The sequence below is a fragment of the Streptomyces rubiginosohelvolus genome, from assembly GCF_014649875.1.
GTDB classification, from domain to species: Bacteria; Actinomycetota; Actinomycetes; order Streptomycetales; family Streptomycetaceae; genus Streptomyces; species Streptomyces rubiginosohelvolus.
Map to the genome: position 1 here is coordinate 1 of NZ_BMTW01000009.1, position 54912 is coordinate 54912.

General features: G+C 71.8%; 56 protein-coding genes, 2 tRNA genes and 1 pseudogene (1 of these 59 only partly in view). 28 read left to right on the top strand and 31 right to left on the bottom strand.

The genetic code is table 11. From position 1 onward, the window contains the following. Window positions 1-168: pseudogene (locus IE134_RS20370) on the top strand (allantoinase AllB); the annotation flags it as partial. Window positions 169-220: 52 nt separating this feature from the next. On the opposite strand, the gene IE134_RS20375 reads toward IE134_RS20370, so the two are convergent. Next, window positions 221-850, bottom strand: coding sequence for a TetR/AcrR family transcriptional regulator (locus IE134_RS20375; protein WP_189431290.1), 630 nt, complete (start codon window positions 848-850; stop codon window positions 221-223). Between the two features lie 134 nt (window positions 851-984). Between IE134_RS20375 and IE134_RS20380 the strand changes: the two genes are divergently transcribed. Further along, window positions 985-1737 carry an SDR family NAD(P)-dependent oxidoreductase gene (locus tag IE134_RS20380; RefSeq protein WP_098019956.1) on the top strand — a complete coding sequence of 251 codons (753 nt, stop codon included), beginning with the start codon at window positions 985-987 and terminating at the stop codon, window positions 1735-1737. 148 nt (window positions 1738-1885) lie between these two features. On the opposite strand, the gene IE134_RS20385 is transcribed toward IE134_RS20380, so the two are convergent. Further along, a complete protein-coding gene (locus tag IE134_RS20385) occupies window positions 1886-2173 on the bottom strand; it encodes a CGNR zinc finger domain-containing protein (RefSeq protein ID WP_189431428.1) in 288 nt (95 codons plus the stop codon). Between IE134_RS20385 and IE134_RS20390 the strand changes: the two genes are divergently transcribed. Genes IE134_RS20390 through IE134_RS20400 form a run of 3 tightly spaced genes read left to right on the top strand, consistent with a single transcriptional unit; the run spans window position 2081 to window position 3102 of the window. Further along, entirely contained in the window at window positions 2081-2383 is a 303-nt protein-coding gene (locus tag IE134_RS20390; RefSeq protein ID WP_189431292.1) for an AzlC family ABC transporter permease, read from the top strand. The genes IE134_RS20385 and IE134_RS20390 overlap by 93 nt on opposite strands. A 60-nt stretch (window positions 2384-2443) precedes the next feature. Further along, window positions 2444-2800, top strand: a complete 357-nt coding sequence (locus IE134_RS20395) for a hypothetical protein (RefSeq protein ID WP_189431294.1) — start codon at window positions 2444-2446, stop codon at window positions 2798-2800. After that, on the top strand, window positions 2797-3102 hold the full coding sequence (locus IE134_RS20400) for an AzlD domain-containing protein (RefSeq protein ID WP_189431296.1): 306 nt from the start codon (window positions 2797-2799) through the stop codon (window positions 3100-3102). Before IE134_RS20395 ends, IE134_RS20400 begins: the two co-directional genes overlap by 4 nt. A gap of 372 nt (window positions 3103-3474) precedes the next feature. Here the strand turns inward: IE134_RS20400 and IE134_RS20405 are convergent. Together IE134_RS20405 and IE134_RS20410 are read right to left on the bottom strand one after the other, a co-directional pair. Further along, window positions 3475-3548 (bottom strand) — tRNA-Pro (locus IE134_RS20405). 50 nt (window positions 3549-3598) lie between these two features. Next, window positions 3599-6202: an ATP-binding protein gene (locus IE134_RS20410; protein ID WP_189431297.1), complete on the bottom strand. Its 2604-nt coding sequence runs from the start codon at window positions 6200-6202 to the stop codon at window positions 3599-3601. A gap of 110 nt (window positions 6203-6312) precedes the next feature. Here IE134_RS20410 and IE134_RS20415 point away from each other — a divergent pair, with 110 nt between their 5' ends. The 3 genes from IE134_RS20415 to IE134_RS20425 all read left to right on the top strand — a co-directional run bounded on the left by IE134_RS20415 (window position 6313) and on the right by IE134_RS20425 (window position 9392). Continuing rightward, the gene (locus tag IE134_RS20415; protein ID WP_189431299.1) at window positions 6313-6789 is read left to right on the top strand and encodes a DUF309 domain-containing protein; all 477 of its coding nucleotides are present in this window, start codon (window positions 6313-6315) and stop codon (window positions 6787-6789) included. 105 nt (window positions 6790-6894) lie between these two features. Then, a complete protein-coding gene (locus IE134_RS20420) occupies window positions 6895-7344 on the top strand; it encodes a hypothetical protein (protein WP_189431301.1) in 450 nt (149 codons plus the stop codon). A gap of 107 nt (window positions 7345-7451) precedes the next feature. Then, entirely contained in the window at window positions 7452-9392 is a 1941-nt protein-coding gene (locus IE134_RS20425) for a DUF2264 domain-containing protein (protein WP_189431303.1), read from the top strand. Between the two features lie 15 nt (window positions 9393-9407). On the opposite strand, the gene IE134_RS20430 is transcribed toward IE134_RS20425, so the two are convergent. The 5 genes from IE134_RS20430 to IE134_RS20450 form a co-directional block, all read right to left on the bottom strand. Next, window positions 9408-10040, bottom strand: coding sequence for a LutC/YkgG family protein (locus IE134_RS20430; protein WP_030711406.1), 633 nt, complete (start codon window positions 10038-10040; stop codon window positions 9408-9410). After that, on the bottom strand, window positions 10037-11617 hold the full coding sequence (locus tag IE134_RS20435) for a lactate utilization protein B (RefSeq protein WP_030711408.1): 1581 nt from the start codon (window positions 11615-11617) through the stop codon (window positions 10037-10039). The genes IE134_RS20430 and IE134_RS20435 overlap by 4 nt, the downstream gene beginning before the upstream one ends. Then, window positions 11614-12381, bottom strand: coding sequence for a (Fe-S)-binding protein (locus IE134_RS20440; protein WP_030711409.1), 768 nt, complete (start codon window positions 12379-12381; stop codon window positions 11614-11616). The genes IE134_RS20435 and IE134_RS20440 overlap by 4 nt, the downstream gene beginning before the upstream one ends. A 184-nt stretch (window positions 12382-12565) precedes the next feature. Beyond that, complete coding sequence (locus tag IE134_RS20445) at window positions 12566-13297, bottom strand: FadR/GntR family transcriptional regulator (RefSeq protein ID WP_098019962.1); 732 nt, start codon at window positions 13295-13297, stop codon at window positions 12566-12568. 125 nt (window positions 13298-13422) lie between these two features. After that, entirely contained in the window at window positions 13423-13710 is a 288-nt protein-coding gene (locus IE134_RS20450) for a DUF3040 domain-containing protein (RefSeq protein WP_030711411.1), read from the bottom strand. Between the two features lie 333 nt (window positions 13711-14043). Here IE134_RS20450 and IE134_RS20455 point away from each other — a divergent pair, with 333 nt between their 5' ends. The 3 genes from IE134_RS20455 to IE134_RS20465 all read left to right on the top strand — a co-directional run bounded on the left by IE134_RS20455 (window position 14044) and on the right by IE134_RS20465 (window position 16727). Further along, entirely contained in the window at window positions 14044-15006 is a 963-nt protein-coding gene (locus IE134_RS20455) for a HAMP domain-containing sensor histidine kinase (protein WP_098019963.1), read from the top strand. A 2-nt stretch (window positions 15007-15008) separates the two neighbouring features. Next, entirely contained in the window at window positions 15009-15701 is a 693-nt protein-coding gene (locus IE134_RS20460; protein ID WP_030711413.1) for a response regulator, read from the top strand. Between the two features lie 126 nt (window positions 15702-15827). Then, window positions 15828-16727: a DUF2510 domain-containing protein gene (locus tag IE134_RS20465; protein ID WP_189431430.1), complete on the top strand. Its 900-nt coding sequence runs from the start codon at window positions 15828-15830 to the stop codon at window positions 16725-16727. Window positions 16728-16816: 89 nt separating this feature from the next. On the opposite strand, the gene IE134_RS20470 is transcribed toward IE134_RS20465, so the two are convergent. From IE134_RS20470 to IE134_RS20480, 3 genes are all read right to left on the bottom strand, one after another. Further along, window positions 16817-18883 (bottom strand): phosphocholine-specific phospholipase C, encoded by a 2067-nt coding sequence (locus IE134_RS20470; RefSeq protein ID WP_189431305.1) that lies wholly within the window; start codon window positions 18881-18883, stop codon window positions 16817-16819. 130 nt (window positions 18884-19013) lie between these two features. Next, a complete protein-coding gene (locus IE134_RS20475) occupies window positions 19014-19520 on the bottom strand; it encodes a GNAT family N-acetyltransferase (RefSeq protein ID WP_189431307.1) in 507 nt (168 codons plus the stop codon). Between the two features lie 33 nt (window positions 19521-19553). Next, on the bottom strand, window positions 19554-20222 hold the full coding sequence (locus IE134_RS20480) for an alpha/beta hydrolase (RefSeq protein ID WP_098019973.1): 669 nt from the start codon (window positions 20220-20222) through the stop codon (window positions 19554-19556). 218 nt (window positions 20223-20440) lie between these two features. On the opposite strand from IE134_RS20480, the gene IE134_RS20485 reads away from it, so the two are divergent. After that, entirely contained in the window at window positions 20441-21622 is a 1182-nt protein-coding gene (locus IE134_RS20485) for a serine hydrolase domain-containing protein (RefSeq protein WP_189431309.1), read from the top strand. 528 nt (window positions 21623-22150) lie between these two features. On the opposite strand, the gene IE134_RS20490 is transcribed toward IE134_RS20485, so the two are convergent. Next, window positions 22151-22224, bottom strand: a tRNA-Pro gene (locus tag IE134_RS20490). A gap of 127 nt (window positions 22225-22351) precedes the next feature. Between IE134_RS20490 and IE134_RS20495 the strand changes: the two genes are divergently transcribed. Continuing rightward, entirely contained in the window at window positions 22352-23089 is a 738-nt protein-coding gene (locus tag IE134_RS20495) for a thiamine pyrophosphate-binding protein (RefSeq protein ID WP_097983474.1), read from the top strand. A gap of 34 nt (window positions 23090-23123) precedes the next feature. Continuing rightward, window positions 23124-24026 carry a transketolase family protein gene (locus IE134_RS20500; RefSeq protein ID WP_189431311.1) on the top strand — a complete coding sequence of 301 codons (903 nt, stop codon included), beginning with the start codon at window positions 23124-23126 and terminating at the stop codon, window positions 24024-24026. Between the two features lie 53 nt (window positions 24027-24079). Here the strand turns inward: IE134_RS20500 and IE134_RS20505 are convergent, their stop codons facing one another. Next, the gene (locus IE134_RS20505) at window positions 24080-24469 is read right to left on the bottom strand and encodes an MmcQ/YjbR family DNA-binding protein (protein WP_189431313.1); all 390 of its coding nucleotides are present in this window, start codon (window positions 24467-24469) and stop codon (window positions 24080-24082) included. A gap of 269 nt (window positions 24470-24738) precedes the next feature. Between IE134_RS20505 and IE134_RS20510 the strand changes: the two genes are divergently transcribed. After that, window positions 24739-28239 carry a ThuA domain-containing protein gene (locus IE134_RS20510; protein WP_189431315.1) on the top strand — a complete coding sequence of 1167 codons (3501 nt, stop codon included), beginning with the start codon at window positions 24739-24741 and terminating at the stop codon, window positions 28237-28239. A gap of 197 nt (window positions 28240-28436) precedes the next feature. Continuing rightward, complete coding sequence (locus tag IE134_RS20515; RefSeq protein WP_229823687.1) at window positions 28437-29165, top strand: sugar phosphate isomerase/epimerase family protein; 729 nt, start codon at window positions 28437-28439, stop codon at window positions 29163-29165. Between the two features lie 61 nt (window positions 29166-29226). Here the strand turns inward: IE134_RS20515 and IE134_RS20520 are convergent, their stop codons facing one another. Further along, window positions 29227-30177 carry an NAD-dependent epimerase/dehydratase family protein gene (locus IE134_RS20520; protein WP_189431317.1) on the bottom strand — a complete coding sequence of 317 codons (951 nt, stop codon included), beginning with the start codon at window positions 30175-30177 and terminating at the stop codon, window positions 29227-29229. A 606-nt stretch (window positions 30178-30783) separates the two neighbouring features. On the opposite strand from IE134_RS20520, the gene IE134_RS20525 reads away from it, so the two are divergent. Beyond that, window positions 30784-31293, top strand: a complete 510-nt coding sequence (locus tag IE134_RS20525; RefSeq protein ID WP_189431432.1) for a GNAT family N-acetyltransferase — start codon at window positions 30784-30786, stop codon at window positions 31291-31293. A 92-nt stretch (window positions 31294-31385) separates the two neighbouring features. Here IE134_RS20525 and IE134_RS20530 read toward each other — a convergent pair whose 3' ends face one another. Genes IE134_RS20530 through IE134_RS20540 form a run of 3 tightly spaced genes read right to left on the bottom strand, consistent with a single transcriptional unit; the run spans window position 31386 to window position 34138 of the window. Next, window positions 31386-32222 (bottom strand): ABC transporter ATP-binding protein, encoded by an 837-nt coding sequence (locus IE134_RS20530; protein ID WP_189431319.1) that lies wholly within the window; start codon window positions 32220-32222, stop codon window positions 31386-31388. Further along, the gene (locus tag IE134_RS20535) at window positions 32219-33238 is read right to left on the bottom strand and encodes an ABC transporter substrate-binding protein (RefSeq protein WP_030711436.1); all 1020 of its coding nucleotides are present in this window, start codon (window positions 33236-33238) and stop codon (window positions 32219-32221) included. Before IE134_RS20535 ends, IE134_RS20530 begins: the two co-directional genes overlap by 4 nt. Before the next feature lie 36 nt (window positions 33239-33274). Continuing rightward, entirely contained in the window at window positions 33275-34138 is an 864-nt protein-coding gene (locus IE134_RS20540; RefSeq protein ID WP_030711438.1) for an ABC transporter permease, read from the bottom strand. Between the two features lie 255 nt (window positions 34139-34393). Between IE134_RS20540 and IE134_RS20545 the strand changes: the two genes are divergently transcribed. Next, window positions 34394-35416: a LacI family DNA-binding transcriptional regulator gene (locus IE134_RS20545; RefSeq protein WP_189431434.1), complete on the top strand. Its 1023-nt coding sequence runs from the start codon at window positions 34394-34396 to the stop codon at window positions 35414-35416. A 41-nt stretch (window positions 35417-35457) separates the two neighbouring features. On the opposite strand, the gene IE134_RS20550 is transcribed toward IE134_RS20545, so the two are convergent. Genes IE134_RS20550 through IE134_RS20570 form a run of 5 tightly spaced genes read right to left on the bottom strand, consistent with a single transcriptional unit; the run spans window position 35458 to window position 39592 of the window. Next, window positions 35458-36042, bottom strand: a complete 585-nt coding sequence (locus IE134_RS20550; RefSeq protein ID WP_010072804.1) for a GAF domain-containing protein — start codon at window positions 36040-36042, stop codon at window positions 35458-35460. Beyond that, the gene (locus tag IE134_RS20555) at window positions 36039-36662 is read right to left on the bottom strand and encodes a GTP-binding protein (protein ID WP_030800679.1); all 624 of its coding nucleotides are present in this window, start codon (window positions 36660-36662) and stop codon (window positions 36039-36041) included. Before IE134_RS20555 ends, IE134_RS20550 begins: the two co-directional genes overlap by 4 nt. Further along, entirely contained in the window at window positions 36640-37011 is a 372-nt protein-coding gene (locus IE134_RS20560) for a DUF742 domain-containing protein (protein ID WP_006128964.1), read from the bottom strand. The genes IE134_RS20555 and IE134_RS20560 overlap by 23 nt, the downstream gene beginning before the upstream one ends. 2 nt (window positions 37012-37013) lie before the next feature. Then, window positions 37014-37448: a roadblock/LC7 domain-containing protein gene (locus IE134_RS20565; RefSeq protein WP_029182040.1), complete on the bottom strand. Its 435-nt coding sequence runs from the start codon at window positions 37446-37448 to the stop codon at window positions 37014-37016. Window positions 37449-37453: 5 nt separating this feature from the next. Continuing rightward, window positions 37454-39592 (bottom strand): sensor histidine kinase, encoded by a 2139-nt coding sequence (locus IE134_RS20570; RefSeq protein WP_189431321.1) that lies wholly within the window; start codon window positions 39590-39592, stop codon window positions 37454-37456. Window positions 39593-39934: 342 nt separating this feature from the next. Here IE134_RS20570 and IE134_RS20575 point away from each other — a divergent pair, with 342 nt between their 5' ends. Beyond that, window positions 39935-41380, top strand: coding sequence for a glyceraldehyde-3-phosphate dehydrogenase (locus IE134_RS20575; RefSeq protein ID WP_032785914.1), 1446 nt, complete (start codon window positions 39935-39937; stop codon window positions 41378-41380). An 83-nt stretch (window positions 41381-41463) separates the two neighbouring features. Here IE134_RS20575 and IE134_RS20580 read toward each other — a convergent pair whose 3' ends face one another. The 4 genes from IE134_RS20580 to IE134_RS20595 all read right to left on the bottom strand — a co-directional run bounded on the left by IE134_RS20580 (window position 41464) and on the right by IE134_RS20595 (window position 44058). Continuing rightward, complete coding sequence (locus IE134_RS20580; RefSeq protein WP_098020389.1) at window positions 41464-41976, bottom strand: nuclear transport factor 2 family protein; 513 nt, start codon at window positions 41974-41976, stop codon at window positions 41464-41466. A 62-nt stretch (window positions 41977-42038) separates the two neighbouring features. Further along, the gene (locus tag IE134_RS20585) at window positions 42039-42968 is read right to left on the bottom strand and encodes an oxidoreductase (RefSeq protein ID WP_189431323.1); all 930 of its coding nucleotides are present in this window, start codon (window positions 42966-42968) and stop codon (window positions 42039-42041) included. Window positions 42969-43053: 85 nt separating this feature from the next. Further along, window positions 43054-43482: a pyridoxamine 5'-phosphate oxidase family protein gene (locus tag IE134_RS20590; protein ID WP_010057985.1), complete on the bottom strand. Its 429-nt coding sequence runs from the start codon at window positions 43480-43482 to the stop codon at window positions 43054-43056. Between the two features lie 90 nt (window positions 43483-43572). Next, the gene (locus IE134_RS20595) at window positions 43573-44058 is read right to left on the bottom strand and encodes a hypothetical protein (protein ID WP_098895833.1); all 486 of its coding nucleotides are present in this window, start codon (window positions 44056-44058) and stop codon (window positions 43573-43575) included. A gap of 63 nt (window positions 44059-44121) precedes the next feature. Here IE134_RS20595 and IE134_RS20600 point away from each other — a divergent pair, with 63 nt between their 5' ends. Continuing rightward, window positions 44122-44622, top strand: coding sequence for a hypothetical protein (locus tag IE134_RS20600; protein WP_030711460.1), 501 nt, complete (start codon window positions 44122-44124; stop codon window positions 44620-44622). A 131-nt stretch (window positions 44623-44753) separates the two neighbouring features. After that, window positions 44754-45218 (top strand): MerR family transcriptional regulator, encoded by a 465-nt coding sequence (locus IE134_RS20605; RefSeq protein WP_030711462.1) that lies wholly within the window; start codon window positions 44754-44756, stop codon window positions 45216-45218. A 64-nt stretch (window positions 45219-45282) separates the two neighbouring features. Here IE134_RS20605 and IE134_RS20610 read toward each other — a convergent pair whose 3' ends face one another. After that, window positions 45283-46494, bottom strand: a complete 1212-nt coding sequence (locus IE134_RS20610; RefSeq protein WP_030711464.1) for an MBL fold metallo-hydrolase — start codon at window positions 46492-46494, stop codon at window positions 45283-45285. Window positions 46495-46596: 102 nt separating this feature from the next. Further along, complete coding sequence (locus IE134_RS20615; protein ID WP_098895832.1) at window positions 46597-47037, bottom strand: PPOX class F420-dependent oxidoreductase; 441 nt, start codon at window positions 47035-47037, stop codon at window positions 46597-46599. A 171-nt stretch (window positions 47038-47208) separates the two neighbouring features. Here IE134_RS20615 and IE134_RS20620 point away from each other — a divergent pair, with 171 nt between their 5' ends. Then, window positions 47209-47850 carry a TetR/AcrR family transcriptional regulator gene (locus IE134_RS20620; protein ID WP_030711468.1) on the top strand — a complete coding sequence of 214 codons (642 nt, stop codon included), beginning with the start codon at window positions 47209-47211 and terminating at the stop codon, window positions 47848-47850. Between the two features lie 108 nt (window positions 47851-47958). On the opposite strand, the gene IE134_RS20625 is transcribed toward IE134_RS20620, so the two are convergent. Next, window positions 47959-48960, bottom strand: a complete 1002-nt coding sequence (locus IE134_RS20625) for a DUF6745 domain-containing protein (RefSeq protein WP_189431325.1) — start codon at window positions 48958-48960, stop codon at window positions 47959-47961. A gap of 112 nt (window positions 48961-49072) precedes the next feature. After that, window positions 49073-49399 (bottom strand): DUF8820 family protein, encoded by a 327-nt coding sequence (locus IE134_RS20630; RefSeq protein WP_010057996.1) that lies wholly within the window; start codon window positions 49397-49399, stop codon window positions 49073-49075. Window positions 49400-49573: 174 nt separating this feature from the next. Here IE134_RS20630 and IE134_RS20635 point away from each other — a divergent pair, with 174 nt between their 5' ends. The 6 genes in view from IE134_RS20635 to IE134_RS20660 are tightly spaced (at most 34 nt apart) and all read left to right on the top strand, a layout consistent with a single transcriptional unit that may run on beyond the window. Continuing rightward, entirely contained in the window at window positions 49574-50527 is a 954-nt protein-coding gene (locus IE134_RS20635) for an STM4015 family protein (protein ID WP_189431327.1), read from the top strand. A gap of 6 nt (window positions 50528-50533) precedes the next feature. Continuing rightward, entirely contained in the window at window positions 50534-51493 is a 960-nt protein-coding gene (locus IE134_RS20640) for an STM4015 family protein (RefSeq protein WP_189431330.1), read from the top strand. Continuing rightward, window positions 51474-52631, top strand: a complete 1158-nt coding sequence (locus IE134_RS20645) for an STM4014 family protein (protein WP_189431332.1) — start codon at window positions 51474-51476, stop codon at window positions 52629-52631. Before IE134_RS20640 ends, IE134_RS20645 begins: the two co-directional genes overlap by 20 nt. Window positions 52632-52665: 34 nt before the next feature. After that, window positions 52666-53496 carry an STM4013/SEN3800 family hydrolase gene (locus tag IE134_RS20650; protein WP_030711479.1) on the top strand — a complete coding sequence of 277 codons (831 nt, stop codon included), beginning with the start codon at window positions 52666-52668 and terminating at the stop codon, window positions 53494-53496. Next, entirely contained in the window at window positions 53493-54878 is a 1386-nt protein-coding gene (locus IE134_RS20655; protein ID WP_189431334.1) for an STM4012 family radical SAM protein, read from the top strand. Before IE134_RS20650 ends, IE134_RS20655 begins: the two co-directional genes overlap by 4 nt. Before the next feature lie 7 nt (window positions 54879-54885). Then, a protein-coding gene (locus tag IE134_RS20660; RefSeq protein ID WP_098020381.1) for an STM4011 family radical SAM protein crosses the window boundary here: on the top strand, window positions 54886-54912 show its beginning. Its footprint extends 891 nt past the window's final position; 27 of the gene's 918 nt are visible here — the first part of the coding sequence; the start codon lies at window positions 54886-54888; the stop codon falls past the right edge of the window.

Here is a 54912-nt window from a genome sequence, read left to right on the forward strand (position 1 = left end):
ACCTTCACCGTCGACCCCGCCGAGCTCTTCCACCGCAACCAGGTCACCGCCTACGCCGGGAAGACCCTGCACGGCGTCGTCACATCCACTTGGCTGCGCGGTCGGCGCATCGCGGACCACGGTGTCATCGGCGAACCCACCGGACAGCTCCTTCAGCACGGCGGATGACGCGGATGGCCGGGTGGCGTGCCGTCGGCCCGCACGGCTGACGGCAAGGAGACTACGGCTCGTCAGGCCGCGAGAGGTCCGGCGGCCAGCTCCGCAGGACGGCGTCGACGATTCGTTCGAGGTCGGCGCGCTCGGCACCGCCCGCAGCCTGAATCGCGACGCCGTTGCCGATCGTCATGAGGTACCTGGCCAGCAGGTCCGGGGAGGTTTCCGGGGCCAGGTCGCCCTCGTCGACCGCACGTCGGAAACGCTCGCTCAACAGGGTGCCGGTCTCGTCGCGCCACGCCGCCAGCAGGTCGCGGACCGCCTGCCCGCCTTCGCCCCCGACCAACGAGGCCCGCAGGCTGAGGCACCCCGTCGGGTAGCCCGGCAGGGTGCTGCTCCGGACCGCACCGTGGAGGAAGACGGTGGCCACCCGGCGGGCAGTCTGCTCGGCCACCGACTCGGCACCGTACGAGGCCGGGCCATCGGCGTAACGCGCCAGAGCCTTGCGGAACAGCTCCTCCTTGTTGCCGAAGGCCGCGTACATGCTGGTGCGGCTGATCCCCATGGCTTCGGTGAGGTCGGGCAGGCTCGCGCCCTCGTAGCCGTTCCGCCAGAAGACCCGCATCGCGTTCTCAAGAGCCTCGTCGGCGTCGAAGCCCCTGGGCCGTCCGACCGGCGCGCTCCGTTGGGTGTTCATGGCATCGAGCCTATCAATTCCGTACCGACCGGTCCGCAACCGCCGGGAAGACTTCTGCACCGATCGGTCGGTACGGAATTTTCTGCTGGTCGAGCCCGTTGCGAGGACACCTTCCCGAAGAAAGAGAGCGCGACATGAGTGAGCTCACCGGCAAGACCGCCCTGATCACCGGTTCCACCTCCGGCATCGGCCGCGCGACGGCCCGGTCCCTGGCCGCGCGGGGTGCGAGCGTCGTGGTGACCGGCCGCAACGCCGCGCGCGGCGCCGAGGTGGTCGCCCGGATCGAGGCCGACGGCGGCACGGCCCGTTTCATCGCCGCCGACCTGACCGACCAGGAGGACGTGGCCCGGCTGGCCCGGGAAGCCGGCGACGTGGACATCCTGGTGAACAACGCCGCGGGGGCCAGCTTCGGCCTCAGCGCCGACATCACCCCCGAGCAGTACGACGCCATGCTCGACGGCAACGTACGGGCGGTCTACGCGCTGACCGCCGCCCTGGCTCCGAGGATGGCCGAGCGGGGCAGTGGCAGCGTGATCAACGTCAGCAGCGGGGCAGCCGTGATGGGGGACGTGTACAACGCGGTCTACGCCGCCACCAAGGGAGCGGTGAACGCCCTGACCCGTTCCTGGGCCGCCGAGTACGGGCCGTCCGGGGTGCGCGTCAACTCGGTCGCGCCCGGCCCGGTCTACACCAGCGCTCCGGTCGAGTATCTCGACCTGTACATCCCCCTGATCCCGCTGCGCCGCGTCGCCCGACCGGAGGATGTCAGCGAGGTGATCGCCTTCCTCGCCGGCCCTGGCGGCTCGTACGTGAACGGGGCCGTCATCCCTGTGGACGGTGGGCTCACCGCGGTCGAACCCCCGAAGTCCCCTGCCGCGGCCGCCTGACCCGAGCCGGAACTGCCCCCGTATGCGCGGGCGAGGATCAGGCCGTCGGGCGCCGCAGTTCGGTGGGCCGTGCGAAGCCGTGACCGTCGCAGATCGGGGGCCGGTTTCGGAGCAATCCGAGGTGGGGCCCGGCGACGGACGCGCGGTGTCATCCCCGCTGCCGGGTGCGGGAGTAGTGGTGCCTGGCGCGGTCCCGGTTGCCGCAGTCCTGCGAGCTGCACCAGCGCCGGGTTCCACTCCGGGAGCGGTCGAGGAAGAACCAGCCGCATCCGGGGCCCTCGCAGCGCCGGACCCGGCCCAGGCCGTCCCCGCTCAGCAGGTCCTCCGTCCGCAGCGCCAGCGCATGGTCAGTTTCGGTGCGATCAGCAGCTCCCAGGGCTGGGGGTATGTCGCCTCCGTGATCTGCTCGATGGCCGTGTTCTCGGGGTCCGCCCAGTTCGCCCTGCTGGCCACCCTGGGCTCCGGCGGCGGTCCGGCCGGCGCCGTGATGTCCGCGGCACTGATCAACAGCCGCTTCATCCCCATGGGCATCGCCGTCGCCGGCGACCTGCGGGGCGGCCGGTTCCGCCGCGCGCTCGAGGGCCAGGCGGTGGTGGACGGTTCCTGGGCCGCCGCCCACCTCGGGGCCGGGCGGTTCGACCGGTAGCTGCTCTTCGGCGCCACCGCGATCCAGTGGCCCGCCTGGGTCGCGGGCACCGCCCTCGGCGTGGTGGTGTCCCCCGACCCCGATCTCCTGCACCGGCTCGGTCTGGACGTCCTCACTCCCGCGCTCTTCCTCGCGCTCCTCTGCGACGAAGTGCGCCGGGAACGGATCAATCGCCTGCCGGCCCTGCTCGGCGCGGCAATCGCCGCGGGACTCATCGCGATTCTGCCCGCAGGTCCCGCCTTGGTGGGCGCGGCACTCGCGGCTCTCGTCGCCCTGCTCAGAACACCAGCCCGGCATCGGCGAGCCGACGAGACGGGCGAGAAGGCGGTGGCCGAAACCACGGAAGCCGCAGGGCCCGCCGTACAGCCTGAAAGCGGCCTGCGTTCCGCCCACTCCGGCGAAGAGGTCGCACCATGACGCTCTGGCTCACCATCGCCGCCGTCGCCGCCCTCAGCTTCGCCTGCAAGGCGTTCGGCCCCGCGCTCCTCGGCGGGCGAACCCTCCCCCCACGAGCACAGTCGGTGATCGCCCTCTCCGCCCCCGCCCTGCTCGCCGGATTCATCGTCGCAGCCGTACTGGGCCCCGGCTGGACCGCTGTGGATCTCACGATGATCGCCGGACTCGCGGCGCTTCCGCTGCTCCTCTGGCGCCGGGCCCCGCTCCCCGTGGCCCTGGTGGCCGCGGTCGCGGTGACGGCGGCTCTACGTATGTGGGCGTAGAGACGTGCGGGCTCGTCGACCGGTCGGCCGGTTGGCCTCAGCAGCGGGCCCGGCTGCTCCCCTGCCCGGTGAGCCGGGGAGCATCAGCCGCCAGAAGGCCAGGAACGACGCACAGCGAGGAGTCCCAACGCTGCTTGCGGGAGAGCGTCACCTGCACGGCCGTGACTGCGGTGAGGGGCGAGGACCCCCGTACTCCGCAACGTCCAGGTCATCAACAGGGGTTACGCGCCGTGCCGAACCGGACGGCCGACGCCCCGTCGACACGGTGAAGGGCGTGGGACCTCCAGTCGGTCCCCAACCGGTCCCGAAAAAGGATCAGGGGCCGGTCTCGGATTGCTCCGAGACCGGCCCCTGATCTACGACTGTCTCCAGTCGGGACGACAGGATTTGAACCTGCGACCCCTTGACCCCCAGTCAAGTGCGCTACCAAGCTGCGCCACGTCCCGCTGCGTTTCCTCCCGGTTGCTCCGGGTGGCCGCGCAGGACAAACATTACCTCACTCCGAGGACCGTATCGACGCGCGTGCCTGTTGGGCGCGGGCCAGCTCCCGGTGCGATCCGATCGCGATGCCGTAGTCGACCCGGGCGAGAGCGTGCTCGTAGGCGGAGGAGGACTTCTCCAGGTGGCCCACCGCCTCGGCGAGCAGTTGCGCGGAGCGCTCCGGGGGTGCGAAGAGGGCTACGCAGCGCAGGGCCTCGCCCAGGGCGGTGGGCGTGCCGAAGCGTTCGGCGTGGACCCGGTTCCGGGCGGCGAGGTGCGCCGCGCGGGCCGGGTCGTCCTCGGCCAGGGCGCGTGCCAGGTCACCGGCCCAGGGAGCCCAGATTCCGTTGAAGCGTTCGCGCGGCTCCAGTGCGGCGCCCGCCGCTTCGAGCTCGGCGATCGCCTCTTCCTTGCGTCCCTCGGCCAGCAGCAGGCGGCCCCGCACGCACGGTCCGTCGGGCAGCACCATCGCGCTGGGGTAGGGCGGGCCGAAGTCGTACCGGTCGGCGATCTTGCGGGCCTCGTCGGTGCGGCCGCGGGCCAGCAGGGTGTCGATGAGCAGGCAGGCCGCGTCCCAGTGCACGGGCAGCCCGGAGCCGACACGGTCGGCGAGGCGGAGCCCTTCGCGCAGGAAGCCCTCGGCCTCGGCGAGACGGCCGCGACGCCGGTGGACCATGCCGAGCAGCGTGTGGGCGAACGCCAGGTGGGCGCCGCTCCAGCCGGAGATCTCGAAGGCCCGGACCGCTTCGCCGAAGAGGCTCTCGGCGCGGTCCAGCTGGTCGACGAAGGTGTAGGTGATACCGACCATGGTGGGCAGTTCGAAGCCCCACTCGGAGTCGGTCCAGCCGAGGCCCCGGGCGGGGCTGCCGTCGACCAGGGCGCGTTCGCAGAGGTCGACGATGAGCTGGGCGTTCTCGCCTCGCAGCATGGCGTCGAAAGCCCGCAGGGTGAGCAGCGCCCGCTCCCCGTTGTCACGGCCCTTGAGGTGGTCGGCGTTGCGGGTGAGCCGCCGGGAGCGGGCCGGCCCGTCGTCCTCAGCGGCCTGCATGCCCTCCCACATGAAGTGGGCCGCCTGCAGGCGCATCAGCCCGGGGCCGGGCCCGGTGCGCGCGGCCTCGGCGGCCAGCGACAACGCCGCGTCCTTGAGCTGGTTGTTGTGGGCGAGCGCGGCGGCGAGCCGGAAGGTGGCGTCGACCCGCAGCCCGTCGTCGAGCCCCGGCATGTCGAGGGCGGCGCGGAGGTGCTGGACCGTCCTGGGCGGGGAGCTCAGCAGCGTCGCGCAGCCCAGTTCGTAGAGGAGGACAGCCCTGTCCTTGGGGCGCGGCGGCTCCTCCAGGGCCCGCTCCAGGCAGCGTCGGGCCGCTTCGGGCGCGCCGACGGCGAGATGCTGGCCGGCGGCTTCCCGTAGCTGCGCGACCAGTTCCTGGTCGTCGTCCGGGTGGACCTCCAACAGGTGCCGGGAGGCCGCGGCGGCGCCGAGGCCGGCGCGGGTGATCGCCCAGGCGGCGCGCCCGTGCATGGCGGTGCGGGTGGCCGGCGGGATCGAGCGGTAGACGGCGGACGCGATCAGCGGGTGGACGAACTCCAGCGGGTCGAAGCCGCTGACGATACGGGCGTCGCGCAGCCGGGCCGTGCAGTCGGCGGCCTCCGCCGAGCTCATTCCGGCGAGGGTGGCGGCCAGTTCCTGGGAGATGTCGGTGCCGAGGACCGCGGCGGCCCAGGCGAACCGGTTGGCGTTCGTACCCAGCCGCTCCAGCCGGGCGACGAGCCCGCTGCCCCGTGCGGACGCGCCGAGTTCGCGCAGTTCGCCGGCGGATTCCTCCACCGGCGGGAGCTCGCGGTCCTGGACCTTGGCGACCAGCTCGACCGCCTCGTACGGATTGCCTCCGGTGACGGCCCACACCTCGCGGCAGAACGGGTCGTCGGCGTGCTCGCCGAGGCCCGCGCGGACCAGTACGGCGGTGGCGTCCGGCGTGAGGGCCCGCAGGGCGACCCGGGTCACCGTGCCCTGGTTGCCGCCTCGTTCGGCCTCCCGGTCGGCGATGTAGTTGGCGTCGCGTTCGGCCAGCTCCTGCGGGCGGTGGGCCTGCACCACCAGGACGGGCAGTTCGCCGAGGCGGGCGGTGAACGAGGCGAGCCAGGCGAGGGATTCGCCGTCCGCCCAGTGGGCGTCGTCCACGATGAGGAGCAGCGGCCGGTGGCTGAGCCGGGAGGCGAGCCGGCCGACGACGAAGTCCAGGCCGTCGCGCACACCCTGCGGATCGGGCTGCGGGCCGCTCGGCTCGGCGAGACCCAGGGCCGGGGCGGTGGTCTCGTACCAGTCGCCGAACAGGGCCCGGGTCTCGTCGGGCGGGAACCGGTCGAGGGCGGGCTGCAGCAACTGCCGTACGACATGGAACGGTACGGAGGTGACGGTCTCGCCTCCCCGGGCGGACCACACGGTGCAGCGGTCGGCGGCCATCGCCTGGATCTCGGCGAGCAGCGCCGTCTTGCCGAGCCCCGCCTCTCCGCTGAAGACCAGGAGCCCGCCGACGGCCTGCGCCCCGCACAGGGCGTCCACCGCCTCGGCAGCGGCGGCGAGTTCCGGTTCACGCTCGTACAACGGCCGGGACGGCTTCATGCCCACCCTTCCCACAGAGGCAGTCTTCTCGACGGTCGAGCCTAGTCGTGCGCGGGTGCTCGTCGACAGGGTTCGCACGATTCCTTGCAGGTGCGGGGCACAATCGAGTAGTGAACGAGACGCGCAGAGACCGTGATGCCGAGGGCCGGGCGCGCAATGCGCGCCCCCGTGACGGACTTGGCCGTCCCCTGCCGTACGGGGCACCGGGCGTCGAACGGCAGCCGGAGGGGGTCGTCCGCACCCCTGCGGAGACGCTCGCGGAGGCGCAGCGGCTGCTGGACGCGGGGATGCCGTTCCATGCGCACGAGGTCTTCGAGGACGCCTGGAAGTCGGGGCCGGAGGACGAACGCGAGCTCTGGCGGGGGCTGGCCCAGCTCGCGGTGGGACTGACCCATTCCGCACGGGGCAACACCGCGGGCGGGGCACGGCTGCTGCGCCGGGGCGCGGGGGCGCTCGCCCCCTTCGCCGGGTCCCCGTACGGGATCGAGGTGGCCGGACTGTCCCACTGGGCGCGGGAGTTGGCGGCCAGGGTGGAGTCGGGCCCGACGGTGGACGCGGCGGCCGAGGCACCCCGCCTGCGCGGATAGCCCGGAGGCCGGCGCCGGGGCGGGGCGGGGCAAGCGAACGGCCAGGCGGCCGGAAGATCCGGGTCCGCGAACCCGGGGGTCGTACAGCTACTACGATCCGGCTCCATGAGCACTTCTGACCAGGATCAGGACCAGCGCAGGGACGCCGACGTTCCGATAGCCGACACCGACACCGCCGCGGAGGCCGAAGCCAAGACCGAGGCGGAGGAGGAGGTGGCGGACGGCAGGGCGGATGCGGATCCGGATGCGGAGGGCGACGCGCTCGACGCACCGGACGGTCAGGGCGGTCAGGGCGGGAAGAGACTCTCCCCGCGCCAGGCCCGGCGCCTGCGGATCGTGCTCTCCGCGCTGGGCATGGCCGCGATGGCCGTCGTGCTCGCGCTGCGCATCGCGAGCCGTTCGTCGGTGCTCGTCGTCGGCGTCTACGGGCTCGCGCTCATCCTGTGCGGCGTGATGATCGAGCTGAGCAGGAACGGCCGCACCCGGCTGGCCAGCTGGCTGCTGGGAGCGGGACTGCTGGCCGCCGTGGGAACGGACTGGCTGCTGCTTCCCTGATCCTGATTACTGTCCCGCTCCTTGCCCCGGCCCTGATCGTTTGATCGATTGAGGCCATCCATGATCGATCCATTGACCCTCCTTGACCGGTCGATCAGGATTCACGCATGAACGCCTCAGCTGGTGACCTTTTCGGACTCCCTCCGGAAGACCGCACGTCGAGCCCGTACACCGGATACACCCGCGCCCACTGGGAGGCGGCCGCCGACGGCCTGCTGAAGGCAGCCTGGAAGTGGGCCACGCCGGGCGGCGCCCGGCTCGACCTGCCCGGGCCCCCGTCGCACTCGGGGGTCCGCTCCGACGGCCTGGAGGGATACGCGCGGACGTTCCTGGCGGCGGGTTTCCGGGTCGCGGGGGCGGGCGGCAAGGACCCGCACGGTCTGCTGGAGCGGTACGCGGACGGGCTCGACGCCGGGACGCGGACGCCGGGCCGGGACGACGCGGAGTCCTGGCCGCTGATCCTCGACCACCATGTACAGGGACAGCCCATGGTGGAGTCGGCGTCGGTGGCCCTCGGCCTGCGGCTCACCCGGCCCTGGCTGTGGGACCGGCTGACATCCGACGTACAGGACCGGGCGGAGAAGTGGCTGCGGGGCGCGCTGCGGCATGTTCCGGCGGGCAACAACTGGTACCTCTTCCCGTACACCGTCGCCGGGTTCCTGGAGTCGGTGGGCCGGGGCGACGCGGAGACGGTCCGGGCCCGGGAGCGGGCGTCTGAGCTGCTGGAGCAGTGGTACCGGGGCGACGGGTGGTACGCCGACGGGGACGGGCGCGCCTTCGACCACTACAACGGCTGGGCGCTGCACCTGTATCCGCTGCTGGATGCCCATCTGGCGGGCGACGAGAAGGAGTCGGCACTCCACGGGGCGCGGTTGCGGGAGCATCTGGAGAGCTTCTCGCTGATGTTCGGCGGCGACGGGGCCCCGCTGCACTTCGGGCGCTCGCTGACCTACCGCTTCGCGGCGAGCGCGGGGGTGGGTCTGGGCGCGGTGACCGGGCATACCCCGCTCACCCCGGGGGCTTCCCGGCGCGTCGTCAGCGGGTCTCTGCGGTACTTCCTGGAGCGCGGCGCGGTCGGGAACGACGGGCTGCTGAGCCTCGGCTGGCACGGTCCGCACGCGGCGACGCTGCAGACCTATTCCGGTCCCGCGTCCCCGTATTGGGCGTCGAAGGCGTTCGTGGCTCTCCTGGCCCCGGACGGGCATCCTTTGTGGGCGTCGCCGGAGGAGCCGGCTCCGAGCGAGGGCCCCGACCGGGTGCTGTCCGTTCCGGCGGCGGGCTTTCTGGTGCAGTCGACGGGGGCGGACGGCGTCGTGCGGCTGCACAACCACGGCAGCGACCATGTCCGCCCGGACGAGGGCGAGTCGGCGGCTGACGAGGACCCGCACTACGCGCGCCTCGCGTACTCCACCGTGACCGGGCCGACCTCGGCGGACAACACGGCGGACAACCATCTGTCGGTGACGGTCGGCGGGGCGCGCAGTGCCCGGCGGCGTATCCGTCCGCTGGGGTCTGGGCACGGTGACGGCTGGGGCTGGGCGGCCTCCTGGCATCTGCCGGTGTTCCCGGCGGGCCCGTCCACCGTCCCGAGGCTGCGGGTGGAGAGCGTGACCGTGGCGCGGGGCCGCCATGAACTGCGGGCGCACCGGGTGCTGGGCGCGCCGGACGGGGCGCGGGCCGAGCTGACGGGCTGGGCGACCGACCCGGACGGCCCGGTCCGTTCGCTGCTGCGGGGACTGCACGGCTGGGAAGCGCCCGAGGACGTACGGGCCCCGCAGGGAACGGCGTTCGCGCGCCGGGCGACCGTGCCCCGGCTCGGCGCCGACGTGACCGGCACGGTGGTTCTCGTGGCCCTGGCCTCCCTCACCGCCGATCCGGAAGCCGCACTGCCGGACGAGGCCGTGGACGAGAACGTGGACGCGGTGTTGGGCGATGTGGTGGACCGGGTGGAGGTGGCCGGTGACACGGTCACCGTGCGCTGGGCGGAGGACGGGGCGCGCACGCGTATCGCGTTCGGGCGGGGCACGGTGACGGTCGATCACGGGTAGGGGCTCCCACGGGCCCTACGCGTCCGTGCGGATCACCACCACCAGGGTGCGGGGGCCGTGGACGCCCTCCACCCGCTCCAGCTCGATGTCGGAGGTGGCGGACGGCCCGCTGATCAGCGTCGTCGGCCGTTCGGGCGTGAGACGGGCCACCGCCTCCGGCACGCCCGCCTCGACGGTGGAGAGGTCGACGACGCACACGTGCAGATCGGGGACGAGGGACAGCGCCCGGCGGCCCTGGCCGGGCGAACCGTCCAGAAAGATCGTGCCGGTCTCGGCGCAGCCCGCGGCCGATGCCGTCACCACCGCGTCCAGGGAGTCGAGTTGTGCGGGCGAGACGTCGGAGTGGTCCTCCCGCACCTCGCCGTCATACCCGGTGAGCCAGCGCGCGTCCAGCCCGGGCGGCACGCCGATGCGACGGGCGCCGTGCTCCCGCAGGGCCTCGCCGACGACCTCGGCGGTGCGGTCCGCCGTACAGGGGTGCACGCGCGCCTTGTAGTCGAGGAGCCGGTCGGTGAAGAGGGCGAGGCGTTCGTCGTCGGGCAGGGTGCGGCCGGCGCGGTAGGCGCGCGGGACGACGACGGCGGGTGCCGGGGCCAGTGCGAGGGCGTCGCGGATCCGGCCCAGCACGGTGTCGCGGGCGCTGCTCATGTCGCGTCCTCCTCGTTGTGGTCGCTGTTCCGGTCGGCCTGTTTGCCGTTCCCCTCGGGGCGGTCGCTGCTCTGTTCGCTCGCCGCGGCCCGCAGGGCGGCCCGGCCCTCGTCGGAGGCGAACCAGGAGCGGAAGGTCTCCCGGGGCGGCGCCGCGGTGTCGCGGCTGTCGCTCCAGCCGCTCAGGGGCGGGGGCAGCCGCGAGATGGTTCCGTCGCGCCCCGCGACGACCCGGCCGAGCGCGGACGCCTTCTGTACGGCGGTGTACAGGCCCGGGCGGCGCATCACGGCGGCGGCCGCCTTCATCGCCAGCTTCTCCGGGGTGACGCCGGTCTGTTCGGTGTGCTGGTGGCGCAGTTCCACCAGCAGCGAGGGGATGTCGATCTTGACCGGGCAGGCGTCGAAACAGGCTCCGCAGAGGCTGGAGGCGTACGGCAGGGAGCTGTTGGGGTCGTCCTTCGCCGCGTGCATGCCGGCCAGTTGCGGGGTGAGGACGGCGCCGATGGGCCCGGGGTAGGTCGATCCGTACGCGTGGCCGCCGGTCCGCTCGTACACCGGGCAGACGTTGAGGCAGGCGGAGCAGCGGATGCAGTTGAGGGCCGCCCGTCCGATCGCGTCGGCGAGGGCGGCGGTGCGCCCGTTGTCGAGGAGGACCAGGTGGAAGTCCTGTGGTCCGTCGCCGGGCGTCACTCCGGTCCACAGCGAGGTGTAGGGGTTCATCCGCTCCCCCGTCGAGGAGCGGGGCAGGAGCTGGAGGAAGACTTCCAGGTCCTGATAGCGCGGGAGGACCTTCTCGATGCCCATGACGGTGATGAGGGTGTCGGGCAGGGTCAGGCACATGCGGCCGTTGCCCTCGGACTCGACGACGGCCAGGGTGCCGGTCTCGGCGATGCCGAAGTTGGCGCCGGAGACGGCGACCTTCGTGGCCAGGAACTTCTCGCGGAGGTAGCCGCGCGCGGCGGCGGCGAGGTGGGCGGGGGCGTTGTCCAGGTCCGCGTCGACGCCGGGGATGTGGTCGAGGAAGATCTGCCGGATCTCGTCCCGGTTGCGGTGGATGGCGGGCACCAGGATGTGCGAGGGCTTGTCGTCGGCGAGCTGGACGATGAGTTCCGCGAGGTCGGTCTCGTGCGGGGTGATCCCGACGGACTCCAGATGCTCGTTGAGTCCGATCTCCTGGGTGGCCATCGACTTGACCTTGATGACCTCGTCGCTGCCCGTGGCTCTCACGAGGCGGGTGACGATCGCGTTGGCCTCGGCTGCGTCGCGCGCCCAGTGGACGGTGCCGCCGCGCTCGGTGACCTTGCGCTCCAGTTGTTCGAGCAGTTCGGGGAGCCGGTTCATGGTGTCGGTCTTGATGGCGGAGCCGGCGTCGCGCAGGGCTTCCCAGTCGGGGAGTTCGCCGGTGACGTTCAGGCGTTTGGCGCGGATCGTGCCGGTGGCGCGGCCGAGGTTGCGGCGGAGCTGGTCGTTGCCCAGTTCGTCGTGGGCGGCGCGGGGGAAGGCCCGGTCGCCGCGGAGGTTGCCGGTGCCGTACGGGGAGCGGGGCGGCGGGGAGGGCATGCCGAGGAACGTGCTCATACGGGGGCCTCCGTCAGGACGTCGGGCGTGGTGCGGGTCGCGGCGAGGATCCGGGCGAGGTGCAGGGTGCGGGTGCCGGACCGGATCCGGGAGAGCCCGCCGCCGATGTGCATCAGGCAGGAGGAGTCCCCCGCGGTGCACACCTCCGCCCCGGTCGCCGTGATGTTGTCCGTCTTGTCGTGGAGCATCGCGGTGGACGTCTCGGCGTTCTTGAGCGCGAAGGTGCCGCCGAAGCCGCAGCAGGAGTCGGCGCCGGGCAGCTCGACGAGGTCGATGCCCTCGACCTCGCGCAGGAGTCGGAGCGGCTTGTCACCGACGCGGAGCATGCGCAGGGAGTGGCAGGTGGGGTGGTACGTCACCCGGTGCGGGAAGTACGCGCCGACCCGGGTGACGCCGAGGACGTCCACGAGGAGTTCGGAGAGCTCGTACGTCTTCGCGGCGACGGCGTCCACCCCGGCACGGAGCGCGGCGTCCCCGTAGCGGTCGGCGACGATCCGGTGCTGGTGCCGGACGGAACCGGCGCACGAGCCCGACGGCATCACGACCGCCTCGATGGAGGCGTCACCGAACCCCTCCGCGAAGTTACGTACCAGGGGTACCGGTTCACGCTGGTAGCCGGTGTTGATGTGCATCTGCCCGCAGCAGGTCTGCCCCGGCGGGAACACCACGTCGTGGCCCAGGCGCGTGAGCAGGATCGCGGTTGCCTTCACCGCGTCGGGGAAGAGCGTGTCCCCCAGACAGGTGGCGAAGAGTCCGATGCGCATGGGGCCTCCCCGGTCGGGTTCGCCGCGGCGGTCGGGGCGAGTGAGTGTGTGCGTGCCCGCCGCGTTTCACTACGAGGTTTCTATGGTCGGACCATACTAGGCGCAGGCCGTCGAAGGGAACGTCCGGCGCGATGCGTGGCGCGGGCGGAGGAGGCCGGGGCCTGGGCCGGGCAGCCCTGGCCCTCTAAGAGGCGGTGGGGCCTTCCACCAACGTCCCGTGCAGCCCGCGGATATGCCACTCCACCAGGTCCGCGGCCTCCGGGCCGCTCCCCTCCCGTACGAGAGTGAGAAGCGTCCGGTGGTCGGCGTTGAGGGCGCGCGCGGTGGCCGGCCAGTCCTCGACGTCTTCCAGGGCACGCAGGATCAGCGGCCGCACGGACTCGCGTACGGCGGAGGTCAGTGTCGACGTGAGAGCGTTGCCGGAGCTGCGGGCGATGAGCACGTGGAATCGGGTGTCCAGGTCGTTGAAGGCGCTCACGCCGATCCCCGGTTCCGCCATGCCCGCCACCAGTTCCTCCGCCTCGTCGAGGTCCTCGTCCGGCGCGTGGCAGGCGGCGCCCTCGAAGCTGGACCGCTCCAGGACCACCCGGGCCTCCAGGACGTCGTGGAGGCTGTAGCTGCCGAGGGCGAAGTGCAGGCGGAGCAGTCGGCCCAGGGCGTCGTCCGGGTTGCGCACGATCCGGGCCCCGGCGTCGGGTCCCCGGCCGGGCTGGGCCACCAGGACGCCGATGGTCTCCAGCACCCGCAGCGCCTCGCGCAGGGCGGAGCGGCTGACGCCGAGCACCGGGGCCAGTTCCCGTTCGGGCGGCAGCCGGTCACCGGCCCGGAGTTCTCCGGCGAAGACCCGTTCCTCGATGCTGCGGAGCACGAGCTCATGGGTGCGGGACTGCTGCACGGGCTGCCATTCGACGGGCATCCGTCACTCCCTGCCTCGGCCGGATCCGGACATGCAGCCTATGTCACACGGAGCATGTGGTCGGACCACAGAGCCGGTGGGAGCCGGGTCGGTGTCAGAGGGAGCCGAGGAGTGCAGAGGGCGCGCTACCGCGTACTGGGGATGTCCCGCCCGTGCAGGCGCCCGCGCTGCGGGTCGAAGAGGTGGGCCGCCGCTCCGGCCACGACCAGGCCCCCGGCGATCAGGAGACCGTGGCCCATGGCGATGCCCATGCCCAGGGCGGCGAGTCCGACGGCGAGCCACAGCCAGGCGTTGCGGCGACGGTACTCGCGCGGGGGGCGCGGGGTCCCGTCGGACATCGCCTCGGCGAACCCGGGATCGTCGTGACGCAGCTGCTCCTCCAGATCGCGCAGCCGCTCGTCGTACGTGGGCATGGTGTCTCCCTCCCGGTACGGAAACCTTTCGGCACCTCACAGACCCGGTCCCCGCGGTGCGGCACGGGGCAGGGCCCCCCGGGGCCCTGGACCTCATGGTCGTCGGGGAGGGCCTCCGGGGGCCATCAGGGACAGCACCCATATCCGGGGGTGCGCACCATGCAGATGAGAACGGACTCCGGGCGAGGGCGGCCAACGGCACGCCCGGCCGACAGCACCGCCGGGCAACGTGCGCACCACGTCCGACGACGGCATGCGCCCCCGTCGCAGCGGCGATAGTGGAGGCTGTCAGCGCGACCGTGCGCCCCGACCCTCCGAAGGAGCCGTTCGACCTTGTCCCTGTTCTGGCGGATCTTCCTGCTCAACGCCGCCGTGCTGGTCGCGGCCGGCGCCCTGCTGCTGCTCGGGCCGATCACCGTCTCGACCCCGGTCCTGCTGACCGAGGCCATGATCCTGACCGGCGGTATCGCGTTCATGCTCGCGGCCAACGCGGCCCTGCTCCGGCTCGGCCTCTTCCCGCTCCAACGGGTCACCCGTGCCATGACGACCACCGATCTGCTGCGCCCGAGCCCGCGCCCCGAGGTCGCGGGGCACGGGGAGATCGCCGCGCTGATCGAGACGTTCAACACGATGCTGGACCGGCTGGAGGCCGAGCGGGCCACCAGCAGTGCCCGTGCGCTCTCCGCCCAGGAGGCCGAACGCCGCCGCGTGGCGCAGGAGCTGCACGACGAGGTCGGGCAGACGCTGACCGCCGTCCTGCTGGAGCTGAAGCGGGTCGCGGACCACGCCCCGGAGCCGCTGCGCGGTGAGCTTCGGCAGGTCCAGGAGATCACCCGGGGGTCGCTCGACGAGATCCGCCGGATCGCGCGCCGGCTGCGCCCGGGGGTACTGGAGGAGCTGGGCCTGGTGAGCGCGTTGACGGCGCTGATCACCGAGACCCCGACGCCGGACGGCCTGACGATCCGCCGCCGAATGGAAAAGGACCTGCCGGAGTTGGGCGCGGAGGCCGAGCTGGTCGTCTACCGGATCGCACAGGAAGCCCTCACCAACACGGTCCGGCACGCCCGCGCCACTCACCTCGAACTGTCGCTGCGGCGCAGCCCGGGCGGGGTGGAACTGCTCATCCGCGACGACGGCCGCGGTCTCGGGGACGCCCCCGAGGGGGCCGGCCTGCGCGGTATGCGCGAACGCGCCCTGCTGATCGGCGCCGAGGTCTCCCTCGGTCCCGGGCCGCAGGGCGGCACCGAAGTACGTCTCGATGTGCCCGTCCCGAACGGAAGCAACGGAAGCAAGTGACCATGCCCACCTCACCGTCCATCGCCACGCCCGCCAGGGGCGCAGCGGCCCCGACCCGCATCCTGCTGGCGGACGACCACGCCCTCGTACGCCGCGGAGTCCGGCTGATCCTCGACGGCGAACCGGACCTGACGGTCGTCGCCGAGGCAGGCGACGGGGCCGAGGCCATCGAGATGGCCCGCAGCGAACAGCCCGACCTGGTCATCCTGGACATCGCGATGCCCCGCCTCACCGGCCTCCAGGCGGCGCGCGAACTCTCCCGGATCATGCCGGGCCTGCGCATTCTGATGCTCACGATGTACGACAACGAGCAGTACTTCTTCGAGGCGTTGAAGGCGGGGGCCGCCGGGTACGTCCTGAAGTCGGTCGCGGACCGGGACCTGGTGGAGGCCTGCCGGGCGGCGATGCGCGACGAGCCGTTCCTCTACCCGGGCGCGGTGACGGCGCTCATCCGCAACTTCCTCGACCGGGCGAAGGACGGCGAGGACCTGCCGGCGCGGGCCATCACGGAGCGCGAGGAGGAGATCCTCAAGCTGGTCGCCGAGGGCAACTCCTCGAAGGAGATCGCCGAGCTGCTCGTCATCAGCGTCAAGACGGTGGAGCGGCACCGCGCCAACCTGCTCCAGAAGCTCGGCCTCAGGGACCGTCTGGAGCTCACCCGCTACGCGATCAGGGCCGGACTGATCGAGCCCTGACCGGGCCGGCGTTCGCGCGGGCGTGCGGCACTCGTACGGGTGCGCGTACGAGGACCCCCTGGCGAGCACGTGCGGTCGGTTCATGTGATTCTCACCCGATCCGCATAAGGTGCCCCCGTGACCCAGATGACCCCGCCCGGCTGGCATCCAGACCCCGGGTATTCAGGCAAAGGCCCCGCTCAGGAACGCTGGTGGGACGGAGCGCAGTGGACCGGCCATGTCCGTGCGTCGCCCGGTGCGGCACGCCGTCGCGGGATCCGCATCGGCGTCGGTGTGACGGTCGGCGTAGTGGTGCTCGCCGCGATCGGGGGCGGCGTGTATCTGCTGGGCGAGGACCGCGGCGGCGGCAAGCCGGACACCGCGGCCTCCTCGCCGTCCGCCGCCCCCGAACTGCCGGGCGCACCGGACGGCGGGAACAAGGACGACGGACAGGGCGGCGAGGGGAACGGCGAAGGCCAGGGCCCGGAGCAGCAGCTCCCGCCGACCGAGCCGGGCTTCGCCACGGACCTGGCCGGCGGGATCAGCATGCCGGTGCCCAAGGGATGGAAGGGAACATCCGGGGCGGTCGGCGCCGGACTGACGACGGGTGAGCACGCGTGCCCCGGCGACACCGCCGAGACCTGCGTGCGCGGCGGTGTGTTCTCCGCCCCGGCGGCCGCCATGAAGCTCACCGCGGGGACCCCGGAGGAGGCGGCGAAGAAGGACATCACCGTCAACGCCAAGGAGTCCTACGGCGGCAAGAGCTACGGGAAGATCACCTCGCACGAGGAGCTGAAGTCCGAGGCCGTCACGGTGGCGGGCGGCAAGGGGTACGTCGTGCGCTGGAAGGTGGTGACGGAGAAGGGCGACGACGGTTACGTGGAATCGCTGGTGTTCCCCTCCCCCGTCTCCAAGAACATGCTCGTCGTCGTCCGGTCCGGGTTCGACATCAACAAGGACGCGCCGAAGCTGTCCGTCCTGGACGAGATCACGGGCGGGATCAAAGCCGCGTCCGCCGGCGAGGGCGGCACCGGCGGCGAGGTCTGACCCGCACCGCAGGGTAGGGACAAGGGCGGGGCCCGGACCGGAAACGGTCCGGGCCCCGCCCTTCGCCTCTTCGCCGCCGGTCCCAGCTCTCAGCCGGTGACCGTGGCGGGGTCGCTGACCCCGGTGGCCCCCGTCTCGACATGACCGGCGAAGCGGCGCAGGAAGACGGGGTCGCCCTCGGCCGTGACGGACACGTCGTACCAGCGCTTGCCGGCTCGCAGGTCGATCGTGCGCGACACCGTGGCGCCGGGCCGGACGGTGACCGTCTGCTCCGTTCCCCCGTAGGCGGCGGCGCCGGCCAGCGTGAGCCGGACCTCGGTGTCGCCGGGGTTGGTGAGGGTCAGGTCGAGGTTGCCGCTCCCGTCGTTGTGCCGGGCGGTGACCTCGGGGCCGGCGGTCGAACCCGGGCTCCTGAACGTACGGAGGAAACCGTTCGGGCCGTGGACGGTGAGGTCGTGGGTGCCGCCGGAGTACGCGGAGTTCCAGGCGTCCGCGATGGTCCTGCCCGCCTCGGCGGTGTACGTCCACGGAGCGTCGGTGCGGTTGCCGGAGGTGACGTAGAACTGCGCGCCGGCCGCCGTCCCCGGGCTGAAGGTGAGCGCGATCTTTCCGGTGCCCGTGTCGACGGCCCCGTCGACGTACGGGGCGTACGGAAGCGGCCGGGTGGGGCGGCTGCCCTGCTCCTGCTTCGGCATCGAGCCGACGGCGGGCGGGGTGGGCCGGTAGTCCGGGTGCCGTTCGCGGTCCGGCGGCTCATAGGCGTCGGTGTCCGGCAGGTCGCCGGGGGCGGGCTCCCTGGACGCGAAGTCGAAGGCGGAGGTCAGATCGCCGCAGACGGCGCGCCGCCACGGTGAGATGTTCGGCTCGCGCACCCCGAAGCGCTGCTCCATGAAGCGGAGCACCGAGGTGTGGTCGAAGGTCTCGGAGCAGACGTAACCGCCGGTGCTCCAGGGCGAGACGACCAGCATCGGGACGCGCGGCCCGAGCCCGTAGACGCCGGGGCCGTACGAGGAGCCGCCCGCGTACACCTCGGTGGAGGTGTCGGCCGTGGACAGGCCCTGGTTCGCGGAGGTCGGCGGGTAGGGCGGTACGACGTGGTCGAAGAAGCCGTCGTTCTCGTCGTAGGTGATGAACAGGGCGGTACGGCTCCACACCTCGGGGTCGGACGTCAGCGCGTCCAGGAGGCGGGCGATGTACCAGGCGCCGTAGTTCGAAGGGAAGTTGGAGTGCTCGGTGAAGGCCTCCGGGGCGGCGACCCAGGAGATCTGGGGCAGTTTCCCGTTCTTGACGTCGGCGGCGATCCCGTCGAAGTAGTCGTCTCCGGCGGCCACGTTCGTCCCCGTACGCGCCTTGTCGTACAGCGGGTTGCCGGGCTGGGCGTTGCGGTACTCGTTGAAGTACAGCAGCGAGTTGTCGCCGTAGTTGCCCCGGTAGGCGTCGTCGATCCAGCCCCAGCCGCCGGGGCCGTCCAGTCCGTCGCCGATGTCCTGGTAGATCTTCCAGGAGATCCCGGCCTCCTCCAGCCGCTCGGGGTACGTGGTCCAGCCGTACCCCTTCTCCTCGTTGCCGAGGACGGGCCCGCCGCCCGTGCCGTCGTTGCCGGTGTGACCGGACCAGAGGTAGTAGCGGTTGGGGTCGGTGGCCCCGATGAACGAGCAGTGGTAGGCGTCGCAGACGGTGAAGCGGTCGGCGAGCGCGTAGTGGAAGGGGATGTCGTCCCGGGTCAGATACGCCATCGTCGTCGGCGTCTTGGCCGGGATCCAACGGTCGTACCGCCCGTCGTTGTACGCCTGGTGGCCGCCCGCCCAGTCGTGGTTGAGGCCCTGGAGGAACTGCATCCCCAGGTCGTCCGCGGTCGGGTGGAACGGCAGGGTGTCCTTGCCCGCCGCATCGGCCTGGTGCCAGACGGACTTCCCGCTCGGCAGCGTCACGGGCCGCGGGTCGCCGAACCCCCGGACGCCTTTCAGCGCGCCGAAGTAGTGGTCGAAGGAACGGTTCTCCTGCATCAGGACGACGATGTGCTCGACATCCTTGATCGTCCCGGAGGCACGGTGGGCGGGGATGGCGGCCGCCCGGTCGATGCTGCCCGACAGGGCGGCGAAGCCCGCCGTCGCACCGGCTATCTGGAAGAAGCGGCGCCGATTCATATCTGCCATGAGTGAGGGGCCTCTTGGAGTGTGGGGAACAGAAGCGAACAGGATGTTCCAAGAGAATCGAACAGAACGGAAGAGCCCGTGACGCATCGGTTAACGCCGGTGGTACGCCCAGCACGTGTGCGACGCCGCCTCACGACAACGCACGTGTGAGCCAGGCCACTTCGCCGTTCTCCTCCGTGGATACGCGATCCCGCTGGAATCCGAGCTTCTCCAATACCCGGAGCGACGGGGTGTTCCACGTGCCGACGGTCGACCAGAGCCGCGTACGCCCGGTCGCCGCAGCGGCTTCGAGTACGGCACCGGCCGCCTCGGTGGCGTAACCGCGCCCGTGCGCATGCCGGAACAGCTCGTACGCGATCTCGGGCTCCTCCAGGGTGGTGCGGCCGATGATCAGTCCGCAGTAGCCGATGAAGTCGCCCTCCTCCCGGCGCTGGACGGGCAGCAGGGCGATCCCGGTGGTCTCCGTCGTGGCGAGGAACTCCGCGATGGACGTCCGGATGCGCTCCACCGGGGGTTTCCCGTTGCCGCGTTCGGCGAGGAGGTCACAGAATGCGGCGGCGTCGGACTCGGCCCACGGCCGGAGTATCAGGCGCTCGGTCTCCAGGTGGAACGGCATGGTCGCGTACGTGGTGGACATGGGCCCCACTCTGCCCCAAGGGCTCATCGCGCCCTACGAGCGGTGCCCCGGTACGAGCAGTTCCCGCAGGAGACCCGCGAGGAGATCGGGCTGCCCGACGAACGGGGAGTGGCCGGTCCCCCACTCGCGCACCTCGGTGCAGCGGGAGGCCATCGTCCGTTGCAGAGCGGGGTCGATGGCCCGGTCCTGCCCGCAGACGACGTAGGTGGAGGGGGTGTCCTTCCAGCTGTGGTGGTGCGGAACTCCTCGGCCGCAACCGGGGGCTTGGGGGCGGAGCAGGCCGGCCGCCCGGGCGGCGAGGGGTTCTGGGCAGCCGTTGTAGAGGACGTCGGCCGCCCGGTCGGGACGCAGACTGGTCGACCCGTCGGGCTCGGGCCTGATCGCGTCCCGGAGTTCCGCGGACGCCCCGCCCAGGGCGGCCGCGCTCTCCCCGGTGTCCAGGACGAAGGCCGCCAGATAGACCAGATGGCGCGCCCCGCGCACTCCGGTGATCACGGATCCGCCGTAGGAGTGCCCGAGCAGCAGCGGGGGTTCCTCCAGTGAGTCGACGACGGACTGGACCGCCTCCGTGTCGGCCGCCAGCGAGCCTCGGTGGAGTTCGGGGGCGACGGCGTCGACCCCCGAGGTCCGCACGCGTCGCGCCACCGCGTCGAAGTGCTCGGGGCGGTGGTAGAGGCCGTGGACGAGCACGACGGTCGGCAGTTGGCCCGCCTCCTCGGGGTCGGATTCCGGCTGGTGATCATAGGCGTCGGTCGCCACAAGGCCCGCGATCGCCTGCCCCGGCGGACCGCCGAGGTGTCCTCAGGTGCACCTGCCCGGTGGAGGCCGCCCCAGCCGGAATCCGGGGGTCCGCGCCACTGACCTCGAGAGCGGCCCCCGGCAGGATCTTCAGTGCCCGAACCGGATACCAAGGAGTGCTGATGACACCGAAGACGACGACGTCGAAGCTGCGCAAGTGCCTGTTGGTCATAGCGGCGGCAGGCCTGGTGGGATCCGCCACCACCGTTGCCGCCGTGGCGAATCCTCCCGAGGAGACGCCAGGGCGGGGCAGCAAGGACAGGGCTCTTCAGAAGAGCCTCGACGCCTTGGTGAGCGAGGACAAGTTCCCCGCCGCCTTCGCGTGGGTCCGCAAGGACGGCCGTACCTCCTCGCTCGTCTCCGGGTCCGCGCGGATCGGCGAACAGGCTCCGGTCCCGCACGACGGATACGTACGGGCAGGCAGCAACACCAAGACGTTCACCGCGGTCGTGGTCCTGCAACTCGTGGCCGAGGGCAAGGTCGCGCTGGACGAGCCCATCGAGACGTACCTGCCCGGAGTGGTGCGGGGCGAGGGCATCGACGGCAGGAAGATCACCGTGCGGCAGCTGCTGCAGCACACCAGCGGCCTTCCCAACTACACCGAACACATCGGCCTGGAGGACTTCGCGAGGATCCAGCACAAGTTCTTCCATCCGCACGATCTGCTCACCGCGGCTCTGGCCCACCCGGCGGAATTCGCCCCGGGCGCCAAGTGGAAGTACAGCAACACCAACTACCTGCTCGCGGGCATGCTGATCGAGAAGGTCACCGAACGGCCGGTGCAGGAGCAGATCACCGAGCGCGTGATCCGGAAGGCGGGACTGCGCCACACCTCCTGGCCGCAGCCCGGGGACATGACCGTCCCCAAGCCCCACGCTCGCGGCTACGCCCTCAGCAGCCTGGAGAACGGCAAGGTCGTCGACGCCACGCGGATGGACCCCTCCTGGGGCGGAGCCGCCGGCCAGATGATCTCCACGCCGAGCGACCTCGCCAAGTTCGCCCGCCTCCTCCTCGACGGGAAGCTCCTCGCGCCCGGGCAACTGGCCGAGATGCGCAAGACGGTCGACGCGCCGATCCTGCCCGGCTGGCGCTACGGTCTCGGCCTCTTCCGCATCCCGCTGAGCTGCGGCGGCGCCTACTGGGGGCACGGCGGCGACATCGAGGGCTACGAGACCCGGGGCGGCGCCACCGACGACGGCCGCTCCGTCGGCCTGGCGGTGACCGCGCTCCCCGGAACCTTCAGCGATGCCGAGAAGAGCGCGAAGGCGGTCATGTCCGCGACGGACACCGCGTTCTGCAACTGAGGCCCCTGTCCCGGGCGGAGGGCACCGGGTGATCGCCGTTGTGCAACAGCCTTCAGGGCATGTCCTGAGCGCCCGTCCGATCCGGCCCGGTCGCGGCGGGCGCGCACAGCGCGGGTGAGGCGTGCGATGCCGTGGCCGAGCAGCCAGGGCAGCACCGTCAGACCCCCGACGTACGCCAGAACGTAGTGGACGACGTCACGTGTGTGGCCGGGCCGGCCCCAGCTGTCCGTGGGCAGGGTCACCAGGATCGCGGAGACCACGACGGGCAGGAGCGGCAGGAGCACCGACCACAGCCGCGGCCATCGACCGGGCCGCAGCGCACACCACACTCCCATGCCTGCCATGACGAGCGGCCCGAGAGGGATCCACAGGAACACCGGGACGACCAGCAGCACCCACAACTCGTCCCCGTAACCGAACATCATCGGCACCCGCCCCCTGGTCCCCCGCCCAACCGGTCCCCAAAAACGATCAAGGGCCGGTTTCGGATTGCTCCGAAACCGGCCCTTGATTCACGACTGTCTCCAGTCGGGACGACAGGATTTGAACCTGCGACCCCTTGACCCCCAGTCAAGTGCGCTACCAAGCTGCGCCACGTCCCGTTGCCCGCCTGACCTGGGGTTTCCCCTGGCCGAACGCGCATGAGAACAATACCGCACTCCGGCAGGTGGTCACCAACACCATTCCCCGCTTGACCTCAACCATGGTTGATGTTGAACGCTCGGGGTCATGACGAACACGACAGCCGCACCGGCCCCCGACCGCCAGGCCGCACCCGCCCCCCTACCCTCGCCCGACTTCCGGGATCTGCCCCGGCTGATCGCCCTGATGACCGGCGCGGAGAAGCACGCCCCCGCCGCCCACTCCACGCTCGACGCCCTGTGGGTCCTCTACAACCGGGTGCTCCGGGTCACACCGGCCACGGTCGACGATCCCGGGCGCGACCGCTTCCTGCTGTCCAAGGGGCACGGGCCGATGGCCTACTACGCCGTCCTCGCCGCGCACGGCTTCTTCGACAAGGCGCTGCTGCCCGGCTTCGGGTCGTACGACTCACCGCTCGGCCACCACCCCGACCGGCTGCTGGTGCCGGGGGCGGAGATCGGCAGCGGGTCCCTGGGGCACGGGCTGCCGCTCGCCGTCGGGACGGTGCTGGGACTGCGCGCCCAGGGCCTCACCGACCCGCGGGTCTGGGTCCTGATCGGCGACGCCGAGCTGGACGAGGGCAGCAACCACGAGGCCATCGCCCACGCGGGCCCTGCCGGGCTCGAACAGCTGCACACCCTCGTGATCGACAACGCGTCCGCCACCCACGGCTGGCCCGGCGGGATCGCCTCCCGCTTCGCGTCGGCCGGATGGGACGCGGTGACCGTGGACGGCCGCGACCACGAGGCCCTGTACGAGGCGTTCACCACGCCCCACCCGGGCAGGCCGCTGGCCGTCGTCGCCCGCGTCGAACCCAAGAACTGACCGCAGCGGACCGAGAACCCGGGAGGGACTCTTCATGGACACCATGCGTGACCGATTCATCAGCACCGCCTCGCAGCTCCTGGACGAGGAGCCACGGCTGGCCGTCGTGCTCGCCGACATCAGCGCCGACGGCTTCGCCCCGGCCCGGCGCACCCACCCGGACCGGGTGATCAACGTGGGCATCCGGGAGCAGCTGCTGGTCGGCGCAGGTGCCGGCATGGCGCTGACGGGCATGCGGCCGATCGTGCACACCTTCGCCAGCTTCCTGGTCGAGCGCCCGTTCGAGCAGGTCAAGCTGGACTTCGGGCATCAGGACGTCGGCGGCATCCTGGTGAGCGCCGCCGGCTCGTACGACTGGCCGGCCGGGGGCTTCACCCATATGGCGCCCGGCGATGTCGCCCTGCTCGACACGCTGGACGGCTGGACGGTGCACGTGCCGGGCCATCCGGACGAGGCCGAGGCCCTGCTGCGGGAGGCGGTCGGCGGCGACGACCGGGTGTACGTACGCCTCTCGCTCCAGGAGAACCGGGAGGCGAGGCCGGTGAGCGGTGGTTCCGGGTTCTCCGTGGTGCGCGAAGGGCGGCGCGGGACCGTGATCGCCGTCGGACCCATGCTCGACAACGTCCTCGCCGCCACCGAAGGGCTGGACGTCACCGTGCTGTACGCGACGACGGTGCGGCCCTTCGACGCGGTGGGGGTCCGCCGGGCCGCCGGGGCGGCCGCGACCGCGGACGTGGTGGTCGTGGAGCCGTATCTCGCGGGCACCTCCTCCGCCGTCGCGGGCGAAGCGCTCCTGAATCTCCCCCACCGGGTGCTCGGACTGGGCGTGGGCCGCGCCGAGCTGCGGCGGTACGGGCAGATGGAGGAGCACCTCACGGCCCACGGCCTGGACCCGCGGGGCCTGCGGGAGCGGATCACCGGATTCCTGCGCCCCTGACCGGCGCGTGTCCCCGGGGGAACCGTGACGGCCTGCCGCCGGGCTCAGCCGCCTCACTCCCCCGGCCCGTCCGGCCCCGGGGCAGCCAGCTCCGGATGTGCCGCCGCCAGCCGGCGCGGGGCGACCTGCCGCCAGGAGTCGGCGAGGATAGCGGCCAGCTCACCCCTGTCCTCCAGCGCCGCCAGCCGGACGCGCATCCACGCGTAGTGGTCGTCGTGCCCCTCGCGGACGAAGAACTTCTCCGGCTCGGCGGCGATCAGCTCGGCACGGTCATCCCGGGGGCACTTCACGCCCATCGACGACTCGTCGTCACCGAGCGAGGCGAAGATCTTGCCCGCCACCCGGAAGGTGGGCTGCCCCCAGGCGAGCTTCTCGGTGGTGTCGGGCAGGGAGAGCGCGACCGAGCGGACGTCGGCGGCGGTGATCGTGGCGTCGGCGGTCATCCCGGACTCCGTTTCGAGGGCCCGGCGGGTGCGCCGCCGGGATTCGACCGTAACGCCCGGCACCGACATCCACCCGCGACCGGCCCCGCAACCAGCGCCCCGCGCCGGCAGCCCCTGAGTGCGACCTCGCGCCCCGCACCTCGCCCGGCGCAGTGGGCCCTGCAGACCCATTGACCGCGTCCGAGAGCTGAACCTACTCTGAACGGCGTACTTCAGAAAGCGCTTTCTATACACCCCACAGTCGGCTTCTACCGCACAGGGAGCGCCCCATGAGACGCCGTTCGTTACGCCGGGCCGGCCGCGTCGGCCGATCACCCGGCGGGCCGTCCCCCCTCATCGCCGTCACCTCGCTCCTGGCGCTGGTCCTCGCCCTGCTGGTCGCGTCGCCGACCGGCGCGCAGGCGGCCGACGCGTACCGGGTGCTCGTCTACTCCGAGGTCACCAACTCCGACCACCCCTCGATCCCGGCGGGCGTCGAGGCCATCGAGAAGCTCGGAGCCGAGCACGGTTTCGCGGTGGAGGCCACCGCCGACTCCTCGGTCTTCAACGACGCGGACCTCGGCCGCTTCCAGGCCGTCGTCTTCAACAACACCAACTCCACACCCGAGACGGGTGACTTGCTGAGCGCGGAGGAGCGTTCCGCCCTGCAGCGGTACATCCGGGCGGGCGGCGGCTGGGTCGGGCTGCACTCCGCGTCCGCCAGTGAGCGGGACTGGGAGTGGTACGAGGGTCTGGTCGGCGCGATCTTCGACAAGCACCCCGCCCCGCAGACCGGCCGGATCAAGGTCCTCGACCACGCGCACCCGTCGACTCAGCACCTTCCCGACCTCTGGGAGCGCCAGGAGGAGTGGTACAACTGGCGCACCAACCCCACGTCCAAGGTGCACACCCTCGCCCAGATCAAGGTGCGCGACGGGATCGACGGGCTCGACGAGGGCGTCGACCACCCGTTCTCCTGGTGCCAGAACTACGACGGGGGCCGGTCCTGGTTCACGGCGGGCGGGCACGACAAGGCGGCCTTCCAGGAGGAGGCGTTCGTCCAGCACCTGCTCGGCGGCATCCAGTGGGCGGCCGGTGCGGCGGAGGGCGACTGCACCGCGACGCGCACCGGTTCGTTCCAGCGGACCCCGCTGGCCACGAGCGATCTGGCCGACCCGTTCGAGCTGGCCGTCGCCCCCGACCGCCGGGTGTTCTTCGCCCAGCGGACCGGGAAGCTGAAGGTGATCGACCAGGAGACGATGAAGGTCTCCACCGCGCTGGACTTCGCGTACACGCCGGAGATGACCAGCCAGTCGGACGGCCTGCTGGGCCTCACGCTCGATCCCGGGTTCGCCGAGAACAACTGGCTGTATCTGCTCTACTCCGACAAGGTCGAGAAGCGGCTGAACCTGTCCCGTTTCACCGCCGACGGCAACACCGTCGACCCGGCGTCCGAGAAGCGGCTGCTGACCGTGCCGACGCTGCGCGGCGAGGGGCGGGCCAACTCGCACATGGCCGGTTCGCTCGCCTTCGACAAGGACGGGAATCTGTACGCGGCGACCGGCGACAACACCGACCCCTTCGCCTCGGACGGGTTCACGCCGATCGACGAAGGAGAGGGACGCCGCGCCTGGGACGCGCAGATGACCGCGGGCAACACCAACGACCTGCGGGGCAAGGTCCTGCGGATCACCCCCGAGGACGACGGGACGTACTCCGTCCCTGAGGGGAACCTCTTCGCCCCGGGTACGGAGAAGACGCGCCCCGAGATCTACGCGATGGGGATGCGCAACCCGTTCCGGATCACCACCGATCCGATCAGCGGTGCCCTGATGGTCGCGGACTACGGCCCCGACGCCCGCGAGGCGAAGGCTGACCGGGGCCCGGAGGGCACGGTCGAGTACACCCGGATCACCGAGGCGGGCAACTTCGGCTGGCCGTACTGCATCGGCGACAACACCCCGTTCAACGACTACGACTTCGCGACGAAGACGTCCGGCCCGAAGTTCGACTGCGGGGCGCTCGTCAACGACTCGCCGAACAACACCGGGCTGCGGGAGCTGCCGCCGGCCCAGCCCGCCACGGTCTGGTACGCGTACTCCGCGTCGGCCGAGTTCCCGGAGGTGGGCACCGGGGGCGGCGGTCCGATGGGCGGACCGGTGTACGACTTCGACCCGGACAACACCTACCGCACCAAGTTCCCCGAGTACTTCGAGGGGAAGGCGTTCAACTACGAGCTGACCCGCCGCTGGTTCAAGACGTTCTCGTACCAGAGCGAGGACCAGACGTTCACCGACCCCCGGTTCGACCCGGTGAAGGCGGGCGACCTCCAGTCGGTCAACGGCATCTTCGAGGACATGGAGTGGAACCAGCCCTTCGACGCGGACTTCGGTCCCGACGGGGCGCTGTACGTCATCGACTTCGGCCTCGGCAGTGGTACCGGCCGGGGCGGCAGCAACGAGGGCGCGGGGATCTACCGGATCGACTACGTGGGCGACGGCCGGCTGCCCGACGCCAAGATCTCCGTCGACCGGGACAGCGGACCGGACCCGCTGACCGTGAAGTTCTCCAGCGAGGGTTCGGGCCTGCCCGGCGATCAACCGGTCACCTATGCCTGGGACTTCGACGGCGACGGCACCACGGACTCCACCCAGGCCGCCCCCTCGCACACGTACACCGCGAAGGGGCTGCACACCGCGCGGCTCACCGTGACCGGCCCCGACGAGCTGACGGCGCTCGCGGTGCAGGACATCACGGTGGGCAACACCCGGCCCGAGGTGACGATTCAACAGCCGCTGAACGGGGGGATGTTCAGCTTCGGGGACACGATCCCCTTCACGGTGAAGGTGACCGACGCGGAGGACGACGAGACCGGTCCGATCGACTGCTCGCGGGTCGTGGTGCAGTCGCAGCTCGGCCATGACACCCATCTGCATCCGCTGGACAACTACACCGGCTGCACCGGTGAGATCGTGACCGACGCCGGGGACAGCCACGGTCCGGGGCAGAACCTCTACTACGGGATCACCGCTCAGTACGAGGACAAGGGCGCCCCCGACGCACCCGCGCTGACCGGCTCCACCTCGCTGACCCTGCGGACCTCCTTCCGCGAGGCCGAGCACCGCACGGCGACCGGAGGGGCCAACGGCGGTGTGGACATCGGGAGTCGGGCCGACGCGTCCGGCGGGAAGCGGCTGATCGAGATCGAGGACGGCGACTGGGTCGCCTTCGAGCCGGTGAACCTGAAGAACGTCGAGTCGGTGACGGTCGGCGCGTCCTCCGGCGGGCTCGGCGGGACGGTGGAGTTCCGGGCCGGCTCCCCCACCGGTGAGCTGCTGAGCTCGGTCGAGATCCCGAACACGGGCGGCTACGACAAGCTGATCTCCCCGACGACGGAGCTGACGGACCCGGGCGGCTCGACCACGCTGTACGCGGTCTTCACCAACCCGGACTGGGGTCCCGACAAGGCCGATCTGCTCTCGGTCGACTGGCTGCACTTCAACGGCCCGGGAGTGGAGGAGGAGGGCGGGACGACGGTGGCGGTGAAGGCCGAACCGGGTTCCGGCACCGCTCCGTTCGCCGTGTCGCTCAGCAGCACGGTCGAGCCCGCCGATGGCCGCACGATCGCCTCGTACCACTGGGACTTCGGCGACAACGTGAAGCCGTCCGGTACCGAGGGGCCGACGGCGACGCACACCTACGACCGCAAGGGCGCCTACACCGCGCATCTGACGGTCACCGACGACAAGGGCGACACGACCACCGGCGCCGTCCGCATCGACGTCGAGTGAGTCGGCGCGAAGGGAGTCGATGGGGCGTGAATCGACGCGAAGTGAGGAGTCCCGTGGGAACGCAGCACGCGAACGGAGCCCGAAGAGCCTTTCTCGGTACGGCGTTGGGGGCGGTGGCCGCCGTCGGCCTCGGCGCGGCCCCGGCCGCCGCGACGGCCCGGAGGGGCTGCCGGCGGATCCCGCCGTCGGGGATCGGCATGCACCTGTACACGATGCGGACGCCGCTGGCGGCGGACTTCGCGGGGACGCTGGAGCAGCTCGCGGAGATCGGGTACGCGACGGTCGGCGTCAGCGGCCGGCACGGCAACTCCCCCGCCGCGATCCGGCAGATGCTCGACCGGACCCGGCTCAAGGCGGTGCTGGAGCACGTCGGCTACGACATCGTGACGGGCTCGGGGCTGCCGCAGGCACTGGAGGACGTCCACACCCTCGGCGGTCAGTGGATCGTGGTGCCGAGCCTGCCCGGTTCGCTGCACTCGCCGGACGGATACCGGGAGGTGGCACGGCAGTTCAACCGGGTGGGTCTGGCCGCCCGGGAGTCCGGGCTCAAGCTGCTCTACCACAATCACGGCAGCGACCATGAGGTGGTGGACGGTGTCAGCCTGTACGACATCCTGCTGAACGAGACCGATCCGGAGCTGGTCGGCTTCGAGCTGGATCTGTACTGGGCGGCCGACGGCGGCTCCTCCGACCCGGGCGAACTGTTCGTCCGGCACCGGGGGCGCTTCCCCGCGCTCCATGTGAAGGACATGGCGCCCAACGGGGACTTCGCGGACGTCGGGTCGGGGATCCTGGACTTCCCGGCGATGTTCGACACCGCGCGGCAGGGCGGGGTGAAGCAGTGGCTGGTGGAGCACGACGCCCCGGCCGATCCGTTCGCCTCGGCGCGGGCCAGCTACCGGTATCTGTCCCGGCTGCGGTACTGAGCTGTCGTAGCAGCGGTCCGGCCCCGGGTGTGCGGTACGGCGCCCGGGGCCGTACCGCACCTCAGGGGCGGGCGGCGAGGAACTCCCCGTACCAGGCGAGGGTGGCGTCCAGTGCCGTCTCCAGCGGGGTGGGGGTGAGTCCGTAGGCCTTCTCGATGGCGGAGGAGTCGAGGATCTGCGGTTCGGTGTGCTGGTAGAACATCTCGGCGTACTCCGCCATGAAGGCCTCGTCGAACGGGCCGAAGGGGCGGGGTTCGGCGACGACGGTCAAGTCGACGGTCCGGCCGGTGCGTTGCTCGACGAGCCCGAGGATCTCCCGGGTGGTGCGGGCCGGTGCGGTGGGCAGGTGCCAGACACGGCCGTCGGCGTCCGGATTCTCGCCGAGGGTGGCGAGGCCGGCCGCGACGTCCTCGATGTACGTGTAGCTGTGCGGCAGGTCGATGTCGCCGAGCGCGGGCACGGGCTGCCCGGTGAGCGCGGCCGGGAAGACGGCCCCGCCCAGCGTGGAGTTGAGGACCCCGGGCCCGACGAAGTCGGCGGAACGCCCGAGGACGACGGGGAGCCGGACCTCGCGGTGGGCGGCGAGATAGCGGGCGTCCAGCTCGGCCCGCATCCGGCCCTTGCGGGTGGTGGCGTTCCACGGGGAGTCCTCGGTCATCACGGCGCCGTGCGTCTCCCCGTACGGGTAGAGCGTGTCGAGCACGACGAGCCGTGCGCCTTCCGCCTCGGCGGCTTCGAGGACCGCCTGCTGGATCTTCGGCATGACCTCCACCTGGAGGTGATAGCCGACATTGACGCAGTGGTACACGACGGCGGCCCCGGCCACGGCGGCGCGGGCGCCTTCGGCGGTGGCGACATCGGCGGCGTACCGCTCGACGCCTTCGAGCGCGGGGCCGCTCCCCGACCGGTCGACCAGCCGGACGGGGTGACCCCGGCGGACGAGTTCGCGGGCGAGGGCGGTACCGGCGGGTCCGGAGCCGAGGACGGTGTGGAGGGGCTGGGCGACGGTCATGACAGGTCCCTTCGGCGGAGGCAGCGAGGGAAGCGGGAGCGCGTAAGTTTTATGCGCTCGCTTCTGTTAGAGACCATAACTTTCGAGAGCGCTCACCGCAATAGCTTTCGTTAGACCCCTTAACGCGGACCCCCTTGGCACCCCCCGGGCGCGGGCACCGCCCGTGTTAGCGTGAAGAGAGCAGAGACAACCGGGTCGGCTGCGGAGCAGAAGTGGGAGGTGAGTTGATGACTGTCGTAGAGGCCGCTGCCGTGTGCAGTGCCCGCCGGACCATCCTCACGTCCCGGGCCCCGGTCTGACCTGACGTTCGCCCCCGCCCGAGCCTGACGGCTCATGGCGGCGGAGCTTCGTGCTCATCGGGGTCCCTGTTCAAGGGTCTCTACGTTGTCTCACCTTTCTTCCTTCCCCGCCCAACCGTTCTCCCTCGCGGATGACGGCTGGGACGAGGCGTGCGAGCACGCCGTCACACCCCATCGCGGCACCGGACTGATTCCGTCTCGGATCGTGCGGGCCGAACGCGGCCTGCGCGAGGCGGGCAAGCACACTCCGGGCAACCAACTGCCGGGCGAGAACCTCACCCCTCACACCCCCGAGAACGGAACCCCCATGACCACCTGGACCACCCGTCCCGAGACCACGAACGACATCACCGCCATCCGCGACATCAACCTCGCCGCCTTCCCCACCTCAGGGGAAGCCGACCTCGTCGACGCCCTGCGCGCCGATCCGGAGGCATGGGTCGACGGACTGTCCATGGTCACCGAGGGCTCCGACGGCGCCCTGGTCGGGCACGCCCTGCTCACCCGTTGCCTCGTCGACGGCGCACCCGCTCTCGCCCTGGCCCCCTGCGCGGTACGGCCCTCCGCCCAGCGCACCGGCGCCGGCTCCGCCGCCATCCGCGCCGCCCTGGACTCCGCCCGCTCCATGGGCGAGAACCTCGTCCTCGTCCTCGGGCACAGCGACTACTACCCGCGGTTCGGCTTCACCCCCGCTTCCGGCTTCGGTATCCGTGCCCCCTTCGAGGTACCCGACGAGGCCATGATGGCCATGGCTCTGAACGACACCCGTCCGGTCCCCACCGGCACCATTCAGTACCCCGCCGCATTCGGCGTCTGACCACGCCCGGGCGCCCCGGCGGCATCCACCCCGGGGCGCCCGGGACCCGGGTGACCGGCAGGATGGTCCGTGGGCCCTCCGCCGTCTCGCCCTCAGTCGTGCGCGGACACCGCCCCCAGCAGATCGCGGATGTGTGCCGCCGCCGCCCGGAACTCCGGGCGGCCCAGCGTCTCGCTGTAGTCGCGCTCGGCGGGCAGGCCCACCTCGATGATCTCCGTGACGGTGCCGGGGCGCGGGCTCATCACCACCACCCGGTCGGCCAGATAGACGGCCTCCGAGATGGAGTGGGTGACCAGCAGGACCGTGGTGCCGGTGGTGCGCCAGATGCGGTTCAGCTCGGTGTTCATCTGTTCGCGGGTGAGGGCGTCCAGCGCGCCGAAGGGCTCGTCCATCAGGAGGACCGGCGGTTCGTGCAGCAACGCCCGGCAGAGCGCGACGCGTTGCTGCATACCGCCGGAGAGCTCGTGCGGGTAGGCGTCCTCGAACCCGCCCAGTCCGGTCATCCGGATCAGCTCGTCGGCCCGGGCGCGCGCCACGGCCGGCTCCATACGGCGGATCTCGGCCTGGAGCAGGATGTTGCGCAGCGCCGAGCGCCACTCCAGCAGGGCCGCGCGCTGGAAGACGTAACCGATGTCGTGCCGGGGGCCGGTGACGCGCTCGCCGCCGAGCAGGACGTCCCCCGAGGAGGCGGTGAGCAGGCCGGCCACCAGTTTGAGGAGGGTGGACTTGCCGCACCCCGACGGTCCGACGATGGCGACGAACTCCCCCGGCGCCACGTCCAGCGAGACATCGCTGAGCGCGGTGACATCGCGCTTCTTGCTCCGGAACCGGACCGCCACGTCCGCGAGCCGGACCCCGGCCGCCGGGCCCGCGCCCGCGCCCGCGGCGGCCGGGACGCGCGGTGTCGTCTGCTGCTTCGGCATCGTCATCCCTTCAGCGCCGTCTTCGTGTCCCAGTACTCACCGACGGCCTTCGGCTTCGTGACCATGCCGGCCTCGGCGAACACGTCGATGGTCTGCTGCCAGTCCTCCTCGGTGTTGACGCCGGGCGCCTTGCCCTCGGTCGCCGTCGTGTGGAGCAGGGTCAGCGTCGTCGCGAACTGCTCGGAGAGCACGGTCTTCGGCGGCAGTTGCTCGGAGGCCCCTTCCATGGCCGCCACCGCCGGCTCGGGCGCCTTCGCGGCGGCCGCCCAGGCTTCGCTGACCGCCTTCACCATGCGTTCCGCCACCGCCGGCTTCGAGGCGAGGATCCGCTGCCCGGCGAGCAGCCCGTTGGAGTAGAAGTTCAGGCCGTGCTCGGAGAAGCGGAGGTAGGAGACCGGCTTCTTGGCCTTGTCCTGCATGGTCGGGCCCTGGTCGCTCGCGTAGCCCAGGAGACCGTCGGTCTTTCCGGAGATCACCGCGGCGATCTTGCCCGCCGGGTCGGTGTTCTGGACGGTGACGTCGGACTCCCCGATGCCGTTCTTCTTCAGGAAGATCGGGAAGGTCTTGGACAGCGCGTCCCCGGCCGTCCCGGCGATCGTCCGCCCCTTCAGATCGCCGGGCCCCTCGATGCCCTTCGCGTCGAAGGACTGCACGGAGGCCGGGGTCGTCTGGAGGAAGACGCCGAGACTCTTCACCTTCACCCCCTGGTCGACGCCCGCGAGCAGGGCCGGGGTGTCGGCCCAGCCGAAGTCGGTCTGCCCGGCGGCCGTCGCCTGGACCGTCTTCTGGGAGCCCTGGCCCGCCCGGATGTCCAGGTCGATGCCGTGCTTCTCGAAGATCTTCTGCTGCTTGCCGTAGTAGAACGGCGCGTGTTCGCCGTACGGATACCAGTTGAGCGTCAGCGTGACCTTGTCCAGCTTCTTGCCGGAGTCGCTGGTGCTGGTCGACGCGTCCTCGCCGCCGCAGGCGGTGGCCACCAGGACGAGGGGTACGACACCGATCAGGAGTCTGCGCGCATGCATGGGCTGGCCCTTCTCACGAGGAGGTCGGTGCGTGGTTCAGAACGTGGTGGTGGCCGAGGTGTCCCGGCGGCTGGCGTGCCACGGCAGGAGCAGCTTCTCGGCGATCTCGACGACGACGAACAGCACGACGCCGATCAGCGACATCACCAGCAGCCCCGCGAAGAGCATCGGTGTGTCGAGGTTGCCGTTGGCCTGGAGGATGACGTAGCCGAGTCCTTCGTTCGCTCCGACGAACTCGCCGACGACCGCGCCGGTCACCGCGAGGGTGACGGCCACCTTGAGTCCGGAGAACAGATGCGGCAGGGACGCCGGGAAGCGGATCTTCACGAAGGTCTGCCAGGGCTTCGCCCCCATCGTGGCGGACAGTTGGAGCATCTCCGGGTCGACGGCCTTGAGCCCGGTGACCATCGAGATCACCACCGGGAAGAAGGCGATGAGCACGGCGATGAGGATCTTGGGCGCGATGCCGAACCCGAGCCACACCACGAAGAGCGGGGCGATGGCGATCTTCGGCACGACCTGGGCGAAGAGCAGGATCGGGTAGAGCGTGCGCTCGACCGTCGAGGAGTAGACCATCACCACCGCGGCCAGCACCCCGACGGCGACCGCGATGGCGAAGCCGAGGAGCGTCTCGTACGTCGTCACCCAGGTGTGCTGCCAGAGGTAACCGGCCTTCGAGGTCAGGACGTCGAGCGTCGCACCGGGCGACGGCACGAGATAGGCCTCGATCAGCTCGGCGGCCGCGATCACCCACCAGACCACCAGGGCGGCCAGCAGCAGGGCGAGGGGCCGCCAGCTCTGTTCCGCCGCGCGGGCGAGCCGCTCCCCGGTCGTGGGACCGGCCCTGCGGGCGACCCCCGCCACATCGGCGGGGCGCTTGCTGAGCGCGCTCTGGCTCACGGTGAACTCCCTGAACTTCGGGGGCAGTTGTGGAGAGCTGTGCAATGCTGCGATGCTGCGGGCCTGACCGTGAAGGCGCTTTCAGAAAGCGCTTTCTGGTAAGGTGCCGCCACGCTAATGACTGCTCCCGCGCACGGTCAAGAGGTCGTCCCGAAGTTTCGGGGCCCTGCCACCACCGCACCCCTGGGGGTCGAGTTGAGTGAACGGGAAACACCGGTCCACCCCGATACGCGACGTCGGGCCCCCGCCGCCCATGTGACGCTCGACGCGGTGGCGCGCGAGGCCGGCGTCTCGCTCGCCACCGCGTCCCGGGCCCTCAACGGCACCACCCGGGTCCGCGACGACCTGCGCGGCCGGGTGCGCGCCGCGGCCGATCTCCTCGGCTACATCCCCAACGCCCATGCCCAGGCCCTCGCGAGCGCCGAGGGCAACCGTACGGTCGGGCTGATCTGCCACGACGTGGGCGACCCGTACTTCGCGGGCATCGCGAGCGGGGTGATGCGCGCGGCCGCCGAGCAGGATCTGCTGGTGATGCTCGCCTCCACCTTCCGGGAACCGGCGCGGGAGATCGCGTACGTCTCGATGCTGCGGGCCCAGCGGGCGCGGGCCATCCTGCTGATCGGCTCCGGTTTCCAGGACCGGGCCTGGGAGCGGGCGATGGACGCCGAGTTGGAGCCGTACGTCCGGGCGGGCGGCCGGGTCGCGGTGGTCAGCCGGCACCGGTCGATGCGGGTGGACACCGTCCAGCCGGAGAACCGGGCCGGGGCGGCGGCGCTCGCGGCCTCGCTGGTGAAGCTGGGACACCGGGACTTCGCGGTGCTCAGCGGTCCGCCCGAACTGACCACGGTGGCGGACCGGTTGGCGGGGTTCCGCGAAGGGCTCGCCGCCGCGGGCATCACCCTTCGGCGGGTGGTGCGGGGCGCGTTCACCCGGGAGGGCGGGCACGCGGCGGCCTGTCAGCTGCTGGCCGGCGGGGGCGCGCGGCCGACCTGCGTGTTCGCCGTGACCGATGTGATGGCGGTCGGCGCGCTGGCAGCGCTGCGGGAGGCCGGGGTGCGCGTCCCCGAGGACATGTCGCTCGCGGGGTTCGACGACATCCCCGTCGTACGGGAGGTGTCGCCGCCGCTGACCACGGTGGCGCTGCCGCTGACGGAGATGGGCGAGCAGGTCATCGCCCTCGCCCTGCGGAGGCCGTCGGGGGCGGGGCGCTCCAGGGTGCTGCGGATCGAGGGGGACGTGGTCCTGCGGGGCAGTACCGGTGCGCCGCCCGGGAGTTGATCGCTCGCGCCGTGCCGCCGTGCGATGGCGGGGCGGCGGTGTCAGACGGTGCGGTGGCCCTCCCGGTCGTCGATCTGGCGGACGAGTTCATGGGCGAGCGACTTGATGGTGTCGAGGCCCGCCCGCCCCCAGGGCCGTGGCACGGTGTCGACGGCACAGACGGTTCCCAGCGCGATGCCGGTACGGTCGATCAGCGGCGCCCCGAGGTAGGAGCGGATGCCTATGTCGTCCACCACCGGATTGCCCGCGAAGCGCGGGTAGTCGCAGACGTCGTCGAGGACGAGGGCCTTGCGCCGGACGAGGACGTGCGGGCAGTAGCCGTGGTCGCGGGCCATGTAGCGGCTGCTGCGGTTGCTGCGCGCCGCGGCCGAACCGAGGTCCTGGCCACCGCGGTTGCCCGCCGGGGTGTGCAGTCCCGCGAAGAACTGCCGGTTCTCGTCGATGAAGTTGACCATCGAGAAGGGCGTGGCGGTGACTTCGGCCACCTTGTCGGCGAAGGCGTCGAAGTTGTCGTAGGAGGCGTCGGGGCGTTCGCCGAGGTCCAGTTTGCGCAGCCGCTTGGCGCGGGCCGGGCCGTGCCGGTCGGTGGGCGTGAGGAGCATCCGGCCGGTGGCGAAGGATGTCACGGGTGGGCTCCGAAGGTCTGGAGTGGGGCGGGCGCCGCGGTGGCGTTGATGAGGTGCTGGACCAGGGTGACGAGGGCGCCCGTGCCGGAGCTGGCGATCCGCGCGTCGCACAGGACGACGGGCACCTCGGGCCCGAGGTCGAGCGCGGCGCGGATCTCGTCCGGCTCGTAGCGGTAGGCGCCGTCGAACTCGTTGACGGCGACGATGAATCCGATGCCGCGCCGTTCGAAGAAGTCGATCGCGCCGAAGCATTCGGCGAGGCGCCGGGTGTCGGCCAGCACGACCGCTCCGAGCGCGCCCTGGGAGAGTTCGTCCCACATGAACCAGAAGCGCTCCTGGCCCGGTGTGCCGAACAGGTAGAGCACGTGCTGCTCGGAGAGGGTGATCCGGCCGAAGTCCATGGCGACGGTGGTGGCCGTCTTGGACTCGACGCCTTCCAGGTTGTCCGTGCCCACACTGCTCTGGGTCAGCAACTCCTCGGTGGACAGCGGGGCGATCTCGCTGACCGCGCCCACGAACGTCGTCTTGCCGACGCCGAATCCTCCGGCGACCAGAACCTTGAGGGCCACGGGAAAGAACTCGGCGGTTCCGGTGCGGTCAGAGCTGTCGTCGTAAACCATCGAGCACTGCCTCCAGCAGGGATCGGTCGGTGGGCATGTCGTGGAAAGCGGGGGCGTGCGCGGTGACCGCGCCGCAGGCGACCAGGTCGGAGAGGATGACCTTGGCGACGACCGCGGGCAGCCGGAGGTGTGCGGCGATCTCGGCGACGGACATCGGCCCTTCGCACATGCCGAGGGCGACGGTGTGTTCCGGGCCGAGCGGGATGTCCGGCTCGATGCCCGTGGCCATGATCAGGGACAGCAGGTCGAACGCGGTGGACGGCCGGGTCCGGCCGTTGCTGATCGTGTACGGGCGGATCAGCCGGCCGGCCGCGTCGTCGAGCAGGGGCCCGTCCTGCGGGGCCGGCATCCTCAGATCCCCGGGGTGAACGGCGCGCCGGCCGGCTGCCGCAGCGGGGTCGTCAGATAGGGGCGGACGCTCTTGACCAGCATCGCCATCTCGTAGCCGAGCACCGCGGCGTCCGCCTCACGCCCGGCGAGGACGGCGAGACAGGTGCCGGATCCGGCGGTGGAGACGAACAGGAGCGTGGAGTCCAGTTCGACGACCACCTGCCGGACGTCGCCGTTGTCCCCGAACCGGGCCCCGGCGCTGCGACCCAGCGAGTACAGACCGGCAGCCAGGGCGGCCATGTGGTCGGCGCTGTCGGGGTCCATGCCGTGCACGGATTTCACCAGCCCGTCGGCGGAGAGCAGAACCGCGCTGCGCGTGTAGGGCACGCGCTGGACCAGCCCGCTCAGCAGCCAGTCCAGGTCCGAGGCCTGACCGGACGGCATATCGCTCGTCATGGTGTCTACTCCTTGAAGGTGGTGTCTTTACGGGGTTCCGGGACGGCCTGGCCCGGTACGAAGGGCTCGCCGGCCCCCCGGTCGTGGGTGCCTTCGCCGTAGCTGCCGAGTGCGTACGCGGCGGTGTCGTGCGGGTACGCGTCGGGCGGGTAGCTGTCCGGTACGGGCAGACCACCCGCGGGCAGCGCGTGGTCCGGCCGCGACGCCCGGGCCGGACCTGGCCGGTCGTGCGGTGGAGTGGCTCCGCGTACGGGGAGGGGCGAGAGGGATTCGAGAGGGGCGTCGAGCGCGGTCTGCCCGCCGGGTCCGGTGGCGCCGCCGGGATTCCCGTATCCGCTCTCGGAACCCTCCTCCTCGGCGGTCTGGGCCTCGGCGAGGTCGACGCCGCGCCGGAAGGCGGCCATGAGGCCGGGGTCGTGCAGGGCGTGCTCGTCCTCGACACGCGGGGCGGGCGCCTCGCGCAGCTGCGGTACGAGACTCTCCTGGTTCGTCCGCTTGGGCAGTTCCGGCCGGGCGGGAGAGGGCGCCACGTGGTCGCGCTCGGGTACGGCCGCCGGGGCCGGCCGGTCGTCGCGCTCGTGGACGGCCGCTGCCGACGGGCCGCCGCGCTCGGCGGGCGAGGCGGGCGGTGCCGGCCGGTCGATGCGCTCGGCACGCAGCGGGAGGGGCGGGGCCTCGCCCGCGGGCGGTCCGGGACGTCCGTTCGGAGTGGGGCCGGGCGCGTGTCCGTTCGGCGTGGGGCCGGGTGCCCGGGACGGGGCGCCCGTGGATGCCCGGTCCCCGGACGGGACCGCGGGCCGGGGGGTGCCGTTCTGCGGTGGAGCGGCTGGGCTCCCGGCCTCGACGGGCGGCCGGTGCACGGCGCCGGGGGGCGGTACGGGCACGGCGTCGGCGGCCGGTGGCGCGTCGGGATCGGCCCCGAGCAGCGACTGCGGAAGGACCAGCACCGCTTGCGTACCGCCGTAGATGTTGCTCTGGAGGCGGACGGCGATGCCGTGGCGTCGGGCGAGGGCCGAGACGACGAACAGGCCGATGCGCCCGTCCTGGAGCAGATGCGCGACGTTGACCTGGTCGGGGTCGGAGAGCAGGGCGTTCATCCGCTTCTGCTCGCGTTCCGGCATCCCCAGGCCGCGGTCCTCGACCTCCAGGGCGAGCCCGGCGGTGACCTGCTGGACGCGCAGCAGCACCTGGGTGTGGGGGGCGGAGAACACCGTGGCGTTCTCGACGAGCTCGGCCAGGAGGTGGATGACGTCGGCGACGGCGTGGCCGCGCAGGGTGCCGTCCATCGGCGGGACCAGCTTGACCCGGGGGTACTGCTCGACCTCGGCGATGGCCGAGCGGAGCACCTCGGTCATGGTGACGGGGTTGCTCCACTGGCGCCGGGAGACGGCCCCGCCGAGGACGGCGAGGTTCTCCGCGTGGCGGCGGATCCGGGTGGCGAGGTGGTCGACGTGGAAGAGGCCCTTGAGGAGGTCGGGGTCCTCGACCTCGTGCTCCAGCTCGTCGAGGATCTGGATCTCGCGGTGGACGAGGGATTGCAGCCGCCGCGCGAGGTTGACGAAGACCTCGACCTTCTGTTCGTTGCCGGCGCTGCTGAAGAGCTGGGAGGCCTGGACGACGGCGGCGACGGAGGCTTCCTGGGCCCGGGCCATCTCCTGTCCGAGCAGGTCGAAGGCGTCGCCCCCGGGCGTGGGGGGCGGTGAGGGCCGCCGCTCGGCGACGGATTCCCCGTTGCGGAGCTGTTCCACCACGCGTTGCAGCTCGGCCTGGCCCTGGGCGCTGGCCCGCCGGAGCGCGAGGGCCCGGTCGAGCACCTGGCCCGCCACGCGGTTGGCGCCGAGGTAGGCGGCCGCGACGGCGGCGACCGCCAGGGCGCCCGATCCGCCGAGCGCCGCCCAGAGGCTGGGCGAGGAGCCGACGCCTCCGGCGCGGACGGTGAAGATGACGGCCGCGGCGCCGCTCAGCACCGCGGCGACGGCCGGGAGCAGCGCGGTCCGCAGCAGCTGGGGGCGGATGCGGGCGTCGGGGGAAGGCCCTGCGGCGCGCGGCCTGCTCGGGGCCGAGTGGCCGCGCGTGCCGGGGCGGCCGTGCCGCCCGCCCTCACGGCGGTCCGGTCGCGCGTCGGGTGCGCGAAGTTGAGACATCAGCGTCCTCGGTACAGGGGGCACCGGGGATCGGCGGTCGTGCCGGCGTCCATGCGGTGGCCCCTACGGTGGTCGGTCAGGCGCGGGTCATCGGTCGGGCAGGCCCGAACGTCATGAGCCCACCGTTGATCACCGGGCACACACGGTAGTCGTCAATGACGTATGCGCGACGGGCAGTTGTCGAACTTGCCCGCCATCCGTCCCACTCTGGTATGAGCCCTCGCACGCGCACCCGATTACGCAGCCTTGGCCCTGGGTTTACCCGCAGGTAGGGCACCCCCCGCAGGAGCGGGAGGGCGGCCGGTTACCATATGAGCGCCGCCTAGCTCGAAAGATAAACTTGTGACTGTCAATGACGACTCGTTCACCAACTGGATGCACCGCGAGGAGATCGCGGAGTCGATGATCCCGATCATCGGGAAGCTGCACCGCGAGCAGGACGTGAACGTCCTGCTGCACAGCCGCTCCCTGGTGAACAAGTCGGTGGTCAGCATCCTCAAGACCCACCGCTTCGCCCGGCAGATCGCGGGCGAGGAGCTCTCGGTCACCGAGACGATGCCCTTCCTCAAGGCTCTGACGACGCTCGATCTCGGCCCGTCCCAGATCGACATAGGCATGCTGGCCGCCACCTACCGGGCCGACGGCCGCGGACTCTCCGTCGAGGAGTTCACCGCGGAGGCCGTCGCCGGGGCGACGGGCGACAACAAGATCGAGCGCCGCGCCTCGCGTGACGTGGTGCTCTACGGCTTCGGCCGCATCGGCCGGCTCATCGCCCGTCTGCTCATCGAGAAGGCCGGTTCGGGCAACGGCCTGCGCCTGCGGGCCATCGTCGTCCGCAAGGGCTCCGGCCAGGACATCGTCAAGCGCGCCTCGCTGCTGCGGCGCGACTCGATCCACGGCCAGTTCCAGGGCACGATCACCGTGGACGAGGCGAACAACAAGATCATCGCCAATGGCAACGAGATCCAGATGATCTACTCGGACGACCCGACGACGGTCGACTACACGGCGTACGGCATCAAGGACGCCATCCTGATCGACAACACCGGCCGGTGGCGGGACCGCGAGGGCCTCTCCAAGCACCTCCAGGCGGGCATCGCCAAGGTCGTGCTCACGGCTCCGGGCAAGGGCGACGTCCCGAACATCGTGCACGGCGTCAACCACGACACGGTCAAGCCGGACGAGCAGATCCTGTCCTGCGCGTCCTGCACGACCAACGCGATCGTCCCGCCGCTGAAGGCGATGGCGGACGAGTACGGCGTTCTGCGCGGGCACGTGGAGACCGTCCACTCGTACACCAACGACCAGAACCTGCTGGACAATTACCACGGTTCCGACCGTCGTGGCCGTTCGGCGGCGCTCAACATGGTCATCACCGAGACCGGGGCCGCGTCGGCCGTGGCCAAGGCGCTGCCCGAGCTGAAGGCGCCGATCACCGGCAGCTCGATCCGCGTCCCGGTGCCGGACGTATCGATCGCCATCCTCAGCCTGCGGCTGGAGCGCGAGACCACCCGCGAGGAGGTCCTCGACTACCTCCGCAACGTGTCGCTGGCCTCGCCGCTCAAGCGCCAGATCGACTTCATCAGCGCGCCCGACGCGGTCTCCAGCGACTTCATCGGCTCGCGCCACGCCTCGATCGTCGACGCGGGCGCGACCAAGGTCGACGGCGACAACGCGATCCTCTACCTCTGGTACGACAACGAGTTCGGCTACTCGTGCCAGGTCATCCGGGTCGTCCAGCACGTCTCCGGCGTGGAGTACCCGACCTACCCGGCCCCGGCGGTCTGACGCCCCCGGTACGCCCATCCGTACGACGCCCGGTGCCCGGCAGGTCCGCCTGCCGGGCACCGGCGTGAGGTGGGGGCCGGGCGTCAGTCCCCGGTACGGTCGTCCGCCGGGCCCAGCCGTTCGGTGGGCCCGGCGAAGTCGAGGAAGAGGTCCCGCGCGGCGAGGAGCCACCGTCCTTCGGCTTTGCGGAAGGTGTCCTCGTAGCGCCCGACCTGCACGGGGAGGCGCGGCGGCAGCATGCCGCCGGTGTGGCCGTCCACGCGGAACGTCGTGAAGTACGTGCTCGCGGTCGCGGTCGAGGCGGATGTCAGGGTCACCAGGATGTTGGTGCACAGACGGCGCGAGAGCCGGTCGGCGGGACGTCCGGCGAAGTAGGCGCGCAGCGCGTCCCGGCCCTCGATCCGCCGGTCCCCCTCGGCCCACTCCCAGACCCCGTCCGGTGTGAACAGCTCGGCCACATCGCCGGGTTCACCCAGATCGAGCCGACGGACGAACTCGACGATCAGCCGCTCGCAGGCACGCTCGGCGATCAGACGGTCCAGGAGCCCCAGGGGATCCGGTCGGTCCAGGGGATCCAGCGCATCGGTGGTGTCCATCGCTCCTTCCTACCAACGCGCCCCGGGGCCGCACGACTTGTTTTCGACGGACGCAGGGCGCGTCACACGGCGTCGGCGTCCAGCCCGGTCAGACGGGCCGACTCGTCCCACAACGCCCTTGCCATGACGGGGTCCTGGGCGCGGTGCGACTTCCGGGCGGGTGCGGGAGCTCCCCGGGTCTCGCCGAGGCGGGAGGGGCCGTAGTAGGAGCCGCCCGGGGCATCCTGCAGTGTGGCCGCGTACAGGACGGGGAGAGCGCCCGCCGAGGCCGGCTGGGTGTACAGCCGCGAGGTCCGCTCCAGCTTCGCGGCCCAGTTCCGCCCGGCCAGCCGGGGCCCGGCCTGCCCCAACTCCGTTGCGGAGAGCCCGGGGTGGGCCGCCAGCGCGACCAGGTCCCGGCCGGCGGCACGGGCCCGCCGGTCGAGCTCGTCCGTGAACAGCAGATTGGCGAGCTTCGACTGACCATAGGCCCGCCACTTGCCGTACGAGCGCTCGGCGTTGAGGTCGTCGAGGTCGATGCGGCCGATGCGGTGGCCGAGCGACGAGAGCGTCACCACGCGCGCCGGCCCCTGGACCCCGAGGACCGGGAGCAGCCGGAGCGTCAGGGCGAAGTGCCCCAGGTGGTTGGTGCCGAACTGCATCTCGAAACCGTCCGCCGTACGGAGCGGCGGCAGGGCCATCACCCCGGCGTTGTTCACCAGCAGGTCGAGCCGCCCGTCGGTCTCCTTCGCGATGGCCTCCGCGGCCTCGGCCACGCTGCTCAGATCGGCGAGGTCGAGGCGGACGAGCCGCACGTCCGATGCGGGGGCGGCCCGGCGGACGGCGTCCACGGCACGTCGGCCCCGCTCGGGATCACGGCACGCGAGAAGGGTGCGGGCCCCCGAGCGGGCCAGTACGAGAGCGGTCACCGCGCCGATGCCGCTGTTGGCACCGGTGACCACGGCAGTGGTGCCGCCGAGGTCGGGCATGTCGTCAAGAGTCCAGGAGTGCATGGGGCACGCCTCCCCCGTGTCGGCGTCGCCACACCTGAGCCCCCGCCGGGCCGGGCGAGAGGCGGCCCAGCCGCGCGGCCGGGCCTCAGACCTGGCCGAGGTCCGAGCTCACCCAGCGTTCGGGGCGCAGGGTGATCACCACCTGCTCGCCGTGGTTCTCCCAGGCGAACTCCACGTAACCGGCGACCTTCTCGGCCGGGAGGTAGCGCGCCGACACGTGCTCCAGGTCGGCGCGCGTCGCGGGGCGGGTGTCGACGACGGGGCCCTCGACCGAGACGTACCGGATGGTCGGCTCCAGCCGGTCGACGAGCAGCGTGAACCGGCCCGCGGCGGCGATCAGTTCGGCCTTGCGCGAGGTGCGGCCGGTGAGGATACGGACGTCGCCGCCCGCTTCGTACTCGTACCAGATCGGCACGCTGAGCGGGGCCCTGTCACCGTTCCCCGATGCGACGGCCAGTGCGGCGACATGGGGTTCGGCGAGGAACTGTTCGCGCTCTTCACGGGTGAGTGCCACGGGAGGCTCCTTCTCGTACGCGGATGCGGGGGCTGCCCCAGTGTGCCCCGCGCGCCGGGCCTGGCCCCCGGTCCCCGCCGTCGGCGTGTCCTAGGCGGTTCCCCGGGCGCGGGAGGCCTCTTCGGTTCGCCGTACGACGGCCGCCCCGCGCAGGGCGACAGCACACCAGACGGCCACCAGCAGCAGTCCGGCGGCCGCGAGACCGGCGACTTCGAGCGGCTCCGGCCGCCAGCCGAGAGACAGCCGCGTACCGATCATGACGACGCCGATGGCGGCCGTCTCCGGTTCGTGGACGGGCACCTTCGCGGCGACGACGCGCAGGATGGCGGCGAGGGCCAGGCCGATCGCGGCCCAGGCGAGCAGATAGGGCCAGAGCGCTCCCGGAGCGGCGGGCGGCAGGCCGAACTCCTCCGGCCCGATGCGGAAGAGCGCGCCCACCCATCCCAGCGCCACACCGGCGGCGGTGACGGCCACGACCCACACCGCATGGCGCCAGAGGGGACCGGGACGCACCTCCGCGTCCTCGGAGTCGTCGGAATCGCCGGAGTCGAAGGGGCCCTCAGGAAGATCGTTCATGCTCGATGAGACGCGTACGGGGCGACGTTCGTTGCGCGTCGGGGCGACAACTAGGCTCCGGGCATGAGCAGGGGCCAAGACGGCGACGAGCCGATATTCATCCGCTCGAACTGGGGAACAAGTCGCTATGTCTACAACCCGAGAAATCCGGTCGGGATGGGCCTCATCATCGGCTCCCTGCTGTTCGCCGCCGTAGCCATGTACTCCCTCCGCGCGAGTTCTTCCTGGAGCGAGGGCGAGTTGCGCGACGCCGTGCACGCGGCAGTCCGCGACCTGGAGGCAACACCGCGAACGCTGGACTCATGGACCGGCGGTTACCAGAGCCTGATCCGCGACGCCGTGGAGGAGAGCGGCGAGGGCCCCACGTCCGGCAGCGGGGTGTACGTCGACGAAGCGGACGATCCCTACGACAAGGACGCGGACCCCTCGGTCGACCTGTTCGAGGTCACCGCGAAGGACGTCGACGCCGCGTTCTGCCTGAGCGTGTCGCCGCCGGAACCCGAGGCGGTGCTGACCAGTATCGAGGTCAGCCTCTCCGTCACCGTCGAGGAAGGCCGGTGCTGAGCGCCCGACCTGCGCGGATCCGGGCTTGAAGTTGCCGCTGCGGCAGCTTCTACGGTCATGACCAGGGCCGGAGAAGCCGGCCCGGTGAGGCGCTCGTGAGGGAGTGCTCGTCAGGGAGTGAGGACGTGGCGATGGACTGGCCGATCTCCGAGGTGGCCCGTATGTCGGGGGTGACCGCCCGGACTCTGCGGCACTACGACGAGATCGGTCTGCTGCCGCCGGCCCGGATCGGCTCCAACGGCCACCGCTACTACGAGGAGCACCAGCTTCTGCTGCTGCAGCAGATCCTCGTGCTGCGGAAGCTGGGCGTCGGGCTGCCGGAGATCGGCAGAGTCCTCGCCGACCAGGTCGACACGGGCATCGACGACGCTGCCGGCGGCGCCCCTGCGGACGCGCAGCCCGTGCAGGCCGAGATCGACGCGCAGTACCGGGCGCTCACGTCCCTGCACGCCGTGTCGGCCGACGAGTACCGGGCGATCGGGCGATCCTGCGTGGAGAACGAGGACTGGCGCGCGGCGTACGAGGCCATCACCCCGGGGCTGGCAGAGTTCCAGCGGGACGCGATCGAGGTCTACGCGGTGTCCCGGCTCGGCTGAGTCGACGAAGGGCCGCCGCCGGGCGATCCCGGCGGCGGCCCCCAGCCGTACGTCCTGCGCGCGGTCAGCGCTCCCCTGCGAGGTCGAGATCGCCCCGCGCCGCCGGTGCGGGCCCGCGGCCGGACCCGGTCTGTTCCCCGGAGAGGCGCCACGGGCGGGCGAGCACGGGCGACAGGGCCCGCCACCAGGGCTCCACGGGGAGGATCCCGGCCGGCTCGAACGGCTCGCCCGGGCGGGGGAACGCCACCGGCTGGTCCGCCTCCTCACCGGCGTCCTTCGTCCACTCACCCGGCTCCGCCCAGGCGTGCGGCGCCAGGTTGAACGTGCCCCAGTGGATCGGGAGCAGCACACCGTGCGGGCGGCCGCCCTGGAGGTCCAGGTGGGCGCGCATGCCTTCGGCGGGGGTCATGTGGATGTCCGGCCAGTACTCCGAGTACGCACCGATCTGGATCATGGTGGCGTCGAAGGGGCCGTGCTCGGCGCCGATGTCCCGGAAGCCGGGGAAATAGCCGGTGTCCCCGCTGTGGTAGATCCGGTGCTCCGGGCCCGCGACGACCCAGGACGCCCAGAGGGTGTGCTGCCCGTTACGCAGCCCGCGCCCGCAGAAGTGGCGTGCGGGGGTGGCGGTGAGGCTGATCCCGGCGACCGTCGCGGTCTCGTTCCAGTCGAGCTCGTGCATCCGGGCGGCGGGCACGCCCCAGCGCTCCAGATGTGCTCCGACACCGAGCGGAACGGCGAAGACCGTGTCGGTGCCGGCCAGGGCGCGGATCGTCGGCAGGTCGAGGTGGTCGTAGTGGTCGTGGGAGATCACGACCACGTCGACGGGTCCGAGCGCGGCCAGCGACAGCGGAGTGGGGTGCAGCCGCTTGGGTCCGGCGAACGGGAACGGGGAACAGCGATCGCCCCAGACCGGGTCGAACAGGATCCGCCGGCCGTCGATCTCGGCCAGCACGCTGGAATGGCCCATCCAGGTCAGCCGGAGCCCGCTGACGGGCGGCGCGGCCAGATCGGCGAGCGTCGTGGGGTGGACGGGTACGCCGCCGTTCGGCGTCCTGAGGGCCCGCTGTTCTTTCTGGAAATAGGTCTTGGCGAATTCGACGGTGGAGCCGGAGGGCCTGATCCGGGCCCCCACCGGGTTCTGGAACGCACCGTCGACGAAATGGGGCGAGCGGCGGATGCGCTCCATCCGCGCTCCGGCCGGATCGGCCCCGAAGGACTCGGTGCGCATCGAGCGCAGTTTCGTACGGAGCGGAAGCAGGTAGTCAGCGCCGGTCACAACATCTCCTGAGGGAGTCGGTGTCGTTTCATTATGGTCGGCCCGTACGACAGGGCGACCAGAAGATGCTGAACGGGGCAGCCGGTCCGGCCGACGGGGGTCTCAGCCACGCGGCTGCCCGTACACGTGGTCGATGTGCAGGGTGAGCAGGACCCTGCGGTCCTCGACCATGGCCCGCCGGTAGTCGTCCCAGTCGGGGTGCTCGCCCCGGACGTCCCGGTAGAGCGTGATCAGGGCCTCCACGGTGGCGTCGTCGGGGGTCTCGGCGGGCGGGGTCAGCTCGGCAGTGCCGTCGGCGACGGTCCACGCCCAGCGGTCGTCGCTCGTGACGTGGTAGCTCGCCCGGGGGTCGCGCCGCAGGTTACGGGTCTTGGCCCGGCCCTCGGTGACCGAGACGCGGACCACCTGCTCCTCGGGGTAGTAGGCGTGGTTGACGTTGGACAGCTGGGGGCGTCCGTCCTGCTTCAGGGTGACCAGGACACCGCCGTCCTGCTCGCCGAGGAGACGGAGCAGCGCTTCGCGGTCCGATTCGATTCGCGTCATGCAGAATGCAACGTCCGAACCGGCCGGAGGATTCCGGTCCCCCACCCGGTCCTGTCACATCCGTGGCCCCCCGTTACGTCCTCCTGGTGAATGTCCGTTTCCCATGCCGCCGCCGGTCACCGGCCATCGTCCGTGCCGTCGCTGACCTGGCCCATTCGTTAGGGTGTCCCGGTGGCAAGAGTCCGGTTGAACGTGGCGGAGCGCCGTGAGGAGCTGCTGCGCGCGGCGGTCGAGCAGATCGAGGTCCGCGGGGTCTCGTCCGTGCGGATCGCCGATGTGGCCTCGGTGCTGGGCGTGAGCAACGCGCTCGTCCTCTACCACTTCTCGACCAAGGAGAAGCTGGTCGCGGCGGCGTTCGCGTACGCGGCCGAGGCCGATCTCGCCCACCTCCGCAAGCTGCTGGCCCGCCGGACCACCGCCGTACGCCGGCTGCGCGCGGCCGTGCGGTGGTACGCGCCGACCGGCACGGCCAAGGGCTGGCGGCTGTGGATCGAGGGCTGGGCCGCATCGCTGCGCGACCCCGCCCTCCGTGAGGTCGCGGGCGACCTCGACCAGCAGTGGAAGACGGAGCTGGCCCAGGTCATCGAGGAGGGCGCCGCCGCCGGAGAGTTCCGGTGCGAGGACCCCCGTTCGGCGGCCTGGCGGCTGACCGCCCTGCTGGACGGGATGGCGGTGCAGACGACGTCGTACGCCGGTCCGCTCTCCCGGACCACGATGCTGCGGTGGACCGACGAGGCGCTCGCCCGCGAGCTGGGCATCGACCTCGCCGAGCTGACCGGAGCGCCGGTCGCGGGCTCCCCGGCCGACGGCTGACCGGCCGGCCCCTCGTCGCTCCCTCGCCCCCGGCCGACGGCTGACCGGCCGGCCCTTCGCCGCCCCCTCATCGCCCTGGCCCCCGGGCGAGGCCGACCGGCCTCCGGGTCAGGTCTGGCGCACCGGTGCGTAGGCCGCCCCCTCCAGCCCGAACGTCCAGGCCACCCCGTCCTTCGCCGTCCGGGTGGTGGGCGGCACACGCAGCCAGTAGGTGCGGTACGTGCCGTCCGGCTCGGGGGTGGAGTTGACCACCTCGACCATCACCACGTCCTCGTCGCCGTCGAGGGCGATGCGCCAGAGGATGCCCGTCTCGTCGCGGTGGACGGGCTCGGCGCCCGACTCAGTGAGATACCGGTCGTAGCCGTAGTACTCCAGCATCACCCGGCGCAGTTCCGCGTTCTCCTCGGCGCGGATCCGCTCGGGGGTGAGGGAGGACAGCTCGTCCAGGAACGCGGCGGGCACGGGCATGCCGCGCCAGGCGTGCAGGGCGAACCCGTCCCCGTACGCAAGTGCCGGCCCCTCCCCGTGGTCGAGCCGGCCCGCCTCGTCGCGGTGGAGGACGTCGGGCCGCTCGGTGATGACCACGGCGTTCTCGTAGGGCCACCACCAGCCGGCGTTGCGGGCGACCTCCGCCAGGCCCGCGAGCCGGTCGCCGTGCCCGTCGAAGGCGGCGAGCCAGGCGGCGTCGTGCTGGCCGAGCACCGCGTCCAGGAGCACGAGCCGGACGGCCCCCTCGTCCTGGGGCCGGGGTGCCAGGTCGGCGACGACACCGGTCCGTATCCGCTCGGCTAGCGCGGCCGTGGTCTCCCACAGCTGCGCTCCAGTGGCGGACCAGAGCGCCGACCAGCCCGCCGGGCCCAGCTCGACGTACATCCGGCGGCGCTCGTCCGCCCAGGGGCGGGTGCGGACCTCCTCGCGCACCGACCGTCCGGCGTCGGTCAGCTTCTCGACCGTCTCGACGGCGGCCCGGGGCGATGCGGCCCAGATGATCCGGTCCGGCTCGGCCAGTCCGGCGGTGCGGTAGGCGCGCCGCACCCCGGCCTCGGCCGCCGCCCGGTCCGCCCGGCCGGTCGCCGCCGCCACGCTCCGCCAGGTGTTCACGTTCTGCATCGGTTGTCCCCGTCCCCTGCTGTGCTCGATCTGTTCTGGAAGGCTGTGCTGGCTGTGTCGGCCGTGTTCGCTCTGACCGTTCCGCCGTGCGTGCTCCGGCACGGCGGAACGGTCAGTCCGCCACGATGCGGACCGCGCCCGGTGCGTACTCCCGCTGGCGCACGACGCGGAACCAGCCCTTGGGCAGCGGGATCACCGCGTGCTCCTCGTGCACCACCCGGCCGCCCTCGGGGAGATGGAGCAGCATCGGGCCGAACTGGCCCGCTTCCCGGATCAGCCGGCCGGGTCCCTGCACGGCGTGCGCGTGTCCGGTGACCTCACCCAGCGCGAGCACCAGCCGGCCCCGCCCGTCGCGCAGTTCGCCCGGAGCCTCCAGGAAGGGGGCGGGCACCGCCGACTCGTCCAGCTCCATGATCAGTACATCGCCCTGCCGGTACACGGACGTCTCCCCTCGTCGCGGCACCCGCTGTGCCGACCCTGCGAAAAACGCTACGGGCAGGGTCTGACAACGGCCTCCGGCGACGGCCGTGGGCGGGTCCCGGTCGCGGCGTTGTCAGTGCGGCTTGATAGACCTTGCGGCAACAGCAGTCCCCAGGATCAGGAGCTCAGGGCCATGTACGGTGCGCAGCATCTGCACGAGTTCGGCGGCCTTCCGGCCGTCGACTTCCAGCACACGACCGACGGCGGCTCCCGGCCCGCCGCAGATGCCGCGGCCTGGCGCGTCTCCGTAGATCCGTACGGCGACGAGGACCGTTCCTGGGAGGAGGAGTTCGCTCACTTCCTCAACGAGGTCGACCCGACCGGGGTCCGGGCCCTGATCATCGGTCAGTGGGGCGAGGCGTACGAGGAGAACTCCTCCGTGCCGATCGGCCTGGTGATCGCCGCCGCCGACCGGCTGACCTCGCTGGAGGCGGTGTTCGTCGGTGATCTGGAGGCGGAGGAGGCCGAGATCACCTGGATCCAGCAGTCGGATGTGACGGCGCTGCTGGCCGCCTTCCCGGCGCTGACGGAGCTCGGGGTGCGCGGCGGCTCGGATCTGGTGTTCCCGCCGGCGAAGCACGAGGGGCTGCGGTCGCTGACGATCCAGGCGGGCGGGCTGCCCGTCGAGGTGGTGCGCGGGGTGCTGGACAGCGAACTGCCCGCGCTGGAGCGGCTGGACCTCTGGCTCGGGGTCTCCGCCTACGAGGGGAACACCGACGTCGCCGACCTCGCTCCGCTGCTAGCCGGCACCCGTTTCCCCCGGCTGAACCACCTGGGCCTGCGCAACAGCGAGATCCAGAACGAGATCGCCGCCGCCATCGCCTCGGCGCCGGTCGTCGCCCGGCTGTGGGTGCTCGACCTGTCCAACGGGACGCTGGGCGACGAGGGGGCGGCCGCCTTGCTGGAAGGGCAGCCGCTGACCCACCTGGAAGTCCTCGATCTCCACCACCACTTCCTCAGCGAGGCGATGGCGGAGCGGGTCCGCTCCGCCCTGGAGCCCCACGGGGTCCGGGTCAACCTCTCGGAGAAGTGCGAGCCGTGGGGCGACCGGGGCGCCGAGGGCCGCTACACCGCGGTATCGGAGTAGAGCGACATGACGTATCTCGGCATTGAGCATCTGGAGCGCTTCCACGGGCTGCCGGTCCACCCTCCGGAGCCGTCGTCCGGCACCCTGCCCGCCGCCGACTCGGTGGCCTGGCGGCTGGTGTGCGACTACGGGGAGGACGCCGGCTTCGCCGCTCTGTGGGAGCAGTTCCTGGAGACCGTGGACACGACCCGGGTCCGGGCTCTCGTCATCGGCGCCTGGTGGCACGACGAGTACACGCCGTTCGATCCGGTGGCGCAGCTGATCGTCTCCCACGCCGACCGCTTCCCGGCCCTGCGTGCGCTCTTCCTCGCCGATGTGGTGGGCGAGGAGTGCGAGGTGTCCTGGCTGAAGATGTGCGACATCACTCCGGTACTCGAAGCGCTGCCGTCGCTGGAGGAGTTCGGCGTGCGCGGCTGCGGCCAGGAGGGGCTCGCGCTGCGGCCGCTGCGCCATACGGCGCTGAAGTCGCTGCGCTTCGAGTCCGGTGGCCTGCCCGGCGAGCTGGTGCGGGCGGTCACCGCGAGCGAACTGCCCGCGCTGGAGCGACTGGAGCTGTGGTTCGGCAGTACGTGGTACGGCGGCGACGCGACGATCGAGGACGTCCGGCCGGTCCTGGCGGGCGGCCTGTTTCCGCGGCTGCGCCATCTGGGGCTGCAGAACAGCGAGTTCCAGGACGAGATCGCCGCCGCCGTGGGATCGGCTCCGGTCGTCGCCCAGCTGGAGTCCCTGGCGCTGTCCATGGGCACGCTGAGCGACACCGGCGGTGAGGCGCTGCTCAACGGTCAGCCCTTGAGCCACCTGTCCCTGCTCGACCTGCGCCATCACTACCTCACCGACCCGATGGTCGACCGCATCACGACCGCGTGCGCGCCCGCCCTCGTCGAGGCCGGCGAGGCCGAGGACGACTACGCGGACCCGGACGACGAGGACGACGAACCGGAACGCTATGTCGCGGTCAGCGAGTAACGGCGGGGGCGGCCCGGAGCCGCGCTTCGCGGTCGTCGGCAACCCGGACAACCGGCGGGTCGCCTTCTTCGAGGAGGCCGTCCGGTCCGCCGGTCTGCCGGCGGCACGGGTCGTGCCCTGGCTCCAGGTGCTGCGCGGGGATGCGGAGTTCGCCCCCGGCGAGAGCGTGCGGATCGATTCGCCAGGTGAGGACGCCGAGGTGGACCGGCTGCTCCGCGGGGTCGACGACCCGACCCGGGTGGAGGGTTCGGCCCGGTGGTACGCCCACTTCACCGCGGCGGTGGAGGCCGTGGCCGGTGCGGCGTCCGCAGCGGGTGCCGAGGTGCTGGGCTCCCCCACCGATATCGCCGTGCTCTTCGACAAACGGCTGTGCCACGGGCTGCTCGACCGGGCGGGGGTCCCCGTGCCCGCTTCGCCGACCTCCGGACCGGCGGGGGCCCCGGTGCGCGGCTGGTCCGACGTACGGGAGTTGCTGCGTGAGCACCGCATGCCCCGGGCGTTCGTGAAGCTCGCGCACGGCTCCTCCGCCTCCGGGGTGCTGGCGGTGGAGACGGCGGGTCCCGGCCGGGTCCGGGCGAGCACTTCGGTGGAACGGGACGCTTCGGGGCGGCTGTTCAATTCGCTGCGGGTCAGGCGCTACATCTCGGAGCGGGAGGTCGGCGCGGTCGTGGACGCGCTGGCCCCGGACGGACTGCACATCGAGCGCTGGCTCCCGAAGGCGTCCCAGCGGGGCCGGGCCGCGGATCTGCGGATCGTGGTGGTCGACGGCCGGGCGACGCACGCCGTGGTGCGGACGAGCACGAGCCCCATGACCAATCTGCATCTCGGCGGCGCGCGCGGCGACCTCGACGAGGTCCGGTCCGCCGTGGCGGCGGCGGGCGGCTGCTGGCGCGATGCGCTGGCGATGTGCGAGCGGGCGGCGGCCTGCTTCCCCGGAACGCCCTGTGTGGGCGTCGACCTCCTGCCCACGGCCGGCTGGCGGCGCTTCGCCGTCGGCGAGGTCAACGCCTTCGGCGATCTGCTGCCCGGACTGACCGGTCTGCCGGGCAGCGGCGCCGAGGGCCTGGACACCTATGCGGCGCAGGTCGCCGCCGTACTGGACCGAGCAAGGAACCACCGTGCCGTCACCGCTTCCTGACCCCGCCACACCCCTTGAATCCGGCCGACCCGATATGAGCGAGGTCGTGGGCAGCCACGATCTGCTGCTGGTCACCCTGGACACCCTGCGCCACGACGTCGCCGTCGAGCTGGCGGCCGCCGGGCGCATACCCAACCTCGCCCGGCATCTGCCCGGCGGCGGCTGGGAGGAGCGGCACGCGCCGGGCAGCTTCACCTACGCCTCGCACCAGGCGATGTTCGCCGGGTTCCTGCCGACGCCCGCCTCCCCCGGACCGCACCCGCGGCTGTTCGCGGCGCGGTTCGCGGGCAGTGAGACGACGGCGGACGGCACGTTCGTGTTCGACACCCCGGATCTGGTGTCGGGGCTGGCCGCCGAGGGATACCGCACGGTGTGTATCGGCGGGGTCGGCTTCTTCAACCGTCAAGGGCCGCTCGGTTCGGTGCTGCCCGGAATGTTCCAGGAGAGCCATTGGGAGCCCGGCTTCGGCGTCGCCTCGCCCACCTCGTTCGAGGAGCAGGTGGCGCGGGCGGAGAAGGTCGTCGCGACGCTCCCCCGCGAGCAGCGGCTGTTCCTCTTCGTCAACGTGTCCGCCCTGCACCAGCCGAACTGGTTCCATCTGCCCGGCGCGACCCGCGAGGCGGGCGACTCCCGGGCCACGCACGCGGCGGCCCTGGAATATGTGGACCGGCACATCGGCCGGCTCTTCGCCGCCGCGAGCAGCCGCCGCCGGTGCTTCGCCATCGTCTGCTCGGACCACGGCACCGCCTACGGCGACGACGGCTACACCGGTCACCGGCTCGGCCACCCGGCCGTCTGGACCGTCCCGTACGCCCACTTCTTCCTCGAACCACCCGTAACGCCGGAGCCGGAGGCCGCCCGATGACGATCACCACCGGCACCCCCGCGCTGCCCGCCGTCCGGCCGTACGAGAGCTACGTCTACGCCTATCCGCACAAGACGGCCTACCGGCCGCTGGCGGACCGCCCGGCCCTGCGGTCGCTCTGGGCGGCGGAGCCGAAGGACGCGCTCTCCCTCTATCTCCACATACCGTTCTGCGAGGTCCGCTGCGGCTTCTGCAATCTCTTCACCCGGATCGGCGCGCCCGAGGAGCTGACGACGCGCTATCTGGACGCACTGGACCGGCAGGCCCTGGCGGTGCGGGAGGCACTGGGCGACGAGGAGCCGGTGCGGTTCGCGGCGGCGGCGTTCGGCGGCGGGACGCCGACCTTCCTCACCGCCGGGGAGCTGGAGCGGCTCTGCGACATAGCGGAGAAGCGGATGGGCGCCGACCTGAGCGCGGTCCCGCTGTCGGTGGAGACCTCGCCCTCCACCGCCACCGCCGACCGGCTGGCGGTGCTGGCCGACCGGGGAACGACCAGGATCAGCATCGGTGTGCAGAGCTTCGTGAACGAGGAGGCCAGGGCAGCCGTCCGTCCGCAGCGCCGCGCCGACGTGGAAGCGGCGCTCGGCCGGATCCGTAACGCCCGGATCCCCGTGCTGAACATCGACCTGATCTACGGCATCGACGGGCAGACCGAGCGCAGCTGGCTCGCCTCGCTGGACGCGGCGCTGGCCTGGCGGCCGGAAGAGCTGTATCTCTATCCGCTGTACGTGCGCCCGCTCACCGGTCTGCACCGCCTCGGTCCGGCCGTGACCGGACCGGAGGCGCAGGCCCTGGAGGACGCCGCCTGGGACGAGCAGCGGCTGCGGCTGTACGCGGCGGGGCGGGACCATCTGCTGGCGCACGGCTACGAGCAGGTGTCGATGCGGATGTTCCGGCGGACCGACGCCCCGCGTGAGCAGGAGGGCCCGGAGGACTACGCCTGCCAGACCGACGGCATGATCGGCCTGGGCTGCGGGGCCCGTTCGTACACCTCCGCCCTCCACTACTCCTTCGACTACGCGGTGGACATGCGGGAGATCCGGTCGATCATCGACCGTTTCACCGCCACCGAGGACTTCTCCCGGGCCGAGGTCGGCCGGTACGTCGACGCGGACGAGGCGCGCCGGCGGCATCTGCTGCAGTCGCTGCTCCAGGCGGCGGGGCTGCCGGTGGCGGAGTACCGGGCTCAGTTCGGCACGGATCCGGGCGCGGACTTCGGGGTCGAGCTGGCGGGGTTCGCGGCCCTGGGCTGGCTCGACGCGTCGGCGCCGGACGGTCTGCTGAGGCTGTCGCCGTCGGGCCTCGCCCACTCCGACGCGCTGGGTCCCGCGCTGTTCTCCCCCGGGGTGCGGGCGGCGATGGCCGCGTACGAGAGGAAGTGACCGGCCCGTGGACCTGACGATTCTCTACCGGGGA

Coding starts and splice junctions, on each gene's coding strand:
- IE134_RS20375 (WP_189431290.1), bottom strand. CDS start 850: ATGAACACCCAACGGAGCGCGCCGGTCGGACGGCCCAGGGGCTTCGAC.
- IE134_RS20380 (WP_098019956.1), top strand. CDS start 985: ATGAGTGAGCTCACCGGCAAGACCGCCCTGATCACCGGTTCCACCTCC.
- IE134_RS20390 (WP_189431292.1), top strand. CDS start 2,081: ATGGTCAGTTTCGGTGCGATCAGCAGCTCCCAGGGCTGGGGGTATGTC.
- IE134_RS20400 (WP_189431296.1), top strand. CDS start 2,797: ATGACGCTCTGGCTCACCATCGCCGCCGTCGCCGCCCTCAGCTTCGCC.
- IE134_RS20410 (WP_189431297.1), bottom strand. CDS start 6,202: ATGAAGCCGTCCCGGCCGTTGTACGAGCGTGAACCGGAACTCGCCGCC.
- IE134_RS20420 (WP_189431301.1), top strand. CDS start 6,895: ATGAGCACTTCTGACCAGGATCAGGACCAGCGCAGGGACGCCGACGTT.
- IE134_RS20425 (WP_189431303.1), top strand. CDS start 7,452: ATGAACGCCTCAGCTGGTGACCTTTTCGGACTCCCTCCGGAAGACCGC.
- IE134_RS20430 (WP_030711406.1), bottom strand. CDS start 10,040: ATGAGCAGCGCCCGCGACACCGTGCTGGGCCGGATCCGCGACGCCCTC.
- IE134_RS20435 (WP_030711408.1), bottom strand. CDS start 11,617: ATGAGCACGTTCCTCGGCATGCCCTCCCCGCCGCCCCGCTCCCCGTAC.
- IE134_RS20440 (WP_030711409.1), bottom strand. CDS start 12,381: ATGCGCATCGGACTCTTCGCCACCTGTCTGGGGGACACGCTCTTCCCC.
- IE134_RS20445 (WP_098019962.1), bottom strand. CDS start 13,297: ATGCCCGTCGAATGGCAGCCCGTGCAGCAGTCCCGCACCCATGAGCTC.
- IE134_RS20450 (WP_030711411.1), bottom strand. CDS start 13,710: ATGCCCACGTACGACGAGCGGCTGCGCGATCTGGAGGAGCAGCTGCGT.
- IE134_RS20460 (WP_030711413.1), top strand. CDS start 15,009: ATGCCCACCTCACCGTCCATCGCCACGCCCGCCAGGGGCGCAGCGGCC.
- IE134_RS20465 (WP_189431430.1), top strand. CDS start 15,828: ATGACCCCGCCCGGCTGGCATCCAGACCCCGGGTATTCAGGCAAAGGC.
- IE134_RS20470 (WP_189431305.1), bottom strand. CDS start 18,883: ATGGCAGATATGAATCGGCGCCGCTTCTTCCAGATAGCCGGTGCGACG.
- IE134_RS20475 (WP_189431307.1), bottom strand. CDS start 19,520: ATGTCCACCACGTACGCGACCATGCCGTTCCACCTGGAGACCGAGCGC.
- IE134_RS20485 (WP_189431309.1), top strand. CDS start 20,441: ATGACACCGAAGACGACGACGTCGAAGCTGCGCAAGTGCCTGTTGGTC.
- IE134_RS20495 (WP_097983474.1), top strand. CDS start 22,352: ATGACGAACACGACAGCCGCACCGGCCCCCGACCGCCAGGCCGCACCC.
- IE134_RS20500 (WP_189431311.1), top strand. CDS start 23,124: ATGGACACCATGCGTGACCGATTCATCAGCACCGCCTCGCAGCTCCTG.
- IE134_RS20505 (WP_189431313.1), bottom strand. CDS start 24,469: ATGACCGCCGACGCCACGATCACCGCCGCCGACGTCCGCTCGGTCGCG.
- IE134_RS20510 (WP_189431315.1), top strand. CDS start 24,739: ATGAGACGCCGTTCGTTACGCCGGGCCGGCCGCGTCGGCCGATCACCC.
- IE134_RS20515 (WP_229823687.1), top strand. CDS start 28,437: ATGCACCTGTACACGATGCGGACGCCGCTGGCGGCGGACTTCGCGGGG.
- IE134_RS20520 (WP_189431317.1), bottom strand. CDS start 30,177: ATGACCGTCGCCCAGCCCCTCCACACCGTCCTCGGCTCCGGACCCGCC.
- IE134_RS20525 (WP_189431432.1), top strand. CDS start 30,784: ATGACCACCTGGACCACCCGTCCCGAGACCACGAACGACATCACCGCC.
- IE134_RS20530 (WP_189431319.1), bottom strand. CDS start 32,222: ATGACGATGCCGAAGCAGCAGACGACACCGCGCGTCCCGGCCGCCGCG.
- IE134_RS20535 (WP_030711436.1), bottom strand. CDS start 33,238: ATGCATGCGCGCAGACTCCTGATCGGTGTCGTACCCCTCGTCCTGGTG.
- IE134_RS20555 (WP_030800679.1), bottom strand. CDS start 36,662: ATGGTTTACGACGACAGCTCTGACCGCACCGGAACCGCCGAGTTCTTT.
- IE134_RS20560 (WP_006128964.1), bottom strand. CDS start 37,011: ATGCCGGCCCCGCAGGACGGGCCCCTGCTCGACGACGCGGCCGGCCGG.
- IE134_RS20565 (WP_029182040.1), bottom strand. CDS start 37,448: ATGACGAGCGATATGCCGTCCGGTCAGGCCTCGGACCTGGACTGGCTG.
- IE134_RS20570 (WP_189431321.1), bottom strand. CDS start 39,592: ATGTCTCAACTTCGCGCACCCGACGCGCGACCGGACCGCCGTGAGGGC.
- IE134_RS20580 (WP_098020389.1), bottom strand. CDS start 41,976: ATGGACACCACCGATGCGCTGGATCCCCTGGACCGACCGGATCCCCTG.
- IE134_RS20585 (WP_189431323.1), bottom strand. CDS start 42,968: ATGCACTCCTGGACTCTTGACGACATGCCCGACCTCGGCGGCACCACT.
- IE134_RS20595 (WP_098895833.1), bottom strand. CDS start 44,058: ATGAACGATCTTCCTGAGGGCCCCTTCGACTCCGGCGATTCCGACGAC.
- IE134_RS20600 (WP_030711460.1), top strand. CDS start 44,122: ATGAGCAGGGGCCAAGACGGCGACGAGCCGATATTCATCCGCTCGAAC.
- IE134_RS20605 (WP_030711462.1), top strand. CDS start 44,754: ATGGACTGGCCGATCTCCGAGGTGGCCCGTATGTCGGGGGTGACCGCC.
- IE134_RS20615 (WP_098895832.1), bottom strand. CDS start 47,037: ATGACGCGAATCGAATCGGACCGCGAAGCGCTGCTCCGTCTCCTCGGC.
- IE134_RS20625 (WP_189431325.1), bottom strand. CDS start 48,960: ATGCAGAACGTGAACACCTGGCGGAGCGTGGCGGCGGCGACCGGCCGG.
- IE134_RS20635 (WP_189431327.1), top strand. CDS start 49,574: ATGTACGGTGCGCAGCATCTGCACGAGTTCGGCGGCCTTCCGGCCGTC.
- IE134_RS20640 (WP_189431330.1), top strand. CDS start 50,534: ATGACGTATCTCGGCATTGAGCATCTGGAGCGCTTCCACGGGCTGCCG.
- IE134_RS20645 (WP_189431332.1), top strand. CDS start 51,474: ATGTCGCGGTCAGCGAGTAACGGCGGGGGCGGCCCGGAGCCGCGCTTC.
- IE134_RS20650 (WP_030711479.1), top strand. CDS start 52,666: ATGAGCGAGGTCGTGGGCAGCCACGATCTGCTGCTGGTCACCCTGGAC.
- IE134_RS20655 (WP_189431334.1), top strand. CDS start 53,493: ATGACGATCACCACCGGCACCCCCGCGCTGCCCGCCGTCCGGCCGTAC.